Origin of the sequence: Micromonospora sp. S-DT3-3-22, assembly GCF_015354745.1 — a bacterium.
GTDB lineage: Bacteria > Actinomycetota > Actinomycetes > Mycobacteriales > Micromonosporaceae > Micromonospora > Micromonospora wenchangensis.
In genome coordinates this window covers 1-56,279 of sequence record NZ_JACGMO010000025.1, presented here as the reverse complement: position 1 = coordinate 56,279, position 56,279 = coordinate 1, and the positions used below count along the sequence as shown (strand labels likewise).

The window sequence follows — 56,279 nt, the reverse complement described above, 5'->3', positions numbered from 1 at the left end:
GAGCCAGCCGTTGCGGCGGAACCACCGGTAGAGCGCCAGCGAGATGGCGAGCATCAACGCGAGCACCCCCGGATAGCCGTACGTCCATTTCAGCTCGGGCATGTTCTCGAAGTTCATGCCGTAGACGCCGGCGAACGCGGTCCACACCGCCGCGATGGCCGCCCACGCGGCGATCTTGCGCATGTCGTTGTTCTGGTCGACGGTGACCTGCGCCAGCCGGGCCTGGAGGATCGAGTTGAGCAGGTCGTCGTAGGAGTTGACCTGCTCGACGGTGCGGCTGAGGTGGTCCTGCACGTCGCGGAAGTACCGCCGTACCTCCTGCGGCACCTCGCGGTTGACCTGCGCGGTCAGCGTCATCAGCGGCCGTTGCAGCGGGATCACCGCCCGCTTGAACTCCACCAGTTCCCGCTTCATCTGGTAGATCCGCTGGATCCGCCCGCTGCCCTGCCGGTCGAAGACGTCGGCCTCCAGCACGTCGAGGTCGTCCTCCAACTGGTCGGCCACCTCCAGGTAGAGGTCCACCACCCGGTCGGTGATCGCGTACGCCACCGCCCACGGCCCGTGCCGCAGCAGGTCCCGCTTGGCCTCCAGGTCGGCCCGGACGGGCGACAGCCGGCAGGCGTCCCCGTGCCGGACGCTGATCAGGAAGTTCGGCCCGATGAAGAGCATCACCTGGCCGGTCTCCACCACCTCGGAGGTCTCGGTCAGCTCGGTGTGCTCGCAGTAGCGGGCCGTCCGCAGCACCAGGAAGCTGACCTCGCCGAAGCGTTCCAGCTTGGGCCGCTGCTGGGCCTTCACCGCGTCCTCGACGGCCAGTTCGTGCAGGCCGTACGTCTCGGCGATGGCGGTCATCTCGGCCAGTTCCGGTTCGTGCAGCCCGAGCCAGACGAACCCGTCGCGCTCGTCGCGGGCGGCGGCCAGCGCCTCGGCGTACCGCCACTGGCCGGGGCGGCGTTCGCCGTCGACGTAGAGGCCGCAGTCGACCACCCCGCTGCGCCCCGGGCCGGCGGGCGCGGGGGTACGGGGGGAGCCGTCGGCGTTGAGGATGCGGGACATCGCGCGCACCGGGGACACCCAGGCGCGGGGGTTCAGCACCCGACCGCCGTGGGGTGTCGCCGACCGCTCCCGTGCCGCCCGGTCCGTCATGGCGTTCCCCCTCCCGGGTGTCCTGCTGCGGCTTGCAGGCTACGCCGCCGCCGGGGGTGGCGGGTGTGGGCGCCGGGCGGGTCGGGCCGCGTTCAGGGGGGTGAGGGGGCGACCCGACCCACCCGGCACCGCTGGGGGCGGGGGTAATGCTGCCGCGTCGATCAACCGTTCGGCGGGAACAACCGGGTCACCGGCCGAACGTGAGTGACGCTCGCAGCATTGTGGGTCGCCGGGCCGGTCGAGGGGAGCCCTCGACCGGCCGACGTCGTACTTTTGTCAGAAACCCGACAGATATTTCAGCCGCGGACGGCTGCCACCGCGTCCGCGAGCCGGCGCACACCCTCGTCGATCCGGTCCGCGGTCACCGCGGAGAAGGCCAGCCGCAACGCGTGCCGCCCACCGTCGACCATGAAGTCGCTGCCCTTGACCACGGCGACACCCCGCTCGGCGGCGGCCGGGGCCAACCGGTCCACGTCCACGTCCTCGGGGAACTCCACCCAGAGGAAGTAGCCGCCGTCCGGCTCGACGAAGGTCACCTCCGGCAGGTGCCGGCGCAGCGACTCGGCCAGCACCCCGGCCCGCTCGCCCAGCGCCGACGACACCGTGGTGATCGACCGCTGGATGTCACCCGAGACGCAGAACTGGTGGACGATCGCCTGCGACACCATGCCCGGCGAGATGTAGAGGCTGGTCGCCGTCTTGGCGATGTCGGCGATCAGGCTCGCCGGCCCGACCAGGTAACCGACCCGGACGCCGGGGCAGACGGTCTTGGTGAAGCTCGACGCGTGCACCACCACGCCCCGGGTGTCCATCGACAGCATCGACGGCAGCGGCTCGCCCCGGAACCGGATGTCGGCGTACGGGTCGTCCTCGAAGATGGTGAAGCCGTACTCGGCGGCAAGATCGAGCAGCTCACGGCGCTTGTCCAGGGAGAGGGTCACCCCGGCCGGGTTCTGGTAGTTCGGGATCACGTGGGCCAGCCGGGGGCGTACCCCGGACTCCAGCAGCTTGCGCAGCTCGGCGGTGTCCAGGCCGTCCGGCTCGATGCCCACGCCGTGGATCTCGCCGCCCATCCGCTGGAGGTTGAGCAGCGTCCGGTCGTACGTGGGACGCTCCACCACCACGGCGTCCCCGCGCCGGACCAGGTGGTCGAAGAGGAACGCGTCGGCCTGGAGCGAGCCGTTGGTGACCAGCACCTGATCCGCCTCGACGCCGTGCTTCTCGGCGATCCACTTCCGCAGGGGGGGGTAACCCACGGAGGTGCCGTAGGCGGTGACCCCGGCGGGGTCGGCGTCGAAGGCACGGACGGCGGCGGCCTTCAGCCCCTCGACATCCACGATGTCCAGCGAGGGCGCGCCACGGGCGAACGAGATCAGCTGCTCGGCGGTCATGCGCACGAGCCTAGGGCCTGTCCGGGCCGGTCCGGCCGGCATACACGCCAAGTTCAACATGCGGGCACGCCGCACGGGGCGGTAAGGGTCGAACCGGTCGACTCCGGTGCAGGTCGGGACGGGACCGGGCATCGGCGCGGCCGGCCCGCGCTCGCTACTGTCGAAGCGTGCCCACCGAGCCCCTCCGCAGCGCCGGCGCGTTGATCACGGACGATGGCGTCGAGCTGGCACCGCACCGCTTCGCCGGGCTGGTCGCCCCGGCGGTCGAGCGGGCGTTCGTCGCCGGGATGCTCGCCGGCCGCGACGGCGGCGGCGCCGAACTGAGCCAACGGTACGGCGGGCCCGCCGCCACCGGCTTCCTGGTGGAGTTCCGCACCCGGCTCGCCGCGCCGGGCGGCACCGTCGACCGGGCCGGCTTCGCCGCCGTCAACCGCTACCGCGACCCGGCCACCTGCCAACGGGCGCTGGACAAACAGGTCGCCCACGGCACGATCGCCCGCCGGCCCGACGGCGGGATCACCGCCACCGAACGCGGCGTCGACTTCCTCACCGAGCTGTACCAGGTGCACGCCGAGGTGACCGAGGAACTGTGGGCCGGGCACGACGACCGGGTGCGCCGGCTCGTCGAGGCGTACGGGCGGGTGGTGGCGTACGCGGTGCTGCTGGCCGGGGAGCCGGACGCCGGGCCGGGGCCCGCGTTCGCGGCGGTGGCCCCGCCGTACGAGCCGGACGGCACCCCGCCGGGCGTGCTGCTGCTCAACCGGATCGGCGCGCTGCGGTACCACCGGGCCGACGCGTACGCCGACGCGTGGACCGCCGCCGGGCACACCGCCGGCAGCATCGGCAAGCTGCCGGACGGGCCGGAACGGCGGGCCATCGAGCTGGAGACCGACCGTCGGGCGGCCGGCCCGTACGCGACGCTGACCGCCGACGAGCGGCTGGGCGTGCTCGCCGACCTGGCCGCCCTGCCCGGCTGAACCCCCGGCCGGCCCGGGTGAACTCCCGGTTGGCGGCGGCCGGCCGGTCACGCGGGGCTATCCTCCACGGTGACCTGGAGTCGTACGAGGGAGGCCCCGCATGATCGGGATGGTGCTCGCGGCCGGTGCGGGACGCCGACTGCGCCCGTACACCGACACCCTGCCCAAGGCGTTGGTGCCGGTGGACGGTGAGACCACCATCCTGGACATCGCGCTGCGCAACCTGGCCGAGGTGGGGCTCACCGAGATCGTGATCGTGGTCGGCTACGCCGCCGACGCGGTCGTGCAGCGGCAGGCGGCCCTTCAGGAGAAGTACGGCGTCACCCTCACCCTGGTGCACAACGACAAGGCCGAGGAGTGGAACAACGCCTACTCGCTGTGGCTGGCCCGGGAGCACTTCGCCCGGGGCGTGCTGCTGGTCAACGGCGACACCGTGCACCCGGTCAGCGTGGAGAAGACCCTGCTCGCCGAGCGCGGGCCGGGCATCCTGCTCGCCGTCGACACCCTCAAGGCGCTGGCCGACGAGGAGATGAAGACCACCTTCGACGCCGCCGGCCAGCTCACCCGGATCACCAAGCTGATGGACCCCGGCGAGGCGTACGGCGAGTACATCGGCGCGACGCTGATCGAGCCGCAGGTGGCCGGGGCGCTCGCCGACGCGCTGGAGGCGACCTGGCGACGCGACCCGAACCTCTACTACGAGGACGGCTACCAGGAGTTCGCCGACCGGGGCGGCGAGGTGCGGGCCGCGCCGATCGGGGACGTCTCCTGGGTCGAGGTCGACAACCACGACGACCTGACCCGGGCGCGGGAGATCGCGTGCCGCTACTAGCCCGTACCATCCTGACCCCGCTGCACATCGACGTGCGGCGCGGCGCGGTCGCCGACCTCGCCACCATCCTCGCCGACGGGCGGATCTCCGCCGGGGGTGACGTGGCGGTGGTGGTCGGCCCCGGTCAGGGCGGGCAGATCGCCGACCTGCTGCGGCCGTCGCTGCGTTCGGCGGACGTGTTCACCGTGGCCGGCGGCACCCTCGACGCCGCCGACGAGTTGGGCGGCAAGCTCCGCGAGCGGTCGTACGACGCGGTGGTCGGCATCGGCGGCGGCAAGACCATCGACGTGGCGAAGTACGCGGCCACCCGACGCGGCCTGCCGATGGTGACCATGGCGACCAGCCTCGCCAACGACGGCATCGCCTCCCCGGTGGCCAGCCTGATCACCGGCGGCATCAAGGGCTCCTACGGGGTGCACATCCCGATCGCGGTGATCGTCGACCTCGACTTCGTGGCGGCCGGCCCCGACCGGCACAACCGGGCCGGCATCGGCGACGTGGTCAGCAACATCAGCGCCCTGGCCGACTGGGAACTGGCCCGCCAGGTACGCGGCGAACCGGTCGACGGACTCGCCGCCTCGCTGGCCCGGATGGGCGCGGAGGCGGTGCTCGCGCACGGCGGCGACATGAGCGACGACGCGTTCGTCACGGTGCTGGCCGAGGCGCTGATCTCCAGCGGCCTGGCGATGGCCGTATGCGGCAGCAGCCGACCGGCCAGCGGCGGCTGCCACGAGATCATGCACGCGGTCGACGCCCTCTTCCCCGGCACCTCGTCGCACGGCGAACTGGCCGGCCTCGGCGCGCTGTTCTGCACGTTCCTGCGCGGTGACCAACGGCGCTTCGCCGAGATGTCGGCCTGCCTCGCCCGGCACCGGCTGCCCCGGCACCCCGCCGACGTGGGGCTCACCGACGACCAGTTCGTCGAGGCGGTGCAGTTCGCCCCGGCCACCCGCCCCGACCGGTACACCATCCTGGAGCACCTGGCCATGTCGGTTACCGAGACGCGGGAGCGGCTGGCAGACTACGCCGGTGCACTCCGCGACCACAGTGGCTGAACCCCGTCCCACCGTTGCCGACTTCCACCGGGTCAACCGGGGCGGCGGCCTGTTCAGCGAGTCGGTCAGCCAGTGGCTGGGTGCCGTCTTCGCCCTCGTCGCCCATCGGCTCGGGCTGCGCCCGACCGCGCTGACCATCACCAACCTGGTGCTCGGCCTGGCTGCCTCGGTGACCGTGGTGGCGCTCGCCGACCGGGTCGCCGCCGGTGCCGTCCCGGCCTGGCTGGTCGGGCTGGTCGCGCTGGTCGGCTGGCAGGTGGCGTACGCCCTGGACTGCGCCGACGGGCAGCTCGCCCGGGTGACCGGTCAGGGCAGCGCGGCCGGTGCCCGGGTCGACGTGCTCTGCGACGTGGCCGCCCAGATCGCCCTGGTCGCCGCCCTGTCCGCCACCGCCGTGGCGCAGCGCCCCTCCACGCCGACCTGGCTGGTGGCGACCTTCGCCGGCACCTGGATGGTCAACCTGGTGACCTCGGTGATGCAGTCCGGCCCGAACGCCGCCAGCATGGTCACCTCCACCTCCCTGCCGGTACGCCTGGTCAAGCTGGTCCGCGACTACGGCGCGGTGATTTTCGTGGCGGGGTTGGTGCTGATGCTGGTGCCGGCGCTGGTGTTCTGGGTGGTGGTGGCGTTCACGGTGGTCAACGGCGGGTTCCTGCTGGCCAGCATCGCCTTCTCGGCCCGCGCCTCGCTGTAGGGCCTTGCGGCGGCGTTGCCGTCACGGTCACGTAGGCGGCGCGGAACCGCGCTCCTCCGCGCGTTCTCGGCGGAGTTGTTCGAGGACGCGGGTGTCGTCTTCGAGGTCGGGGTGGTCGACCTGCCGGTCGAGGTCGACGACGTGTTCGAGTTCCTGGATCGCATGGTCGAGATCACCATCCGCCCGGAGAATATTCGCGATGTTGAATCGGGTGGCGGCTTCGCCGGCCCGGTTGCCGACTTCCCGCCGGATCGGCAGAGCCTGGCGGTAGTAGTCCAACGCCCGCTGCCGATCCCCCAGGCTGTCATACACGCCACCGATGTTGTGCAGAGTGACGGCTTCGCCGGCCCGGTCGCCGACTTCCCGCCGGATCGGCAGAGCCTGGCGGTAGTAGTCCAACGCCCGCTGCCGATCCCCCAGGCTGTCATACACGCCACCGATGTTGTGCAGAGTGACGGCTTCGCCGGCCCGGTCGCCGACTTCCCGCCGGATCGGCAGAGCCTGGCGGTAGTAGTCCAACGCCCGCTGCCGATCCCCCAGGTTTTGGTACACGCCTCCGATGTTGTTGAGGGTGGCGGCTTCGCCGGCTCGGTCGCCGACGTCTCGGATGATGGGCAGGGCCTGGTGGTAGTGGTCCAGCGCCCGCTGTCGATCCCCCAGGTCGGCGTACACACTGCCGATGTTATGGAAGGTGGCGGCTTCGCCGTCCCGGTCACCGACCTCCCGCACGATACGCAGGGCCTGGCGGAAGTGGTCCAGTGCCCGCTGTCGATCCCCTAGGTTGGCGTACACGAGGCCAATGTTGTTGAGGGCGGCTGCTTCGTTGCCCCTGTGGTCAGCCTGCCGGTACATGATCAGGGCTTGCTGGTAGTCCTCCAACGCCGGCTGGGACCGACCAGTCGCCGACCGCGCCCAACCCCGCTGGTATAGGGCATCGGCGTCCGGGCCGAGGGTCAGGGTCGCGGTGGCCATAGCCTCGACGGCGGCGAACCGCGAGGTACCCAGCCACACCTGACACACCCGGTTACCGACGTCCCGGGCGATCACCGGCTGTTGCCCGGCGACCGCGAGCCGGTGCACCTCGACCCAGCGAGCGAGGCCCCTCGGGTCAGTGGCCATCGGCGGAGTTGGGGTCGAGGACCCAGAGTTGGTAGAGGGAGCGGGCGGAGGCGGCGCACGCCTCGGTGTGTTCGTCGTCGGTGAGCAGGGGACGGACGAGGGGGTGCAGGACGTTGGAGACGAAGTAGCGCGCCTCGCGGGTCTCCGGGTCGGTGCCCTCTTCGAGCAGGCCGAGTTCGACGGCCCGTTGGAGGTGTCGGGCGGCGTCGGGGTGTGGGTGCAGGGCGTGGACGGTGGCGGCGGGGATCGGTAGTTCGACGACGTTGACCTGGGCGAGCATCCGGCGCAGTTCGAGGGGTTGGGAGTCGAGCAGGTTGTCAGCGAGGACCGTCTCCCGGCGGAACCGGTCGGCTTCGCCCTCGATGGCGGCGAGCAGGCCGTCGACGTCGAGGGCGGCGTCGCCGACGAGCCGGTTGAGCCAGTCGAGCAGCCGGGGGTTGCCCGCTGCGGCCTCGATCGCCCGGGTCCGGATGGTGGGGTTGATGATGGATTCGGGGCGCAGGTTGGTCAGGTTGGCGATCTTCTTGGTCTGCTCGACGGGGGTGAGGGTTTCCAGCGCTTCGACGGCGAGGGTGGTACCGGTCGGGGTGGGGAAGCGGTAGCGGCTGGTGATGACGACGCGGCTCGGGCTGCCGGTGTCGCGGATGGCGGCCAGCAGGGCGGGCAGGATCTCCGCTATCGCCGGGGCGAGGACCCGGCTGCCGTCGTCGCGGGTGTCGAGGTTGCCGGTCTCGAAGTCGTCGAACACGAACAGGCAGGGCGTCCCGCCGAGCGGCCCGTCGACGTCGAGCAGGTACCGCAGCCGAATCGGAAGCGGGAGCTGCTCGTTGTCGAGGAGTTTGGCGGCCTCGGTCCTCTGGTCGACGTCGTCGAAGCGGACCTTGTCGATCAGTTCGCGGAACTTGATGGCGTCGACCCGGCCGTACCAGACGGCGCGCTGGTGGGTGGGCATGCGTTCCAGGAGCCGGGAGGCGAGGCTGCTCTTGCCGAGCCCGCCCATACCGGCCAGCAGCAGGCCCTGCGCCGCGCCGGGGGTGTCTGCGGGTTGCCGCAGGACGCGCAGGCAGCGCTGGATGACCCGCCGCCGGCCGACGAACTCGGCACGGGACGCGACCCGGGACAGTTGGGTCTGCGGGTCCAGGAACTGCTGGTCGGCGGCGCGCACCTGCAACCGCTTGCGACCCCTGGTGTTCAGCGGGGTGACCAGGGGTGCCAGCGGCGACCGGTCGGCGTAGACCCGGAGCAGATGCCAGTAGCTGCTCTTCCTGTCATGGAACAGGTGGCGGCGGGCCGCGATGATGGCCCGGTCCAACGACCCGCCGTCGGCCAGGGCCTGGTAGAGCGCGGCGGCGAAGTCGGTGGCGGAGACGTCCCCGACCGGCAGCGCCCAGCCCAGCACCGCAGGGGCACCAGCCTGCACCAGGCTTTCGCTCATCGACGGGAACACGCCGCCTTCCGGGGCGTCGGCGGTGAGGCAGCCGGAGACGAACACCAGCCTCGGCCAGTGGCCCTGCATCGCCTCGGCGAGCTGGTCGGCCGTCGCCCTGGTGGGCGCACCGTACTCGTCCTCCAGCAGGAACACCGGCTGCCCACCGGCGGTGGTGGCGTGCCCGCTCAGGTGCAACACGTCGAAGTGACCCGGCCCGTAGTCGCGGCTGAGGAACCGCAGCCCCTCCAGGGTGCCGCTCTCCTCCACCACCAGATCGGTGCCGGTGCGTCGGGTCGCGGCCAGGATCGCCGCTTCCTCGGCCTCGAAGTTGAGCACCGGCTCGACACCTTCGGGCGAGGCCGCCATGAACAGCACCCGCAACGGCCGGTTGCCGGGCTCGACCGGACCGGTCGACGCCGCGTGTTCGCCGACCGCCCGGACCGGTAACAGCGGCGCCCGCCCGGCCACCGTCAGGAAGGCCCCTTCCCGTGCCAGCAACTCCCACGGTAGGTGCCGCAGCCGCTGTTCGGCGCTGATCCGCAGTGCTGCCCCGGCGGGATGGGCCAGCATCGGGGTCAGCCACCGCTCGTCGCCGTCGAGGAACTCCGCCAGCCGGGTCCCCAACTCGGCCAGCCGGGTCGCGCCGTACACCTTCTGCGCGGTGGCGTCGGTGCTGTAGTCGCGGCGTACCAGGGTGATCAGCTCGTCGACCGCGGCCCGGTCCAGGCTGCGGGTCCGGGGTGGCTGGCCGTCGGCGGACAGCCGCAGCTCGTAGTGGTTCGAGGTCTGCGCGAAGACCTCCAGGTCGAAGGTGCTCATCTGCCCATCCCCGTCGTGGTGGTGGTCAGGTCAGTGCGGCCCGGTGCCGTCCTGCCGCATGGCGATCTCCAGCCGGGCCTGGCTGCCCTCGGCCAGCTCGATCCGGGTGCCGTCGGGCAGCAGCACGGTGACGGCAGCGCCATCCCTGCGGCGGGCACCCCACCACTCGGTGATCGTCTTGGCCGCACCGACCCCGGAGAACACCAGCCCGATCACCGCGATCACCATCTCGGCCGAACGCTGCACCTGCACCGGCGACACGCTGCCGTCGGGGCCCATGGCACCGACCAGCGCGGCCCGCAGCTCCGCCGCCCAGCTCGCAGCCTGTGCTCCGGAAACCTCCACTGTGGCGTTCGCCATCGCCCATACCCTCCCCGACACACCTGGTCACACCGGCTCAGACCGCCCCCGCCGGACCAGCCGGACGATCAACGGTACGGACCTTGGCGGCTACTGTACGTTTCATTCGCGTCCCGGGACCTCTCGGAGAACCGGGCTCAGGTGACAGCTTTCCGACTCATCGACCGCGCCCCCGGTCATCGGGGGAAAGAACAACGACGACCGACGCCACCGCCCGTACGCCTGTGGTGTCACCGCACTACCCTCGGCAACGGGAGTAGCGGGAAGAGCGAGGTGGACCGGCCATGGAGGATCGAGAACGCCCCGTCAACCCCGCTGCGGCGACCACCATCGCCCGACGCGTGGAGGTGCATCGACTCGCGGTCGCCGGCCGACAGCCGGAGATCGCCCGGGATGTTGGTGACCGGGTGTGTCGGGTGTGGTTGAGTACCTCGCGGTTCGCCGCCGTCGAGGCCATGGCCACCGCGACGCTTACCCTCGGCCCGGACGCCGGCTCCTTCTACGACCGTGGCTGGGCGCGGTCGTCGACGGGCCGACCCCAGCCGGCGCTGGAGGACTACCAACAGGCCCTGACCATGTACCAACAGGCCGGCCACCGGGGCAACGAAGCAGCCACCCTCACCAGCATCGGTCGCGTGTACGACAACCTGGGAGATCGGCAGCGGGCCCTGGACCACTACCACCAAGCCCTACCCATCACCCGGGAGGTCGGCTACCGGGCCGGCGAAGCCGCCACCCTCAACAACATCGGCAACGTGTACGACAGCCTGGGGGATCGGCAGCGGGCCCTGGACCACTACCACCAAGCCCTACCCATCACCCGGGAGGTCGGCTACCGGGCCGGCGAAGCCACCACCCTCAACAACATCGGCCACGTGTACGACAGCCTGGGGGATCGGCAGCGGGCCCTGGACCACTACCACCAGGCCCTGCCCATCCGGCGGGAGGTCGGCGACCGGGCCGGCGAAGCCGTCACCCGGTTCAACATCGCGATGGTCCTCCGGGCGGGCGGTGACCTCGACCAGGCGATCCGGGAACTCGAACACGTCGTCGACCTCGACCGGCAGGTCGACCACCCCGACCTCGAAGCCGACATCCGTGTCCTCGAACAACTCCGACAGGAACGCGCGGAACACCAGTAGGAATGCGCGTCGGCCACAGCCGAGCGAGACCCTTCCGGCGCATCGAAAGGTGTCGTAGTGTGACGTCGCAGGTAAGCGCTTTCCAAGCTTGTTGTGGCACTTCGGCAGGCGCCCCTGCGCGTGCGGACCGGCTGTCCGCCACCACCCCGTCCCATCACCCGTCTCGGAGGACACGTGAGCACACGTGACAATGGCGCGACGTCGCGCCGCCGACGGTGGCAGGTCGCCCTGCTGCCGTTCGCCACCGTCGGGCTGGTCGCCGCCGGCCTGGTCGTCGCCCAGACCGGTGCCCAGGCCGCCACCTGGCCCACCGCCAAGAGCACCACCACCGTCACCAGCACCCAGTCGATCAGCGGCACCCGGGACTTCGGTCTGGTGCGCTACAAGGCCGGCGGCGCGATGGGCGACGGCGGTCAGAGCGAGAGCCAGAAGCCGATCTTCGAGCTGGCCGACGGCGCGACGATCAAGAACGTGATCATCGGTTCGCCGGCCGCCGACGGCATCCACTGCAAGGGCAGCTGCACGCTGATCAACGTGTGGTGGGAGGACGTCGGCGAGGACGCCGCCACCTTCAAGGGCGGCTCGTCGGCGAACTACACGGTCGACGGCGGCGGTGCCCGATCCGCCTCCGACAAGGTGTTCCAGCACAACGGCGGCGGCAAGCTGACCATCAAGAACTTCGACGTCAGCAACTTCGGCAAGCTGTACCGGTCGTGCGGCAACTGCTCGACCCAGTACAAGCGGACCGTCGTTATCCAGAACGTCACCGTGACCGCCCCCGGCAAGGTGCTCGCCGGCATCAACACCAACTACGGCGACACCGCGACGTTCTCGGGCATCACCATCTACGGCGACAGCAGCCGGAAGATCTCCATCTGCGACCGCTACACGGGCAACAGCTCCGGTGCCGAACCCGTCAAGACCGGCAGCGGCCCCGACGGTACGTACTGCAAGTACACGTCGTCGAACATCGTCTACCGGTAGGGCCTGCTGGCAAACAGGGCCCAGCACCGACGTTCGGCCACAGCCGAGGCGGGCCGCGCACGCGCCCAGGTGGGCATGCGCGGCCCGTCACCGTCGCCCCAGCGAGCAGGCCAAACCACGACAACAGTCCAGGTCACAGCCGCGCGAAGGGTGTGACGGAAGACGACTGACAGTTGGCCGTGACATGCGGACGCCTAGACGTCAGAGGTGCGAGAATAGGCGACGGTCCAAGACGCAGGAGGTGAGCCGGGATGTCGAGCAGCGCCGAGCAGATGCCTGAGTGGCCGACGGCTGAGCACGTACCGGCCGAGGAGATTGCCCGTCGCCAGGGTGTCCGGCCGATCGCCTCCGTCGACGACCTCGCACGGCCGGGCCTGTTCGAGTCCGACGACGAGCTGGACGACTTTCTCGCTGATCTTTATGCCTCCCGCCGGGCCAACGCCGCGTGAGCCTGGTAGTCCTGGACACTGACGTCGCATCGGCCATTCTGCGCGGCCGGCTACACGACAGGCTCCGCACCCGACTGGTGGGTAAGACCCTGTGCATCACCTTCGTCACGCTCGGGGAGCTGACCAAGTGGACTGCGCTGAGGAGTTGGGGGCCACGCAAGCTGGCCGACCTCGCGCAGTGGCGGTCCGGCGTGGTGCTGCTCCCCTTCGACGAGGCGGTGGCGACGACCTGGGGCCAGCTTCAGGCTCGGGCGCAGCATCGCGGGCGGCCCCGGCCGACGAATGACTCCTGGATCGCGGCGTGCTGTCTCGTCGATCGGCTGCCGCTGGCGACCTTCAACGACAAGGACTACGCCGACTTCGCCGAGCACGACGGCCTCCGGCTCTTCGACGTCTCGTAGGTGGTACGGAAGCGGGAAGTCCGTCAAACCGGGTCAGGCCCAGATGTTCTTGGGCGTCTTCGACCGCCGCGCCTACCTTGATCGACTCGGTTGGGGCTAAGTTGGGGTGTCAACCGTCCAGGAATACCGCTACTTCGGCCCACGGGTTTGGCCGCTCAGCTTTCGGACGGCTGTTCGTCCCCACCGCAGTGTGCCCCGGACTCCCGAGACGGGAGCCGGGGCAGGTCACTGCCGCAGGGGGGTGCAAGGAGCAGCGTCAGTTGCTCTTGAGGGAGTCGACGAACGCACGCCAGTCCCGGGCGTCGAAGGCCAGCGTGGGGCCGGACTTGTCCTTGCTGTCTCGAACGGCCACCCCGCTGCGCAGGTCGGCCACCTCGACGCACTGACCGTTGGCGTCGCTCCGGCTGCTCTTGCGCCACACGCCGCGTGAACGGTCCATTGCCGCGTCTCCCCTACGTCATGTCCTTTACGACGGCGGCGATCAGGTCCCGGGACTTGCTGACGCTGAGCGCTGCCGCGTGCAGGTGCGTATAGGCCAGCGTAACGCGTCGCAAGTCATCCTCACGTTCGAGATAGGCGTCTCCCGCCTGGCTCACCACGTAGACAACGGGGCTGTGGATCTCCTCGGGGAACTCCAGGATCGAGAAGGAACCCACGGTGCCGGGGTGCCAGCCCTCGCTGAACGGCAGCACCTGAAGCTCGATGTTCGGCCGGTCGCTCATCTCGATGAGGTGCCGGAGCTGGGCGCGCATCACGTCTGGGCCGCCGGTCTGACGACGCAGCACGCTTTCGTCGACGATCCCCCAGAACCTCAACGCCGGCTCTTCGGTCAGACAAGCCTGCCGGGTCATCCGCACTTCGACCCGACGACGGGCTTCCTCGCTCTGGCCCGGCCAGGCGGCGTTGACGATCGCGTAGGCGTATGCCTCGGTCTGAAGTAGTCCGGGCACGACGGCCAGCTCGAAGTTCCGCACCGCCGTCGCTGCGGACTCCAGCCCGATGTACATGCTGTACGGATTCGGGAGTTGGCCGAACTTCGCCCACCAGCCGCGTTCCTTGCCCTGGCGCTGAAGGTCGAGTGCGGTCTGCCGTATCCGGTCGTCGCGGACGCCGTAGCGGGTGAGCATGACGATCACGTCAGACCGGCTGACGCCGACCACCCCTGATTCGATCTTGTAAATCTTCGACTCCGAGCAGCCCAGCTCGGTTGCGATCTCCTTGTGCGAGACACCGGCCGCCTCACGGAGCCGGTGCAACTCTCGGCCGAGCTGCCATCGCGCGATCGTCGGCCCGCTTGCCCTTGCCACATCTACCTCCAGGGTTGCGAACACCGTCAGTGTTCTCCCCTCCATCTCCGAGATCAAGGAACGCAAGTCCATCTCCGAGATCAAGGAACGCAAGGCGAACCGTTATCCTCCATGGAAAGTTTCCATGGAAATCTAGACTTCGCCGATTGCCTTTGCCACTCTCTGCATGGAAGCAACTACGACTCGGAGGTCCCCATGACTCGGCATGCGAAGAACCCGACGCGCTCTGGTCTGCTGGCGAGGCTCTGGCAGCCGTTCCGGCGGCGGGTGAATCCGCTCGACCGTCTGCGGCCGGCGACGAACCACGCCGAGCGCGTCGCGGCGTACCGGGTGACAGGGGTGGCGCGGGTGCCCGACCTGCCGGAACGGCCGCTGCTGACGCTGGCGGGGGAATACCGGGCGGGGTGCTGGTCGTGACGGCCCGGCGCGGGTCCGACCACGACGACCGGGGCGAGCAGATCCAGGCGGCGGAACGCGAGGCGGCGCGGCAACGGATTCTCGCCCAGGCCGAGGCGGAGCGGATACCGGCCGAGGAGACCACCCGGGCGTTACCGGACCGGCGGTGGCGTCGTGGACAGCAGTGAGCTGCTGCCGGTCGGCCGGCGGGTGGCGTACTGGCGGGGGCGGCGGAAACTGTCGCAGCAGGTGTTCGCCGATCGGCTCGGTCGGTCGAAATCCTGGGTGGACAAGATCGAGCGTGGTGTCCGGTCGCTGGACAAGGTGTCGACGTTGCGGGACATCGCCGCCGTGCTGCGGATCGACACCGCCGTGCTGCTCGGCCGGGATGCGCGACCCGCCACGACGACCGCCCGGATCGAAGGGGTGGAGCGGATCCGGGCGGCCCTGTCGACGTACGAGATGGCGCTCGGGCGACCGGCGACCCGCCCGGCGGTGCCGGCCGGCCGGGTGGTGCGGGACGTCGGGCACGCCTGGGTGCAGTTCCAGTACGCCAGGTACCCGCAGGTAGTCGACGTGCTGCCGGGTCTGCTGGCCGGCGTGCAGCGGATCTCCGCCGACGATCACGAGTCGAACCGGCCGCTGCTGGTGGACGTGTACCGGCTCACCGCGTCGCTGCTGGTGAAGCTCGGTGAGGTCGACCTGGGTTGGCTGGCAGCCGACCGGGCGATGGCCACCGGGGCCGGCGATCCCCTGCTGGTCGCCGCCGCCACGGTGCAGCTCGGCCAGGTGTTCCGCGCCTCGGGGCGGGCCCGCGCGGCGGTGTCGGCGGCGCTCGCCGCCGCGTACCGGATCGCCCTTGCCGGCCCCGACGACGGCGGCCCCGGCGAGTTGTCGTTGTGCGGAACCCTGCTGGTGCAGGCCGCGCTGGGGGCGGCCCGCCGGGGCGACGACCGGGCCGTCGCCGACCTGCTCGACGAGGCCGCCGGGATGGCCGCGCAGGTCGGCGACGGCCACGACCACCACCGGACGGCGTTCGGGCCGACGGCGGTGGACCTCGCCCGTACCGCCGCCGCCCTCGATATGGGCGATGCCGGCGAGGCGGTGGCCTGGCACGAGCGGGCGACCCGGCGGGACGCCTGGCGGTGGCTGCCGCTGGAACACCGGGCGGCGCACCTGATCGACGCCGCCCGCGCCTACCTCCAGGCCGACGCCCCGGCCAACGCGGGCCGGGTGCTGGCCGACGCCGACCGGATGGCCCCCGCCGAGGTACGCCACCGGCCCGCCGCCCGCGAGGTGCTCGCCCAGGTGGCCCGCACCCCGCACGCCCCGGCCACGATCGTCACGCTCGCCGCCGCCCTCGGGGTGACCTGACGATGACCGCGCCGCACCTGTCGCTGGCGCAGATCCGCAACCGGCTGGTCCTCACCGCCCGCACGGTCCTCCGCGCCCACCGGCCCGACCCGGACGGCCGATGCCGCGTCTGCCGGGTCGCAGGCTGCCGGGTGTCGGCCGCCGCCCGCGACGTCCTCGCCGCCGCCGCTGCCTGCCGGCCACCCGGCGAACCCCACCACCCGGCGTGAAGCGCCCGCCGCACCGCAGCAGCTCACCGCCCACCACCGGCGGCGGGGCACCGTCGCCCACCACGCTCAGCCCCCGGGTCGCCCGGGGCGGACAGCAGGGGAACGGCCCACCGAGCTGGTTCGGCCGGAGTCGTCATGCCCAGCAGGCATAAATATGACTGCTGGGCATATCACTTCGCGCAGACATGTCGGCCGCCCCGCGACACGCCCGGCCACCGCAGAGATCGTGGAAGGGAACGGCCCCCAGAGGGGCCACTTTCCGCCAGGGTCTCGCGGAGGGCGGCAGCGGGGTCAGTTGGCGCGGGTGAGGGAGGCGTAGATGGCCAGGTGCCGCTTCAGGACCACGTCCGGGTGGAAGGTCTGCTCGTACCGCAGCCGGGCCGGGGCGGACAGCAGCGCGGCACCGGCCCGCGCGACCGGGAGCGCGGCGGCCAGCGCGGCCGGGTCCGGCGGGACCACCCAGCCGGCGGTGCCGCCGAGCAGGCCGGCCGGGACCGCTGGCGGACCGGCCGGCGGCGGGGCATGGCCGGCGACGGCCGAGGCGACGGCGGCCGGGCCGGTGCCGGCGGGCTCGTGCGGGACGTCCGCGCCGACCAGGTACGGGATGCCGCCGAGCGCGGTGCCGAGCACCGGCCGCCCGCTGGCCAACGCCTCGATGATCACGGTGGGCAGTACGTCGTGCCACATCGACGCGGCGATCACCACGGCACTCGCCTCGACGGCGGCGCGTACCCCGGCCCGGTCGAGCTGGCCCAGGTAGACGACGTCGGCGCGCTCGGCGGCGGCGGCCTCGACCAGCGGACGCAGCTCGCCGTCGCCGGCCACCCGCAGCGTGCCGAGGCTGCCCACCGGGTGCCGCCGCCAGGCGTCCAACAGCAGGTCGAGGCCCTTCTCCGGGGTGAGCCGGGCCAGATAGAGGAAACCGTCGCCGAGCGGGGTGGGGGCCCCCGGGTCGGGCACCGCGTTCGGCTTGACCACGATCCGCTCGGCCGGGATGCCGTAGTCGGTCAGGTGGTCGGCGATGGCCGAGGTGAGCGCGATGAACCGGTCCACCGAGCGCCAGGTGCCCCGGTGCACGGCCAGGGTGGCCGCCATCAGCGCGCTCTGCGCCCGCGAGTCCCGGTAGCAGCGGTGCACGATCGACGGCACGGCCAGCGCCCGCCCCTTGCAGTCCTGGCAGATGACGCCGTCGCGGAAGTAGATCCCCGACGAGCAGACCTGCCGGTAGTTGTGCACCGTCTGCACCACCGGCACGCCGTGCTTGTGCGCGGTCCGCACCACCCAGGGCGAGAGCAGGGGGTACGGGTTGTGCAGGTGCAGCACGTCCGGCCGGTGCTCGGTGAGCAGCCGGGACAGGTCCTGCTGGGCGCGCGGGGCGTAGATCGGTGAGATCGGCAGCAGCGCCTTGGCCGACTTCGGCATCAACGGGATCTCGTCCGAGCTGCGAATGAACGGCAGCACCTCGACCCCGGCTGCGGTGAGCTGCCCGATCTCCGAGTCGACCATCGTGTTCTCACCCGACGGCTGGGCTTCCCGGTACCGGTTGTGCGCCACCACGATTCTCACAGAGCTTGTCCTTCGTTCGCGACTGTGCCGGTTTCTGCTCGCGACTGCGGGGCTCGCAAGCTCACTCCTCGCACTCACGGCAGGGACTCGCAAGCTCATTCCTCGCGCTCACGGGAAGGAAGGCTACCGTGATGTGATGCCCGAACTACCGGAGGTGGAGGCGCTCGCGGGGTACCTGCGTGAGCGCGCCGTTGGGCGACGCGTCGACCGGGTCGAGGTCGCCGCGATCAGCGCCCTGAAGACGTACGACCCGGCACCCACGGCGGTGTCGGGCCGGGCGGTGGCCGACGCCCGGCGGCACGGCAAGTTCCTCGACGTGATCTTCGACGGTGACCTGCACCTGGTGGTGCACCTGGCCCGCGCCGGCTGGCTGCACTACCGGGAGGCGTTCCCGTCCACCACCCCGCTGCGCCCCGGCAAGGGCCCGATCGCCCTGCGGGTACGCCTCGACGACGGCTCCGGGTTCGACCTCACCGAGGCGGGCACCCAGAAGAAGCTCGCCGCCTACCTGGTGACCGACCCGGCGCAGGTCCCCGGGGTCGCCAAGCTCGGGCCGGACGCGCTCGACGCCGACCTGGCCACCTTCACCGAACGGCTGCGCAGCCGACGGGGGCAGGTCAAGGGGGTGCTGACCGATCAGGCGGTGCTCGCCGGGGTCGGCAACGCGTACTCCGACGAGATCCTGCACGCGGCGAAGCTGTCCCCGTTCGCGATCACCGACCGGCTCACCGACGACCAGCTCGCCACCCTGCACGCCGCCACCCGGACGGTGCTGGGCGACGCGGTACGCCGGTCGGCCGGGCACCGGGCGGCGGAGCTGAAGGGCGAGAAGCGTTCCGGGTTGAAGGTGCACGCCCGCACCGGGCTGCCCTGCCCGGTCTGTGGCGACACCGTACGCGAGGTCTCGTTCGCCGATTCGAGCCTCCAGTACTGCCCGACCTGCCAGACCGGGGGCAAACCGCTCGCTGACCGTCGGTTGTCCCGTCTCGTACGGTGAGTCACATCGCGCCATTGTTACGGAGAGGTATCGTCCCTGGCGCACGGAACGTCCCCGTCCGCGCTCTACCCCGGTGGCCGTCCATCGGTATAGTGGCTCGGTCCCCGGCTTCGAAAACTGACGTGAAGTCGGCCGGTTCCCCGTTGGCAACCCCAGACGCAAAGCCCCTCGGCCCCGCGTTTGACCCGCTGCCAGCGTGGGAGACTGGAACGGTGGGCGACCCGGGCCCCTCACGGCGAGTGAGCGGCGCGTGTCATGCGGGAGGACATGGGTTGAGGTGACGACAAGCCTCCAGCGCCCGGTAACCAACACAGGCCGGAGCAGACTCGTGCGGCACGTGGACAGCTTCGAGATCCAGCCGCCGACACCGCCGTCGCACAACGGGGTGCCCCGGTCGGCATGGGCCCGCGCCCGACGCCGGGTCTCCACCTGGCACCGCCCGTACACGGCGGCGCTGCTGCTGCTCGACTTCGCCGCCGTGGTGCTGGCCGACTGGATCGCACAGGAGGCGTTCGGTCAGGCGCGGGCCGGCTTCTACAACGCGCAGGCGGACCCGACCTGGTTCTACACGGTGGTCTTCCTGCTGGTGCCGCTCGGCTGGCTGGCGGCCCTGTGGGGCAACCGGGCCTACGACCGGCGTTACCTCGGTCTCGGCCCAGAGGAGTACAAGCGGGTCATCCGGGGCGGCGTCGCAGTCACCGCCACCGTCTCCTTCATCGCCTTCGCCACCAAGACCGACCTGTCCCGGTACACGGTCGGTTTCGCCCTCGCCGGGGCGTTGGTGCTGGTCCTGTTCTTCCGGATCTCCGCGCGGTTCGTGCTGCACCGGGTCCGGGGTCGCGCCGGGCACGCCGGGCACCGGATGGTGCTGGTGGGCACCCTGCCGGAGTGCCTGGAGGTCTACACGGCGGTCACCCGCAACCCGAGCGCCGGCCTGGTGCCGGTGGCCATCCACATCACCGACGGGTACGCCGCCGCCCGGGGCATCCAGACCCCCGTCCCGGTGTACGCCGGGCGGGACGTGCTGGCTCTGGTGCGGGAGGTCGGCGGGGACACCATCGCGGTCTGCGGCTCGGCCAGCGCCGAGCCGGGTGAGCTGCGCCGGCTGGCCTGGCAACTGGAGGGCTCCGGCGTCGACCTGGTGGTCGCCCCGCAGCTCACCGACATCGCCGGCCCCCGGGTGCACATCCGCCCGATCGAGGGCCTGCCGCTGCTGCACGTGGAGGAGCCGACCCTGTCCGGGCCGGCGCTGCTGGCCAAGAACCTGATGGACCGGGTCGCCGCCGGGCTGGGCCTGCTACTGCTCGTCCCGGTCTTCCTCGCCATCGGGCTGGCCATCCGGCTGTCCGACCCCGGGCCGGTCTTCTTCCGCCAGCCCCGGGTGGGCCACGAGGGGCGGACCTTCCGGGTGTGGAAGTTCCGCACCATGTACGTCAACGCCGAGGAGCGGCTGGCCGGCCTGGTCGACCAGAACGAGACCGACGGCATGCTGTTCAAGATGAAGCAGGACCCCCGGGTCTTCCCGGTGGGCCGCTTCCTGCGGGCCTCCTCGCTGGACGAGCTGCCCCAGTTGATCAACGTGCTGTGGGGGGAGATGTCGCTGGTGGGGCCGCGTCCGCTGCCCGCCGACGACGGCGACTTCCTCGGTGACGTACGCCGGCGGCTGCTGGTCCGTCCCGGGATGACCGGGCTGTGGCAGGTGTCCGGCCGCTCCGACCTGTCCTGGGACGAGGCGGTCCGGCTCGACCTGTACTACGTCGACAACTGGTCGCTGGCGTACGACCTGAGCATCCTGTGGCGCACGGTCGGTGTGGTGCTGGCCCGCAAGGGCGCGTACTGAACCCCTTGGCGTGGCGGGCCGGACAGGCCAGGATCGCGGGGTGGGTGGCAACCTCTCCGCCGTGGCCGGCGTCGTCTCGCTGGTGACCGCGCTCGCCGCCGCGCTCTGGGCGGCGCTGCGGCTGCGCGGTCGACGGGGCATCGCCACCGCCACCCAACGGGCCACCTACGAGGTGCTGCACACCGCCGGGCTGGCCGCCGAGCCGCTGCGTACCGGCCTGCACCCGGCGGGCGCGGCGAAGGCCGTACGCCATCTGCGGGCCCTGGTGGGGGCGGCCGGACTGGCGTTGACGGACGCCGACACGCTGCTCGCCCTCGACGGGCGCGGCGGCCACCACGGCGGGCAACTGCTCGCGGCGGCCCGGCGGGTGGCCGAGACCGGCCGGTCGACGGTGCTGGGCGAGTCGGAGCTGCACTGCGACCGGGTGGACTGTCTGGTCCGGGGGGCGGTGGTGGCGCCGCTGTCGGCCGACGGCCGGGTGGTGGGGGCGCTCGTCGCGGTGGCCGACGGGCCGCCCGCGCCCGGCCTGGTGCAGGCCACCCTGGAGACCGCGCACTGGGCCGGCAACCAGCTCTCGCTGGCCGAGCTGGACTCGTCCCGGGAGCGGCTGGCCCGCGCCGAGATCCGGGCGTTGCGGGCACAGATCAGCCCGCACTTCATCTACAACGCGTTGACCGCGATCGGGTCGTTCGTGCGCACCGACCCGGAACGGGCCCGGGAGCTGATCCTGGAGTTCGCCGAGTTCACCAGGTACTCGTTCCGGGCGCACGGGGAGTTCACCACCCTCGCCGAGGAGTTGCGTTCCATCGATCGCTACCTGACCATCGAACGGGCCCGGTTCGGTGACCGGTTACAGGTGCGGTTGCAGATCGCCCCGGAGGTGCTGCCGGTGACCCTGCCGTTCCTGTGCCTGCAACCGTTGGTGGAGAACGCGGTGCGGCACGGGTTGTCGCGCAAGCCCGGTACCGGCATGGTGAGCATCGAGGCCCGGGACGCGGGTGCCGAGTGTCACATCACGGTGGAGGACGACGGAGTGGGGATGGACCCGGCCACGCTGACCGCGGGGATCGCCGAGCTGACCCGGGCCGGCAGCGACCCGACCGACGACCCGGGCCAGCACGTCGGCCTCTCCAACGTCGACGAGCGGCTCCGCTCGGTCTTCGGCGACGGGTTCGGCCTGGTCGTCGAGACGGGCCCCGGCTCGGGTACGAAGGTGAGCCTGCGCATTCCGAAGTTCCACCCCGGCGTACGGGCCGGCGCGTGAGCGAGCGGGCCGGCGCGGTGAACGCGTCCGGGTTCCTGCGGGTGCTGGCCGTCGACGACGAGCCACCGGCGCTCGACGAGTTGGCGTACCACCTGCGGGCCGATCCCCGGGTGGCCCGGCTGCACACGGCCGGTGACGCCACCGAGGCGCTGCGGGTGCTGCGGGACACCGACGTGGACGTGGTCTTCCTGGACATCCGGATGCCCGGCCTGGACGGGATGGAACTGGCGCGGGTGCTGCGCCGGTTCGCCCGGCCCCCCGCGATCGTCTTCGTCACCGCGTACGACGACGGCGCGGTCGACGCGTTCGACCTGGGCGCGACCGACTACGTCCGCAAGCCGGTACGCGCCGAACGGCTGGCCGAGTCGCTGCGCCGGGTGATCGGTTCGCGGGTGGTGCCGTCGCACCCGGCGGCGCTGGCCCGCGCCGAGGAGGACCCGACGATCCCGGTTGAGCTGGCCGGGACGACCCGGATGCTGCCCCGCTCCGCGGTGCGCTGGGTGGAGGCGCAGGGCGACTACGCGCGGCTGCACACCGCCGACGGCTCGCACCTGGTCCGGGTGTCCCTGGCCACCCTCGCCGAACGCTGGGCGGACGCGGGTTTCGTGCGCATCCACCGGTCGTACCTGGTGCAGTTGCGCCTGATCGCGGAGCTGCGCCTGGTCAACTCCGGGTACGTGGTGCTGATCGACGCCGCCGAGTTGCCGGTGAGCCGCCGGCACACCCGGGAGTTGAAGGACAAGCTGGTCCGCGCCGCCAAACAGGACTGGACCCGCTGAGCCGGGCGCGGCCATGATCGTCGCGATGTCGGCGATGTTGCGGTGACGCAGTGCCCCGGATGCCGCAACATCGGCCCCCTGACGCGGGAACGGCGAAGGGCGCCCCGGCCGAGGCCGGGGCGCCCTTCGCCGTCGGTGGCGGGTCAGCGCGGGGAGGGGGCACCCACGCCGGAGTCGATCACCTTGAGCCCGCTGCCGGGCGACGTGGCCCGGCCCGTGGGCGGGGTGGCCGTGGCCGGGTAGAGCCAGAGCGTGCCGACCACGTCGGCGACCACATGGGTGTTACCCGAGTGGTTGTAGACGTTGAAGCCCTGCGTGGGACCGAGGATGCCCAGCACCGCGTTGGAGACGGTCTGCCCGGCGGCCGGGTTGAGGTTGCTCGCCGTGGGCCGGGTCATCGCCGAGTCGGCCGGCCACACCGTGAGCACGGTGTTGCTGGTCGGGGTGACCGCGGTGACGTTCATCGCGAGCACCTGGGTGCTCGGGGTCAGCATGCTCGCCGGTGCGGTGACCTTGCCGACCGAGGCCGGCCCGAGCACGCTCGGCAGGCCCTGGCCGATCCGGCTGTCCGCGATCCGGGTCGGCGACATCGGGGTGAACCGCAGGCCGTCCGGAACCGTGCCGTCGTCGATCACGCCCACCACGTCCACCACCAGGTGGGTGGTCTGCGAGGTGTAGATCGAGAACTGCGGTGCCCGCCTGCCGCCGCACTCGGTGCACTCGACGGTCTCCACGATGGCGAGGTTCGGCACCACCTTGCCCGCCGGGTAGTTGACCGTCGACGCGCTCGGTACGTCCCCCTGCCCGGTCCACGCCGTCAGGTAGCCGGCCTTGCGGGGCGAGACGGCGGTGATGTTGACGACCAGCGCCTTGACGTGGGTGTTGAGGTCGCCGAAGCTGAGCCAACTCCACATGATGTAGTCGGCCTTCAGGGGACCGCCCTCCTCCCGGGTGTCGTAGAGGCGGTACGGCTTGATCCACTGGTACTGGCCGCCCTGTCCCCGGCTGGAGAGCGAGTTGTTCCCGGCCCAGACGCCCGCCACGTCGACCACGACGTCCGTCGACCCGGCGTGGTTGTAGACCGACACCTTGCCGCCCGAGCCCACCTTGACGGTGACGCTGTTCGAGCCGAGCCACGACTTCGCGAAGTTGATCGAGGACGCGGTCGGGCGGCTCTGGCCGGCGGGGTAGAGGGTGAGGAAGCTCCCCGCCGTCGGGCCGACGACCGTCACGTTCAGCACGACGGAGCCGACACCGCTGCTCGGCACCCCGCCCCGGCCGGTGACCTGGAGGTCGACCTTCTTACCCGGGCCGATCTTGGCCTTGGGCGCGCCCAGGCCGGACCGGGTGTCCATCAGCCGCTTCGGTGCCAGCGGGTAGTAGCTGCCGGTGACGCCCCGGAAGCCCTCGACGGCCAACTGCACCCGGCGGGTGCCGGAGGCGCTGTCGTCGGCGAGCAGCAGGCTCGCCTGCTGCACCCCCTCTTTGGTCGGGTTGGCCGCGACCGAGACCGTACAGGTCTGCCCCGGGGTCAGCGTCCGGCCGGTGCAGTTCGAGCCGAGCAGCGCGAACGCCTCGGGCGTCGGGCCGCCGAGGCTGGCCGCCCCGAAGGTGATCGGCGCACTGCCGACGGACCGGAAGGTCACCGTCTTGGCCGCGCTGGGTACCGCGATCTCCTGGTAGTTGAAGCTGACCGGGTTGGGCTCGCCGTGCGCGACCGCGTAGTCCACGGACGAGTTCCAGCGCAGCTCACCGCTGACCGTGCCGGTGTAGTAGGTGCTGTCCCGGCAGCTGTACTCGTAGGCGGCGGCGAACGCGTCGACCCGGCCGGTGTCGCTGTCCCGGTCGGCCTGCCGGACCTTGATCCAGCCGGTGACGTGGCCGCAGCCGCGCCCGTCGGAGGCCAGGTCCATGGCGGCGGTGCCGCCGTCGCCCTGCCAGGTCGCCTGGTAGGTCTGACCGGCCGCCCACTGCTCGCCGGCCGGCGGCTGGATGGTGAGCCGCACGTAGGAGCCGGCCCGGGTGGTGTCGACCGCCAGCCGGTCGTTGTCCTGTGCGACCACGGAGACGGTGGAGTTGTCACGGTCGAAGACGTCGGACCGGTAGATCGGATAGCCGCCGGTCTGGTCGCCGACGTCGACGGTGAGGACCGTGTACGGCGCGGTGGGCGCGGCCAGCGCCACCCCCGGCAGTACGGCCAGCGCACAGGCCCCGGCAATGCTCATGCCGAGTAGAGCGCGAAAAATGCGCATGCATTACCCCGTGAAGAAGGAAGAGTGATTGTGGACCACACACTATGGGCGGTGATCACGAGCGGCAAGGCCATATCGATGGAATGCCAAGAAAGGGCATTGCGCCCTTACCGGATCGACGACCGGCACTTGAGCCGGTTCATCCACCACGGCGCGGGCCCGGCGTTCACGGAAACGCGAGAGCGCCCCGACCGGGTGGTCGGGGCGCTCTGCGGGTGACTACTGACGGTCAACCGTCGTGGCGACTGTCGATCAGCGCCGGTTCGCGGCCGGAGCCGCGCTCGGCTTGGCCTTGCCGCCCTTCAGCGACGTGGCCGACTTGGCCGTGGAGGCCGGCGGGTAGTAGAACGTGCCCACCACGTCGGCGACCAGGTGCGTGCTGCCGGACAGGTTGTTGACGTTGAACGCGTAGTTCGGGCCGATGACACCCAGCACGCCGTTGGAGACGACCTGGCCCGCGTACGGGTTCAGGTTGCTGGTGGAGGGCTTGTTGACCCCGTCGAAGTCGGCCGGCCAGGTGGTGATGACCGTGTTGTTGGTCGGGGTGACGGCGGTGACGTTCATCGCCAGCACCTCGGTGTCGGGCGTGACCATCTCGGCCGGGGCGGTCACCTTGCGGGTGCCGTTGGCCGGGATGGCCCCGGAGATGCCCAGGTTGGAACGGCTGTCGACGATCCGGGTCGGGCTCAGCGGAGCGAACCGCATGCCGTACGGGGACTCGCCGTCGTCGACCACACCGACGAGGTCGACCAGGACGTGCGCCGACTGCGAGGTGTAGATGCTGAACTTCGGCGCACCTGCGATGCACCAGTTGTACTGCTCGGTGCCGGTGCAGGGGGTGGTCTGCACGAAGGTCAGGTTCGGCACGTTCTTGCCGGCGAGGTAGTTCACCGTCGAGGCGGCCGGCCGGGCACCCTTGCCGGACCACGCGGTGAGGAAGCCGGACTTGGCCGGCGACACCGCGGTGACGTTGAAGACGAACGACTTGACGTGCGGGTTGTACTCGTCGCCGAAGTCGAGCGAGTATTCCAGCACCTGACCGGCCGGGGGCTTGCCCTCCGGGTCGTCGCGGCTGTCCCACATGCGCTCCGGCAGGTACCACTCGTACTGGCCGCCGGCACGGTTGGTGAGGCTGTTGTCGCCCGCGTAGAAGCCGACCACGTCGACGATCACGTCGGTCGAGCCGCTGTTGTTGTAGACCGAGACCTTGCCACCGGAGCCGAGCTTCACGGTGACGTTGTTGGAGCCCAGCCAGCCCTTGGCGAAGTTCACCGAGGAGGCGGTGGGCCGGGACTCACCCGTCGGGTAGGCGGTGAGGAAGCTGGCGGCGCTGGGACCGGTGACGGTCACGTTCAGCACGACCGCGCCGACGCCGCTGGCCGGTACGCCACCACGGCCGGCGACCTGGAGGTCGACCTTCTTGCCGGCGCCGATCTTGCCGACCGGGGCGCCGGTGCCGTCGCGGGTGTCCAGCAGGCGGGCCGGGGAGACCGGGTAGTAGGCGCCGGTCACGTCGTCGAGGGCCGCCGACTTCTGCAGCGGCGCGGAGACGGGAGCCGCGGAGGCCGTACCCGGCACCACGGCGAGTGCACATGCTCCGGCGAGACCGACGCCGAGGAGAGTGCGAATTTTGCGCATAGAAACCCCGTGTTCGATGAGAAAGGGATTGGCTGCCCCAGCGTAGGGGCCTGGGTCAATGCCGGCAAGGCCGTTACAGATGATCTCCGGGTGACGTTCCGGTGAGGACGAATCAGACGTAACGCCATGCTGGTCATCAGGTCGTCCACCGTCATCCACAGGCCGACCGCCTTGTCCACAGGTTGTCCACACCCCCGGTGGACGGCACTTGACATTCGGGTGGGGCCGACGAGACTGCCCGGGTGACCGCCGACCACGACCCCGAGCCGCTACCGGTGGACCCGGGGCCGCCGGCCGCCCGGCCGGCCGGGCGGGTACGGATCGTGCTGGCCGGCGTCTCCCGCCGGGACACCCGGGCCGCCCACACCCGCACCGAGTTGACCCAGCAGACCCGGGTCGGTGAGGCGCTGGTCCGGGGCCTGGTCCGGGCACAGCTCACCCTCGCCCTGCGGCTGAGCCTGCTGGTGCTGATCGGGTTGGGCGGGCTGCCCTGGCTGTTCGCCATCGCACCCCCGGTCGGCCGGGTCACCGTGCTCGGCGTCAACCTGCCCTGGCTGCTGCTCGGGGTGGTCTCGTTCCCCTTCCTCATCGCCGTCGGCTGGGCGTACGTGCGGCTCGCCGAACGCAACGAACAGGACTTCGTCGACCTCGTCCAGCGGCCGGAACGCTGAGATGGGCAACGGGTACGTCGTACCGGCGATCGTCGCGGTCACCCTGATCACCGTCGGCATCGGCTTCTACGGCCTGCGCCTGGCCCGGACCACCTCCGACTTCCTGGTGGCGTCCCGGACGGTCAGTCCGACCTGGAACGCCGCCGCCATCGGCGGGGAGTACCTGTCGGCGGCGAGTTTCCTCGGCATCGCCGGACTGATCCTCAAGTACGGCGTCGACGTGCTCTGGTACCCGGTCGGTTTCGCCGCCGGCTACCTGGCGCTGCTGCTCTTCGTCGCCGCGCCGCTGCGCCGCTCCGGGGCGTTCACCCTGCCCGACTTCTGCGAGCTGCGGCTCGGCTCCCGCCGGCTGCGCACCCTGGCCACCGTCTTCGTCATCTTCATCGGCTGGCTCTACCTGGTGCCGCAGTTGCAGGGCGCCGGGCTGACCCTGGCCACGGTGGCCGGCTCGCCGTACCCGGTGGGGGCGTTGCTGGTCGCCGCGGTGGTCACCGCCAACGTGGCGTTGGGCGGGATGCGGGCGATCACCTTCGTGCAGGCGTTCCAGTACTGGCTGAAGTTGACCGCGCTCGCCGTACCCGCGATCTTCCTGGCCCTCCAGTGGCAGGCCGACGCCCGCCCGGCGGTGACCCCGCCCGACGGACCGGCGTTCCGCACCGCCACCACCGTCGTGGTCGAGCACCGCGCGGCCCTCACCTTCCCCGACGGCACCATCCGTGAGGTACGCCCCGGCGACGAGCTGAGCTTCGCCGCCGGTGACCCGGTGCCCGAGGTGTCCGGGGTCGCCAACGGGGCCGCCGACTGGCTGCTGCCCAGCGCCGCCGGGGACGACGACCGGGGTCTGTTCGCCACCTACTCGCTGATCCTGGCGACCTTCCTCGGCACCATGGGACTGCCGCACGTACTGGTGCGCTTCTACACCAACCCCGACGGCGCGGCGGCCCGGCGGACCACCCTGGTGGTGCTGGCCATGGTCGGCGTCTTCTATCTGCTGCCCACCCTGTACGGCGTGCTCGGCCGGATCTACACCCCGCAACTGCTGGTCAGCGGGCAGACCGATGCGGTGGTGGTGCTGCTGCCCGAGGCGGCGCTCGGTGACGGCGTCACCGGACGGCTACTCTCCGCCCTGGTCGCCGCCGGGGCGTTCGCCGCGTTCCTGTCCACCTCGTCCGGGCTGCTCACCAGCGTCGCCGGGGTGATCTCCACCGACGTGCTGGGGCACGGCTCGGTACGCGGCTTCCGGCTGGCCACGGTGATCGCCGGCGGGGTGCCGGCGGTGCTCGCCCTGAACGTCTCCGGGCTGGACGTCTCCCAGGTGGTCGGGCTGGCCTTCGCGGTCGCCGCGTCCAGCTTCTGCCCACTGCTGGTGCTCGGCATCTGGTGGCGCGGGCTGACCGACCTCGGCGCGGCGGCCGGGGTGCTGGTCGGCGGCGGCGCGGCGATCGGCGCGGTGCTGATCACCGTGCTCGGGCCGCCGCTGACCGGCTGGCCGGCCACCCTGACCACGCAGCCCGCCGCCTGGACGGTGCCGCTCGCCTTCACCGTGATGATCGCGGTGTCGATGGCGACCCGCCGCCGCACCCCGGTCGACGTCGGAGCCACCATGCTCCGCCTGCACGCCCCCGAGTCGCTGCGCTCCTGACCGGTTCGTCCCGATCGGTCGGAACCCGTGCCCATACAGCCCGTCAGTTGCGTCGGGTTCGGAGGCTGCTGACAGTGGCCTGGTTGGGGATGACCGGTTGGGCCGGGAACGGGGACTGTTGAGCGGGTGGGACGTTCACCGGGCCGTGATGGTCGTGGCGGACATGGGTCGAGTCGACCCAGCGCCAGCCTGACCAGGTTGATGGAGTTGGCGCGGTTGACCGACACGCTGCTGATCGACACCGACGGCGTGTACGACCTGGCCAACGTCAACGACCGCATCCTGCCCGGGCTCAAGCAGGGTGACGACCAGCTTCCCGGTTGTGTGCAGGCGGACGAAGTCCACGCATGCTTGAACGCCGTCGTCGAGGGTGTAGCGGCGGCCGATGGTGGCCGGTAGTTCGCCACGGACCGCCAGTTCGCCGACCTCGCGCATTCCGCCAAATGTGCCGTCCCTATCGAGTACGAAGTGCAGGCGCACGTCGTCGCGGCCGATCCACTCCTGCCGCGGTACCGGGAGGGTGATCGTGAGGAAACGTCCACCTGGACGAATGGCGCTTGCAACTGCGGTCAGGTGGTCGCTCGGCAGGGTCAGGTTGAACGCGACGTCGACGCTGGACGGGTACTCGGCTTCCGCGTACCCGATGGTCTGGTCGGCGCCGAGGCCGCGAAGGATGTCGGCATCGGCGTCGGTCGCGGTGGCGATCACCCGAGCTTTCGCGGCGGCGAGCAGCGGGATCACCGCGGTGCCGACACCGCCGGTGGCGCCGATGACCAGGACGGTTTCACCGGGCCGGATCTTGGCGGTGGCCATCAGCGCTCGTGCGGTCAGGCCGATGGTGGGCAGGGCCGCTGCCTGCTCGATGTTGAGGCCGGCCGGGCGGCGTGCCAGGAACTGGGTGTCGGCCTCGAAGACCGCGTACTCGGCCAGCGAGCCGGTGCTCAGCGACGGCCGGGTCGCACCGGCCATCGCGCGCAGTGCCCGGGGAACGGCCTGGCCGAAGATCTCGTCGCCCACCTGGTAGGCCGTCACGCCAGCACCGACCTCGCTGACGGTGCCTGCGAAGTCGTTGCCGGGCACGTGCGGGAATGCCAGTGGCATGACGTCGCGGAAATCGCCGCCGGGCAGCCGGACGTCCGCCGGGTTGATCGAGGCGGCGGCGATCCGAACCTGGATCTGCCCCGGACCGGGTCGGGGCACCGGTACGTCGGCCACCGTGTACTTCTCGGGTGGTCCGTAGGCGGTCGCGACAACTGCCTTCATGCATTCCTCCAAAAACGGACCGCGCGGTCATGTTGTTGCGTGAAGCTAGCAATAAGCGGACCCGGCGGTCAACTTGCTAGTGTGCCGAAGTGACCTCAACCCGTCCCCTGCGTGCCGACGCCGCTCGCAACCGGGAGTTGCTGCTGGCTGCGGCTGCGGACGAGTTCGCCGAGCGCGGCCTGGACGCCTCGGTCGCCGATATCGCCCGCCGGGCCGGCGTCGGGAAGGGCACTGTATTCCGCCACTTCGCCACGAAGGATGACCTGATCGCCGCGATCGTCCTCGACCGGATCCATGCGCTCAACACGGTCGGCGACCGACTGCTCGACGCGGCGGATCCAGGCGCGGCACTGCTGGAGTTCCTCACCGTCGCCGCGCATCAGCGACAACAACGCGACCTCTCGTTCCTACAGGAGGCCGGCGAGCTGAACGCGGAGGTCACCCAAGTCCGTTCGCAGATGTTCGACACCGTGCACACGCTGGTTGACCGGGCACGCGAGCACGGCGCGGTGCGGGCCGACGTCACCGGCACGGACGTCATCCTGCTGATGTGCGCGCCGAACTACGTCACCAGCTACGTGCCGGACGCCCCGCCCGACCTGTGGCAGCGATACCTCGCCATCATCTTCGACGGCCTACGCCCCGAAGGCGCCCACCCGCTGCCCCACCCGCCGCCGCTGGCTCCTTGACGCCGCGAACACAGGGTCTGACCGCCGGCGCCTGCTGACGCCTCCGGAGCGTACGCGGCTGAACGTCCTCATTTGGTGCAATGCGCGCTGCGCGGCTCGATCGTTGAAGCACAGGGGTCAGGGCGGCTTGGCCCCTGGCGACACTGACGCCGCACCGGGGGCGTCCGTCTCGGGGATGAACCGGGATCGTCCCCTGGCGGGAGCGGCCCCTCGCCCGGTCCGGATACGGTCGGGGCATGACTGGTGAACACCCTGCGCTGGCACTCCGTGGCCTGGCCAAGCAGTTCGACGGCAAGGTGGCGGTCGCCGGGGTGGACCTGGCCGTCCCCGCCGGCTCGTTCTACGGCCTGCTCGGCCCCAACGGCGCCGGCAAGACCACCACCCTGTCGATGGCCGTCGGGCTGCTGCGGCCCGACCACGGCAACGCGTGGGTGCTCGGGCACGACGTCTGGGGCGACCCGGTCGAGGCGAAACGCCTGCTCGGCGTCATGCCCGACGGAGTACGCCTGTTCGACCGGCTCAGCGGCGCGGAGCTGCTGGCGTACCACGGTCTGCTGCGCGGCATGGACCCGGCGGTGGTCGACCAGCGGGCGGCGGAACTGCTCGACGTGCTGGCCCTCACCGACGCCGGCCGGACCCTGGTGGTCGACTACTCCGCCGGCATGAAGAAGAAGATCGGCCTGGCCTGTGCGCTGCTGCACGGCCCCCGGCTGCTGGTGCTCGACGAGCCGTTCGAGGCGGTCGACCCGGTGTCGGCGGCGCTGATCCGCGACATCCTGCACCGGTACGTGGTCGGCGGCGGGACGGTCGTCTTCTCCAGCCACGTGATGGAGGTCGTCGAGCGGCTCTGCTCACACGTGGCGATCCTCGCCGAGGGCACCATCAAGCGGGTCGGCACCCTCGCCGAGGTACGTGGCGACCGCTCCCTGGAGGACGTCTTCGTCGAGGTCGTCGGCGGCCGGACGGCGACCGGTGAGGAGCTGGCGTGGCTGTCCCGGTGACCGCGCCCGCGCCCCCCACTCGGGTCCGCGCGGTCTCCCCGCGCCACTTCGTCCGGCTCAAGCTGCGGGTGATGGGCAACAACTTCCGGGGCCAGGGCTGGCGGGTCGCCCTGTTCGTGACCGGCGTGCTGGTCGGGCTCTGGTTCGCGGCCGGCGGCTTCCTCATGTTCGCCGCCCCCGGCTTCGCCGACGAACCCCGCTACGCGGTGATGGCGGCGGCCTTCGGCGGCGGGGTGCTGGTGCTCGGCTGGCTGCTGCTGCCACTGGTCTTCTTCGGCGTCGACGAGACCCTCGACCCGGCCCGCTTCGCCCTGCTGCCGTTGTCCCGCCGCACCCTGGTCACCGGGCTGTTCGCGGCGGCCCTGGTCAGCGTCCCGGTGTTCGCGGTGCTGGTCGCGGTCACCGGGCTGGTGGTCAGCGCCGCGCTGCTCGGCGGCGCGGTCGCCGGTGTCGTCGCCGCCCTCGGCGTGGTCGCCGGGGTGCTGCTCTGCGTCGCCGCCAGCCGCGCGGTGACCAGCGCGTTCGCCACCATGCTGCGGTCCCGGCGGGTACGCGACCTGGCCGCCGTGCTGCTCGCCGTGGTCGCCGCGTCACTCGGCCCGTTGCAGCTCGTGGTGCTGGCGGCGGTCCGCACCGCCGACTGGGACCGGCTCGTCGGGGTGGCCCGGATCGTCGGCTGGACCCCGTTCGGCGCACCCTGGACCATCGGCCTGGACGTGGCCGAGGGCCGGGCCTGGGCGGTCCCGGTCAAGCTGCTGATCACCGCGGTCACCATCGGGGCGCTGCTGCTCTGGTGGTCCCGGTCGCTGGAGTCGGCGATGGTCGGCGCGGCGAGCGCCGCCCCGGCCAAGGCCCGCCGGGCACCGACCGGCGGCGCGGTCGCCCAACTCTTCCCCCGGGCGGTCGGCTGGGCCCGCCGGGACCGGTTCGGCGCGCTGGTGGCCCGCGAGTGCCGCTACTGGTGGCGGGACGCCCGACGACGGGCCAATCTGATCACCATCGCGGTGGTCGGGATCTTCGTACCGGTGATGGTCAACCTCGGTGGCGCGGGGTTCGCCGTCGGCGAGGAGGGCTTCGAGGCCACCGGGGACCCGTCGCCGGTGCTGCTCAGCATCTCGATGCTCTTCGTCGGCGTGCTCGCCTCGGTGACCCTGGCCAACCAGTTCGGCTTCGACGGCAGCGCCTACGCGGCGAACGTCGTGGCCGGGGTGCCGGGTCGGCTGGAGCTGCGCGCCCGGATGACCGCCTTCTCCGTGTACGTGCTGCCGATGCTCGGCGTCGTCTCCCTGATCATCAGCGGGGTGCTCGGCCGACCGGAGTGGTTCGGGGTGGCGGCGGGCGCGCTGCTCGCCTCGTACGGGGTGGGGCTGGCGATCAACGGGTTCATCTCGGTGCTGGGGGCGTACTCGCTGCCGGAGACGAGCAACCCGTTCGCGATGAACGGTGGTTCCGGGGTCGCCAAGAGCATGCTCACCCTGCTGTCCATGGTCGGCTCGGCGGCTGCCGCCGTACCGATGGTGGTGGCCGCCGGGCTGCTCGGCGACGGGTGGCTCTGGCTGGCCCTGCCGGTCGGCGCGGCGTACGGGGTGGGGGCGGCGCTGCTCGGGGCGTACCTGGCCGGGGACGTGCTGGACCGTCGGATGCCGGAGCTGCTGTCGACCGTGACCCCCCGCCGCTGATGCCTGTCGTCGAGGCGGTGACCACCGTCGGCATTCCCCCGGACCTGGCGTTCGCGGTGTCGCAGACCGTCGCGCCGGTGCGCTACCGGTGGGACCCGTTCGTCCGCGAGCAGCACTTCGTCGACGGGGCCACCCGCCCCGGCAAGGGGGTACGAACCTTCACCCGGTCCCGGCACGGCCTGGTGATGATCAGCGAGTACGTCTCCTTCGCCCCGCCGACGAACGTCGGGATGAAGATGGTGCGCGGCCCGTGGTTCTTCGAGATGTTCGCCGGTGGCTGGCGGTTCGCCCCCGCACCCGAGCCGGGCCACACGGTCGCCACCTGGCGGTACAGCTTCCGCTGCCGGCCGGCGTTCCTGCGGCCGGTCGCCGACCGGATCGGCGTGTGGCTGCTCACCCGGGACATCCGCCGCCGGATCGCCGGTTACGCGGGCGGGTGCGCCGACCCGCAGGTGCTCGCCGCCGCCCGCGCCACCCTGCCCGGCGGGACGGACGGCACGCCCCGGACGGCGGGCCGCACCCCTCGGGGTGCGGACTCTGCCCCTCGGGATGCAGCGGACCACGACGCGGGACCACCCTCCGGTAGCTGATCCGCCAGCCGGGTCGTCGGCGCTCAGTGGCCCGCACGTCGTCCCTCCGGCGCGGGCGGTCGGGTGCGGACGATCATGGGACATGCCGGGCGGCGGGGGCCACAATGTTTCACGTGAATCCAGAACCGGGTGCCGAGATCCACCACACCGACCCGTTCGCGGTGCCGACCGGGCAACGCTCGCCGGCCCGTCGGCTGCGGGGGCGGCTCGCCGCGCCGGTGACGATCTGGACCGCTCCCGGCCCGGCCGGGCTGACCGTGTCGTCCACCCTGGTCGCCGAGGGGGAGCCGGACCGGCTGCTCGGCCTGATCGACCCCGAGGCCGACCTGTGGACGGCGATCGAGGACGCCGGCCGGTTCGCGGTGGCCCCGCTCGGGCCGTCCCACCGGCAGTTCGCCGACCGGTTCGCCGGGCTCTTCCCCTCGCCGGGCGGCCTGTTCGCCACCGACGCGTGGACCGACACACCCTACGGGCCGGTGCCCGCCGACGCTGGGAGCTGGGCCGGCTGCCGCCTCGACACCGCCCGGGAGTACGGCTGGGCCCTCCTCGTCGAGGCCACCATCGAGACGGTCGAGATCGTCGCCGACACCCCGCCCCTCCTGCACCACCGGGGCCGCTACCACCAGCTTCCCTGACCCGAGCCGCCCGAGCCGCCCGGGCGGGCCGGGGTGGCACCGCCATGTCGCCGATGTAGCGGCGTCCTGGGCGGTCGGATACCGCCATTCCGGCCCACGAGAGTCGATCGAGGGCAGGCGGGGTGGGCCGGTGAGCGGGGTGACGTGGGTCACTGGGCGCAGGTGGGGGACCGTTCGGCGCAGGGGATCGCCGGGATCGATCTGCACCTTTTCTCGCAGGCAGGCCGCTCTCTACGGTGCGCGAAACTCCCGATGCCTGTGAAGGTGGTGATCCACAGATGTCCACGGACACACCCACGCCCGCCCCGACCGACTCGGCGGCGGAGCGTTATCTGGCCGTACAACGGTCGGACGAGTTCGTCGGGTTGCGCCGCGCGCTGCGCAGCTTCGTCTTCCCGATGACCGTCGCGTTCTTCCTGTGGTACGCGCTCTACGTGATCCTCTCCGCCTACGCGCGGGACTTCATGGGCACGAAGCTCTTCGGCAGCAACATCAACGTGGCGCTGATCTTCGGCCTGCTCCAGTTCGTCTCGACGTTCCTCATCGCCTGGCTCTACTCCCGGTACGCCGACCGGAAGCTCGACCCGACCGCCGACCGCATCCGCGCCGAGATCGGGGAGGTGACCCGTGAACACGGTCCTCGCGGTTGAGGCGGGCGGCGGCACCGCCCGCAACCTGACCATCACCCTGTTCCTGGTGTTCGTGGCGGTGACGCTGGCGATCACGATCTGGGCCAGCCGGCAGACCAAGACGGCCACCGACTTCTACGCCGGCGGCCGGTCCTTCTCCGGTTTCCAGAACGGCATGGCGATCGGCGGCGACTACATGTCGGCCGCGTCGTTCCTCGGCATCGCCGGCATCATCGCGCTGTACGGCTACGACGGCTTCCTCTACTCCATCGGCTTCCTGGTCGCCTGGCTGGTGGCGTTGCTGCTGGTGGCGGAACTGCTGCGCAACTCGGGCCGCTACACGATGGCCGACGTGCTGGCGTTCCGGATGCGTCAGCGGCCGGTGCGTACGGCGGCGGCGGTCTCCACCATCACGGTGTCGATCTTCTACCTGCTGGCCCAGATGGTCGGCGCGGGCGCCCTGGTCGCGCTGCTGCTGGGAATCAAGCCGGGCACGACGTTCCTCGGCATGGACGCCGACACCGCCAAGGTGGCCACCATCATCATGGTCGGCGCCCTGATGATCATCTACGTGACCGTGGGCGGCATGAAGGGCACCACGTACGTCCAGATCGTCAAGGCGTTCCTGCTGATGACCGGCGCGCTGGTGATGACCGTGCTGGTGCTGGCGAAGTACAACTTCAACCTGTCGGCGCTGCTCGGTGACGCCGCCGCCGCGTCGGGCAAGGGCAGCGCGTTCCTCGAACCCGGGCTGCGCTACGGCGTCGAGGTGGCCGGCAACTCGACCCAGACCTTCTACAACAAGATGGACCTGCTGTCGCTGGGCATCGCCCTGGTGCTCGGCACCGCCGGCCTGCCGCACATCCTGATCCGCTTCTACACGGTGCCGACCGCCAAGGCGGCCCGCAAGAGCGTGCTCTGGGCGATCGGCATCATCGGCACCTTCTACCTGTTGACGCTGGCCCTGGGCTTCGGTGCGGCGGCGCTGGTCGGCGGCAAGGAGATCATCGCGCAGGACAAGGCCGGCAACACCGCCGCGCCGCAGCTCGCCGAGGAGCTGGGCAAGTCCTTCCTCGGCGGCGACCTGGGCGGGGCGACCCTGTTGGCGATCATCGCGGCGGTCGCGTTCGCCACCATCCTGGCGGTGGTCGCCGGCCTGACCCTGGCCTCGTCGTCCAGCCTGGCGCACGACTTCTACGCCAACGTGATCAAGAAGGGGCAGACCTCCGAACGCCAGGAGGTCCGGGTGGCCCGAATCTCGGCCCTGGTCATCGGCGCGGTCTCGATCGCCCTGTCGATCTACGCGCAGAGCCTCAACGTGGCCTTCCTGGTGGCGTTGGCGTTCGCGGTGGCCGCCTCGGGCAACCTGCCGGCGATCCTCTACAGCCTGTTCTGGAAGCGGTTCAACACCTCGGGCGCGGTCTGGGCGATCTACGGCGGCCTGATCTCGGCCGTGTTCCTGGTGTTCTTCTCACCTGTCGTCTCCGGGGCACCGACCTCGATGTTCCCGGACCACGACTGGCAGTGGTTCCCGCTGTCCAACCCGGGCCTGTTGTCCATCCCGTTCGGGTTCCTCTGCGGCTGGATCGGCACGGTGATCTCCAAGGAGCACGACGAGGACAAGTACGCCGAGTTGGAGGTGCGTGCCCTCACCGGCGCGGGCGCGCACTGAGCAACCGGCGCACCACGGGCCCCCGACGCGACCGCTCGCGTCGGGGGCCCACCCCGTCGGCCCGGCTCGGTCGCCCGGTGACGCACCCGGGAAGCACCCACGAAGGCAGGGACGGGCAGGGTACGGGGCACGCCACTGCCTCGGGTCGACCGGACCCCGGGCGGCGGGGAGAAGTAGGCTGGCCGCCATGAAGGTTGCCCAGCGGTTCGGAAACGGTCACCGCGTCCTGGTCACCGGCGGCGCCGGGTTCGTGCCGTCGCACCTGGTGGACGCCCTGATCGAGCGCGGGTGCACGGTGGTCGCGCTGGACAACTTCGTCACCGGCTCCAAGGACAACGTCGCGCACCTGGCCGAGCACCCCCGGTTCACCCTGGTCGAGGCGGACATCTCCGACGGCCTGCCCACCCACCAGCCGGCCCTGGCGCAGCGCTTCGACGCGATCCTGCACATGGCGTCCCCGGCCAGCCCGACCGACTTCGCGAAGCTGCCGGTGGAGATCCTCCGGGTCGGTTCGGTGGGCACCCTGCACCTGCTCGACCGCGCGGTCGCCGACAACGCCCGGTTCCTGATGGCCTCCACCTCCGAGGCGTACGGGGACCCGAAGGAACACCCGCAGCGGGAGACGTACTGGGGCAACGTCAACCCGATCGGGGTGCGCAGCGTCTACGACGAGGCGAAGCGGTTCTCCGAGGCGGCCACCATGGGCTACCACCGCAGCCGGGGGCTGGACGCGGCGATCGTCCGGATCTTCAACACGTACGGCCCGCGGATGCGTCCGGACGACGGCCGGGCGATCCCCACCTTCATCTCCCAGGCGTTGCGCGGCGAACCGATCACGGTGCACGGCACGGGCGAGCAGACCCGGTCGATCTGTTACGTCGACGATCTGGTCCGCGGCATCCTGCTGCTGCTCGACTCGACGCAGACCGGCCCGATCAACTGCGGCACCGAACACGAGATGACGATGCGGCAACTCGCCGAGACGATCGTGTCACTCTCCGGCAGCACGTCACAGGTGACCTACGTCACCCGCAGCGCGGACGACCCGGAGATGCGCCGCCCCGACCTGACCCTCGCCCGGGACCTGCTGGGATACCAGCCGGAGGTCTCGCCCGATGAGGGCCTGCGACGCACCATCGACCATTTCCGCGACCGGCTAGGGTAGCTCCCCCGCGCCACGCGGGACGGCCGGCGGGCTTCACATTCAGCGAACGCTCGACCCGCCTACGTACGCTGAAACGCATGTCAGCGACCTCGTCAGCCGGCGCCTCGCTCCCTTACCTGCACCGCAGCGCGGGCCGGGCCTCGGTGCCCGGCGCCGACCGGGGCCCCACCGGGCGCTCCGGGCAGTCCGACGCGCAGTGGTACCCGTCGTACCAGGAGAGCCAGCCCCGGTCGGGCGGACCGGGCGGCCCCGGCACACCCTCGGGGCCGGGCGGGCCGGGGAACTACGGCAGGCGCGGGCCGCGCCCGCGCTGGGGGCGGATCGCCCTGGTGGCCGGCGTGTCGGTGCTGGTCCTGGCGCTGCTCGGCGGGGTCGGGGCGTGGTTCTACACCCGCAACCTCAACGACGACCTGGCCCGCACCGACCCGTTCTCGGAGATCACCGGCGGCCGGCCGGCGAAGGCGGTCGACGGGGCGCTCAACATCCTGCTGGTCGGCTCGGACTCGCGGGACCCGGACGCGCCGGTCGACAAGCAGGGCGAGTGGCGGGCGGACACGCTGATCGTCATGCACATCCCGGCCGACCACAAGTCGGCCTACCTGGTCTCCATCCCGCGTGACCTGTACGTGCCGATCCCGCAGGTCGACGGCGCGGAGTGCACCTCCGAGCGGCGCGCGAAGATCAACGCGGCGTTCGCCTTCGGTGGCCTGCCGCTGGCGGTACGCACCGTGGAGTGCTTCACCGACGTCCGGATCGACCACGTGATGGCGATCGACTTCGGCGGCTTCAAGGAGGTCACCGACGCGGTCGGCGGGGTCGACCTGAAGGTGGACCAGAGCATCACCTCGATCCACAAGCCGTACCGGAAGTTCACCAAGGGCACCATGCACATGGACGGCGCGACGGCGCTGGACTGGATCCGGCAGCGCAAGCAGTTCCCCCAGGGTGACTTCGCCCGGATGCGCCACCAGCAGGAGTTCCTGCGGGCGCTGATGGACAAGGCGGCCAGCACGGGCACGCTGACCAACCCCAAGAAGCTCAACGACTTCCTCCGCTCGGTGACCGCGGCGGTGACCGTCGACCAGGAGTTCTCCCTCGGCGACATGGCCATCCAGTTCCGCAACCTGCGCGGGGAGAACCTGACGTTCCTGACCAGCCCGAACCTCGGCAGCGACACCATCAACGGCGAGTCGGTGGTGGTCTCCGACCGGGAGAAGGCGCTCGCGATGTACAAGGCGATGTCGGCCGACACGATGGCGGACTGGGTGGCGGCCGACAAGAAGGCCGCCGCCGGCAACGGCAACTGAGACGTCGCCCGGCACGGGGGCGGGCCGGCCCGGTCCGCCCCCGTGTGTCAGGCAGATTTCGACGGACGTCATCAGAGGTCGTTTCCGGACCGCTAGATCATCGGACGCCAACAGCCGTCCGGTCGCATCGATTCGCCCGAACGGATGAATCATGGGGCTAAAGGTCAGGTTGTCTGGGATTTGTGCGTGTGACGACCTCGCCTTGCCGGGAAGCGGTACGTAAAGTGGTCCCGCCCCCCGATCACGCGAGCTGGAGCACGCATGCCGGTTCAGACCAGCCCCCGCCCATCGTCGCTGAGCGCCGACCCCTACCGGGCGTCGGCCGCCGTCCCGTCACCGGGCGGTCGCGGCGGTCGGCCCTCCACGACGGCCCGCAAGCGCGCCCGGCGCAAGGACCCCCTCTGGGCGCGGCTGACCGTGGTCTTCGGCGCGGTGCTGATGCTGACCAGCGGCGTGGCGATCGTCGGCAGCAAGGCGCTGATCAGTCAGGCCACCGGCAACATCGCCCAGCGCAACCTGCTCGGCGGGGCGGGCAAGACCGAGGCCGAGGGCGGCGCCAACCTCGACGGCCCGATCGACATGCTGCTGCTCGGCGTGGACGCCCGGGAGCGCTGGGCCGCCGACGACGTCCGCTCGGACAGCATCATCGTGTTGCACATCCCGGCCAGCCACGACCAGGCGTACCTGATCTCGATCCCCCGGGACACCGAGGCGCAGATCCCGCCGTTCAAGAAGAGCGGGTTCAAGGGCGGCACCGACAAGATCAACGCGGCGTTCCAGGCCGGCGCGCGCAACGGCGGCGGCTGGGAGGGCGGCGCGCAGTTGATGGCGCAGACCATCAAGAACATGACCGGGGTCAGCTTCGACGGGGCCGCGATCATCAACTTCGGCGGCTTCAAGAACGTCATCGACACCCTCGGCACGGTGCGCATCTGCGTCAGCCACGAGGTGAAGTCGCACCACATGATGATCGTGGACGGCAAGCAGATGTGGAACGCGGACGCCAAGAAGACCGGCCGGCCGATGACCCCGGTGGTCTACAAGAAGGGCTGCCGGGAGATGAACGGCCTCCAGGCGCTCGACTACTCGCGGCAGCGCTACGGCCTGCCGAACAGCGACTACGACCGGCAGCAGAACCAGCAGCAGCTGATCAAGGCGATGGCCCGCAAGGCCACCGACAAGGGCATGCTGACCAACCCGGTCAAGGTCAACCAGTTGATCAAGGCGGCCGGTAAGGCGTTCATCCTGGACACCGGGGGCGTGCCGGTGGCGGACCTGGTGTTCACCATGCGTGGGGTGACCGCCAACGAGTTGACCATGCTGCGGACCAACGGCGGCACGTTCAACGGCAACGCCAACAACCGTGAGGCGCTCAGCCAGCAGACGCTGGACATGTTCCAGGCGATCAAGGAAGACCGGCTGGGTGAGTTCGTGTACGCCAACCCGAGCGTGCTGTCCACCCGTAAGTGACCGGCCGGTAGTCGCGCGAACCGGCCCGGGAGCCGGCCGACCCGCCGTAGCCTGACGTGAGAGATATTCACGTTGCGGCCACGGGGAGGGCGTCACGGCCAGGTCAGCGCGATCCGACCGGGGGCGGGGCACACCGCCTCCCGGCCGGCGCCGGGCACGCTGGCCACGGGCCCTGCTCGGCGTCGGCCTCGCCCTGGTCCTGCTCGCCGGACTCGCCGTGGTCGGGGTGCGGCTGCTCGCCCACCGCTACGACCGCACGGTCAGCAAGGAACAACTGCTCGCCCCCGACGCCCGGCAGGCCCGCACCGAACTGGACACCGGGCTGAACTACCTGATCGTCGGCTCCGACCGACGCCCCGGCGCAGCCGGGCCGGACCAGCGGTCGGACACCATCCTGATCGTGCACGTGCCGCCCGGCCTGCGGCAGGCGTACCTGATTTCCGTCCCCCGGGACCTGCTGGTCGCCATCCCCCCCGACGGCGTCGGCTACGGCGGGGGCCAGGACAAGATCAACGCGGCGTACGAGCACGGCGGCGGCGGCGAGGGCGGCACCCGCCTGCTCTCGGCCACCCTGACCCGGCTCACCGGCATCCGCTTCGACGGGGCGGCCCTCGTCGACTTCGCCGGCTTCCGGCAGGTCATCGACCTGCTCGGCGGCATCCGGATGTGCGTCGACACCGAGGTCCGCTCGATCCACACCGGCGTCGTCTTCCCGGTCGGCTGCCAGCAGATGGACGGCGCACGGGCGCTGGACTACGCCCGGCAGCGCTACGACCTGCCCAACGGCGACTACGACCGGCAGCGGCACCAGCAGCAGATGCTGCGGGCGATGATGGACCGCGCCGGCGAAACCCACCTGCGCACCGACCCGGTGCAACTCGACCGGGTGCTGCGGGCGGTCGGCAGCGCGCTCACCGTCGACACCAACGGCGTACCCCTGGACGAGCTGCTGTTCGCCCTGCGGTCGCTGCCCGCCGACGAGCTGCACGGGGTGCAGCTCCCGTCCTACCCGCAGACCATCGACGGCATCTCGTACGTGGTGCTCGACAACGGCGGCGGCGGACTCTTCGACGCCGTCCGCACCGACCGGCTGCCCGACTGGTCCCGGGCCAACCCGCGCTGGGTCAACCGGCTCTGACCGTCCCGCCGCGCCCACCCGCCGACAGGTCGCCACGCCGAGCGCCGACGTGCCGCCGACGGCACCGAGGATCTAGGCTTTCGACCGTGTTCGGATCCCAGGTTCCCAGTGTCCCCGTGACCGCGATCGACGACGACACCTACCTGCTCGACGTCCGCGAGGACGACGAGTGGGCGGCGGGCCACGCGCCCGGCGCGCACCACGTACCGATGATGGAACTGCCGGCCCGGCTCGCCGAGGTGCCCACCGACCGCGACGTCGCGGTGATCTGCCGCTCCGGCGGGCGCTCCGCCCAGGTCGTCGGCTACCTGCTCGGCAACGGCTGGGAGCAGGTACGCAACGCCGACGGCGGGATGCGGCAGTGGGCGGCCGTCGGCAGGCCGGTCGTCACCGGGGACGGGCAGCCCGGCCAGGTCATCTGAGCAGCGGAGGATGGCTGAGCCACTGGTCTTCGCGCACCGGGGCGCGTCGGCCGACCTGCCCGAGCACACCCTGGCGGCCTACCTGCGGGCCCTCGACGAGGGCGCCGACGGGTTGGAGTGCGACGTCCGGCTGACCCGCGACGGGCACCTGGTGTGCGTACACGACCGGCGGTTGAACCGGACCAGCAACGGTCACGGCCTGGTCAGCGCCCGCACCCTGGCCGAGCTGGAGACCCTGGACTTCGGCTCCTGGCATCCCGGCTGCGCGCCGGCCGACGGCGACGCGGCACCTGACGACACCCGTACCCGGCTGCTCACCCTGGACCGGCTGCTGACCGCCGTCCGTGACGCCGGTCGCCCGGTCCGGCTGCTGGTGGAGACCAAACACCCGTCCCGCTACCGGGGGGACGTCGAGCGTCGGCTGGTGACCCTGCTGCGTCGGCACGGGCTGGCCGAGCCGGGCCCGGACGATCCGGTCCAGGTCACCGTGATGTCGTTCTCCCCGCTGGCGGTCCGCCGGGTCCGCGAACTGGCCCCGGCGCTGCCGACCGTGCTGCTGCTGGAGGTGCTGCCGCGCTGGCTGCGGCTCGGCCGGCTGCCGTTCGGGGCCCGGATCGCCGGGCCGGGCATCGGCCTGGTCCGGGCCCGCCCGGAGCTGGTGCCCGCGCTGCGCGCCGCCGGCCACCCGGTGTACGTCTGGACGGTCAACGAGCCCACCGACCTGGAGCTGGTCCTCGACGCGGGGGTGGACGGGGTGATCACCGACCGGCCCGCGCACACCCTGGCCCGGCTGGGCCGGTGACGCCCGGCTCACACCGGTCCCCGGCCGACGCCGGGCGGTCGGGTCGGCACCGGCTGCCGGAGCCCGGTGACCTGCGGGGGGTGCCCGAACCGCCTCGTACGGGGCAGACTCGGGGCATGCCGGAGCGCCCCGATCTCGCCACCCTCATCACCGACCACGGCGCGGTGATCGAGATGATCAACTCAGGTGAGGCCGGCCTGCCGGTGCTCACCTCGCTGCTCCGGGCGGCCCGCCCCACGCTCGGCGCGGCCTGCGTGGCCTTCGTCGAGTTCGCCCCGACCGGCGGCCGGGTGATCGCCGCCAGCGGCTGCGCCGAGTGGACCATCGGCCGCCCGCTGCCCGCCTCCGACCCGGCCACCGTCTGCCTGCTCACCGGGCCCCGGGTCCGGCAGGCCCGGCTGGACCACCTCGACGGTCCGCTCGCCGCGGAACTGGTCGGCGACGGCCTGCGCCGCATGATCGTCGCCCGCGCCGAACTCAACGGGCTCACCGTCGGCACCCTGCACGCCCTCTACACCGACGACGACGAGACCGAGGACCGCGTGCAGCACGCCACCCTCGGCTACCTCGCCTCCTGCATCGCCCACATGTACGGCGACCAGAGCGGGCTGCCGGTGCACGGCGACGGCCCGGTCGTCGCGGCGCTGGCCGACGGCCTGGCCGTGGTCGACCGGGACGGCCGGGTCCGGCTGTGGAACCCGGCCGCCACCCAGGTCACCGGGCGCAGCACCGGTGACGCGATGAACCGGCCGCTGCCGTTCCCGCTCCCGCCGGCCGGCCAGGTGCTCGACCACCAGCTCCCGGACGGGCGGTGGCTGCGGATCACCACCGGCGAGCTGGTCGGGCCGGGCACGCTGCGGGTGATCACCTTCCGCGACATCACCGACCAGCGACGCCGGGAGTCCGACCGCGACCTCTTCGTCGCGGTCACCAGCCACGAGCTGCGCACCCCGGTCACCGTCATCAAGGGGTACGCCGACACCCTCACCGACCACTGGGAGTCGCTCACCGACCACGACCGGCGGCAGGCGGCCCGGGTGATCGGTCAACGGGCCAACGAACTGGCCCGGCTGGTCGACCGGCTGCTCACCTCGGCCACCGACGTACGCTCCGACGGCGAGCCGGCCGTACCGTTCGACCTCGGTGAGGCGCTGCGCGCGGCGGTCCTGGACCTCCCCGGCGACCTGCGCCGACGCCTGTTCCTGCACGCGCCGGCCGACCTGCCCAAGGCCCTCGGGGACCGGCACAGCCTGACCACCGTGCTGACCGAACTGTGCACCAACGCGGGCAAGTGGGCACCGGCGGACTCCCCGATCGAGGTGTTCGCGTCGGCCGACGGGCAGACCGTGTCGTTCCGGGTGACCGACCGGGGGGTGGGTATCCGGCCGGAACACGTCGAACGCGCCTTCGACCGGTTCTGGCAGGGCGAGTCCGGCGACCGACGGGCCTATCCGGGTGCCGGACTCGGCCTCTATCTCGTCCGCCGGATCGTTGAACAGCAGAATGGATGGGTATCCCTACGTCCACGCGACGGTGGCGGTACCGTCGCAGAGGTGCGGCTCCCCCGCGGGTGAGCCGCCGGTGGGCCGGACGACCCACCGCGGGCACGGGCCGAGAAGGAGCCGGGGTGTCGACGGGACGAGTCGAGCGTTCGTGGTGTGTGGTGGTCCCCCACCACGCCACCGGCGCGCGGCTGGCCCGGCACCGGCTCGCCGACGAACTGGCCGACCTGGTGCCCCCACCGCTCCTCGCCGACCTGGTGGCCGTCCTGGCCGAACTGGTCGGCAACGCGGTCCGGCACGCCGACCCGCTGCCCGGCGGGGTGGTCCGGGTCGCCTGGCGGCTGCGACCGACCCGGACCGGGCCGGGTGTCTCCGTCCGGGTGACCGACGGCGGTGCCGGGGCCGGCCCCCGGATGCGGGCCGCCGGCACGGACGCCGTCGACGGCCGAGGCCTGCACATCGTCGCCGGGCTGGCCAGCCGCTGGGGGGTCGACCGGGACGGCCTGGGGCAGAGCGTCTGGGCCGAGTTCGACCCCGCCGACTGCCGGCCGGACCTGGTCGCCGCCGGCTGACCGGGGCGGGTCCTTCCCCCACCGCCGCCCGGCGGGCTCTAGGCTGTCTCGCCGTGAGCAAGCGTCGAAAGAACCAGCGCGCCGAGGCCGCTCCCCGCCGGGAGAAGATCCGGGACGTCTTCGTCCCCCGTCCGTTCGAGGGGCTGGCGGACGAGCCGGAGTGGATCGCCCTGCGCGAACTCGTACCGGCCGCCTCGGCACCGCTGCGGCTCACCCCGGACCTGGTCGAGGAGCACGGCGACCGCCCGGTCACCCTGGCGACCGTGCTGCCGATGGCCGCCCCGGCGATGACCAAGCCGGACGGTCGGGTGTTCATCGGCCTCCAGCGGCACCAGCAGTCCGGCGACGTCTCCCGGGACCTGGCCGACGCGCTGCTCTGCGCGCTGCGTACCGAGCCGGGCGGGGCGGTGACGGTGCCGCCGCTGCCGGGCCCCGGCCCCCGCCTCCAGGACATCCTGGTGGACGGCCCGCTGGAGATCACGATGCACGACGGTTTCGAGTTCTGGCTCGATCCGGGCGCGGCCGACGACCCGACCGTGCAGGCGTCCCTGGAGCGGGCGAACGCGGCGATCTATCCGACCGTGAAGCTGGCCGCCGCACGGGCCGCCTACTGGTGCCAGGTGCCGGAGAAGGCGCACGTGCGCTGGGTGCTCGGCGACGACGAGGACGCCGCGCTGGACGCGCTCTCCCGGCTCTCGGTCGCCGGTGCGCTCACCCTCGGCGAGGGCACGAAGTTCGCCGGCATGTTCCGGGCGCACGGCCGGCTGGCACCCGTGTGGGACCTGCCGGAGGACGTACCGGCCGCCGAGTGGGAGGAGCCGGTGGCCGCGTTCGCCAAGCGGTACGCCGACGCGCTGGCCGAGAAGGAGCCGTTGGACGCCGCCGGCCGCCGGGCCCGTCAGGGCCTGCTCGGCCGCCAGCTCACCCTCCGCTAGGCGGCCGGCCGGGTCGGCCCGGGTGGGGCGGTTCAGCCGGCGGGCGGGCGCAGCGGCTCGCGGACCAGCGGGCAGGACATGCAGCGGGGGCCGCCCCGGCCGGAGCCCAGTTCCGAGCCGGCGATCGGGATGACCTCGATGCCGGCGCGCTCCAGTTGGGCGTTGGTCTCCACGTTGCGTTCGTAGCCGACGCAGAGCCGGGGGGCCAGGGCGAGGGTGTTGTTGCCGTCGTCCCACTGCTCGCGTTCGGCGGTCACCGGGTCCAGGCCGGTGTCGATCACCCGGAGCTGGTCGAGGTCCATCGCGTCGGCCGCCGCGCGCAGGAACGGCGCGGGGCCGTCCATCCGGGGCTCGCCGTCCGGCCCGGCGATCACCGTGTACGCGGACAGCGTGCTGGCCACGTTGGGGTACATCAGCACCGCGTCGACGTCGACCATGGTGCAGACGGTGTCGAGGTGCATGGTGGCCCGTTCCTGGGCGATCGGCACCACCAGCATGGTGTGCGCCAGGCCGGCGGCGAAGACCTGCCGGGCCAGTCGTTCGGCGCCGGCCGGGGTGGTCCGCTCGCCCACCCCGACGGCGAGCACCCCGGGGGCGAGCAGCAGCACGTCGCCGCCTTCGAGGTGTTCCAGGCCGGGGTGGTAGACGGTCCGGGTGCCGACGAAGCGGGGGTGGTGGCGGTAGATCGCGTCGGTCAGCGTGGTCTCCCGGCGGCGGGCCGGCATGGCGAGGCTGGTGACCCCGACCCGGTCGCCGATCCACAGTGACGAGTCCCGGGTGAAGAGCAGGTTGGGCAGCGGGTCGATGACGAAGTCGTGCCGGTCCATCATCGTCCAGACCAGGCCGCCGGGGCGCTCGGCGCTGATCCGTACCTCCTCGTGGGCGAGGCCGGCGATGAGCACGTCGGCGAGCGCGGCGGGGTCGAGGTAGGCGAGGTGGTCGGCGACCCGGCGGCGCAGGGTGTCGCCGAGCCGGGGCGACGCGAGCACCTGCTCGGTGAGTTCGGCGCGGGCCTCGGCGACGGCGAGCGTCTCGGCGAGCAGGGTGGCGAGGTAGAGCACCTCCACGCCCCGTCCGCGCAGCTCGGCGGCGAAGGCGTCGTGCTCCTCCTGGGCCCGGCCCACCCATGGGATAGCGTCGAAGAGCAACGAGTCGTTGTTGCGGGGGGTGAGGCGGGCCAGTTCCGGACCCGGTCGGTGCAACAGCACCGTGCCGAGTCGACCGACCTCGCTGTCCACGTAGTGGGTCACCCCCGCAGCGTAGGGCAGTGATGAACGATGTTCAGCGGAAGAACTGCGGATGAATATGGCATTCATCCGCACTCATTCCGGCGTTCCAACTTGCCGAACCCCCACAGTGGCGACGTAGGGTAGTGAGAACATAACTTTCGAGGGACCTTTTGCCGGAGGTCGCGATGACTGTCTTTCCCGCTCGTCGAGCCGTACCCACCCGGGCACTGCCGCCCGTGGCGGTGCCGCACCCCCGTCCCGACGGGTCCGCGGCTCTCGATCCGGCCCGTCCGACCCCACTGGAGTGGGCACGTCGACGCCGGGCCGAGCGGGGCGCCCGCCGGCTGGAGGCCGCCGGTGCGCGGGCGCTCGGTCAGCTCGACCACCTGGGCCCCGCCTGGCACGTCATCGAGTGGCCGCGCACCGACGTCTCCGACGTCCTGCGCGACCACGGTCAGGACGAACGCGCCGGGTTCCTCGCCATCGGCCCCAGCGGGCTGTTCGCGGTCAGCATCGCCGACCACGGCCGGGCCCGGGTGCTGGTCGCCGGGGACGTGGTGCAGATCAACGGCAAGCGCCCGCCGTACGTGGCCGAGGCCCGGCGGGACGCCAAGCGGGCCAGCAAGGCGCTCACCCAGGCGGTCGGGCTGCCGATCCCGGTGACGCCGGTGCTGACCTTCGTCGGCTCCGGCGTCATCAGCGTCTACGGCCTGCCGAAGGACTGCATGATGGCGACCCACCGGGAGCTCGACCGGCTCCTCGTCGCCGGAGGCAACCGGATCAGCCCGGCCACCGCCGAGAAGCTGTCCCGGGTCGCCCAGGCCCCGCAGACCTGGCACAACGGCACGTACCGTCCCACCGGCGACTACCGGTGGTACGACGAGGGCCGAACGGCCGCTGACAAGCCGGCGGGTCGCCGGTAACGTCACCGGCGACGCCCCGCGGTACCGGTCCCCCCGACATGCCGGTCCGCGCCGTCGCCGGCCGCCCACCAGGGCACTTGATCCCTCCACCGGCGGCCGGTGGCTCCCGCGCGGTCGGCGACCGTCACGAAGACCGGCTAGCGTGGACAGACCGTCGGTGTACCTAGGAGGCGCGGTGGCCCACGTCGAACTCTCGCTCCCGGACGTGTTCGTGCCGGCGGCGCGGACGCCGACAGGGCCGGGGTGCGACAACGTCGGGAAGTGGTCGGCGAGCGTCTCGCACGCCGAGGAGCCCTGCCTGCTGATCGACGCCGACACCCTCGTGGTCGCCATCTCCGCCGCCGGCTGCGAACTGCTCTGCCTCGGCGCCCCCGAGGACGTGGTCGGTCTGCCGCTGCTCGAAGGCGGCCTGCGGCTGCTCGACTTCACCGCCGCCCGGCACGAGCTGCCCGAACAGGAGACCGACAAGATCCCCCCGCTACTCGCCCTGCACTCCGGTCGACTCGCCCGGGGCCTGCTGCGGGTGCAGCCGGCCGGCGACACCAGCACCTACGCCACCGTCGACGCCGTCTCCACCCCGATGCTCACCGGCGGCTCGGTCGCCGGTTCACTCACCTTCTTCTCCCCGATCTGACCGGCACCGCCCCGCGCCGATCCGCCCGACGTCGGGGCGGCGGCGTCGGGCGTCGCGCCGGCCTTCACCGGGCGGGCGGTTTTTCCTACGATGGGCTCACCCCCACCGGCCACACGACCGGCCCCTCCCACGGTCCGTGACGGCCGGCCCCGTCGCGACGCCCCCGCGCCCGAATCCCCCGAGGACCGGCCCGTGCCGCCTGACCCCGCCCACCGCCCCCCGTACCGGCGGCCGGTCGCCGCCCGGCTCGCCGTGGCCCTGCTCGTCGTGTCGCCGTTCACCGGCTGCGCCGCCCCGCCCGACCGTGAGCTGCCGGCCCCGGTCGCCCCGCCCACGCCGGCGGTGACCCTGCCGCCGTCGACGTCGCCGCCCGTCCTGCCGCTGACCCCCACCCTGCCGCCGACGTCGGCGCTGCCGACCCCCACCGTCGCGGCGGTCGCGGTGGCCTGCGCCGGCCGCCCCTCGGCCGACCGGGTGATCGGGTTGCTCCGCGGGGACGTGCTGCCCCGCGACGTGACGGTGCGGGCCGTCGAGGGGCCGCTGTGCGCCGACGGCTGGCAGTACACCGTGCTCTCGGTCAGCGGGCACGAGGAACTCCAGGCGGTCAGCCGGGGGGAGCCGGGCGCGCTGCGGCTGGTCACCGCCGGTACGGACGTCTGCTCGATCGAGGTGAAGGCCGTCGCGCCGCCCGCCATCCGGACGTTGGCCTGCGACGCCGGGGCCGGGCTGCCACCGGGTGCGTAGGCTGGGCGGCATGCCCGGAACACCGCCGACCCGCTACGTCTACCTAGGCCCCGAGGGCACCTTCGCCGAGCAGGCGTTGCGTACCGTCCCGGCCGCCGAGCGCGGCAGTCGTACGCCCGCCCGCAGTGTCGGCGAGGCGCTGGAGAGCGTACGGGCCGGTGCGGCGGACGCGGCGCTGGTGCCGATGGAGAACTCGATCGGCGGCGCGGTCGGGGTGACCCTGGACGAGTTGGCCGAGGGGGACCCGCTGGTGATCACCCGGGAGGTGATCCTGCCGGTGGAGTTCGTGCTCGGTGCCCGCGCCGGCACCGAACTCGCCGGGGTGCGGAGCGTGGCCGCCCATCCGCAGGCGTCCACCCAGTGCCGCAACTGGCTGCGCGCGCACCTGCCCGACGCCACGGTGATCGACGTGCTGTCCAACGGCGCGGCGGCGGCCGGCGCGGCCACCGGCGAGTACGACGCGGCGATCTGCGCCCCGATCGGAGCCGCCCGGCACCGGCTGGCCCTGCTCGCCGACAAGATCGCCGACCATCCGGACGCGGTGACCCGGTTCGCCCTGCTGTCCCGCCCCGGCCCGCCTCCGCCGCCCACCGGCGACGACGTCACCTCGCTGGCCGTCTACATCGCCCACGACCGGGTGGGCGCGCTGCTGTCGGTGCTGATGGAACTGGCCGTGCGGGGGGTCAACCTGACCCGGATCGAGTCCCGCCCCACCGGGGAGGCGCTCGGCCGGTACGTCTTCTTCCTCGACTGCACCGGTCACGTCGCCGACGCCCGGCTCGGTGAGGCGTTGCAGGGGCTGCGGCGGGTCTGCGCCGAGGTGCGGTTCCTCGGGTCGTACCCCCGGCACCGGTGGGCCGACGCGGCGGGTGACCGGCCGGTCCCTGCGCCGGCCGGGCTCTCGGACACCGACTACACCGACGCGGCGGCCTGGCTGGCCCGGCTGCGCTCCGGCGAGCTGAACTGAGCCCACGCCGCCGTCTCGACAGCAGCGCGGCACGGACCCGCACCGAGCGGCCGGGCGACGGCCGCACAGACGAAAGGGGGCGGTCCCGGCCGGGACCGCCCCCACGTCGAACCTGCGGTCAGCTCAGCAGGCCGCCGAGCAGACCCTGTTGCTGCTGCTGGCCGCCGCTGCCCTGGACCGGCGGCTCCTCCGACGGCTGGACCACGACGAAGCCCTGGCCGGCGAAGCTCATGGTGAACGCCTCACCGGTGCTGCGGCCGAGCAAAGTGCCCAGGCCGAGCTGCTCGGCCCGGTGGTAGCCGGTCTGGAGGTTGGCCGACCAGCACACCGCCGCCTGCGGGTCGACGTAGGTGGGCGCGTCGACGTTGAGCACGACCGGCGTGCCCTTGGTGGTGATGGCGATCCGGCCGTAGCCGCTGAACACGCAGTTGAACAGGCCCGACGAGGCCATCCCCGCGCCGCCGACCATCTTGATGTCGTACGACAGGGTGGAGTCGAAGGCCAGCACGCTGGACCCGTTGATCGACAGCGCGTCGCCCGGCTCCAGGTCGATGATGTGCACGTCCTTGGCCAGCTCGGCCAGGAAGACGTCGCCATGGCCGGTGAGCTTCATCAGCGGCACGCCCTCGCCGGTGAGCCGCTGCTTGATGAACTTACCGATGCCGCCCGAGCCCAACGCCTGGAACTGCACCTGCCCCTGGTAGGCGACCATCGACCCGACCCGGGCCATCGCCTCACCGTTGAGTTCGATCTTCAACATCTTGGAGTTCTGCAGCCGCATGCCGGGCTGGGCGGACTCCTTCTCCAGGTTCTCCGCGGAGAACAGCGCGCTGCGCATTGGGTCTTCCTCCTGATTGGGGGTGTGCTCACCACACGGTAGGCAGCCCCCGCAAGCCGCCGCATCGGCCGAGCGGCGCGCCGGCCCGGCCCCGCGCACGGAACCGGTCAGGTGCACGCAGACGACCGGCCGCACGAGGCGGGCGGCGGGCTCAGCCCCAGCCCAACGCGTGCAACCGCTCGTCGTCGATGCCGAAGTGATGGGCGATCTCGTGCACCACGGTCACCGCCACCTCGTCGACCACGTCGTCCTCGGTGGTGCAGATCCGCAGGATCGGCCGGCGGTAGATGAAGATCCGGTCGGGCAGCACACCCGAGTAGTTCCAGCCGCGTTCGGTCAGCGCGTGCCCCTCGTAGAGGCCGAGCAGGTCCTCCCCGGGCGGTGGGTCGTCCTCGACCAGGATGACCACGTTGCTCATCAGCCGGAGCAACTCCTCGGGCACCTCGTCGAGGGCCTCGCCGACCAACTCCTCGAAGCGTTCACGGCTCATCTCCACGGGCACCTCACCCATTGTGCCCGACCGGCCGCCCGCCCACCGGTCCCGCCGGAGCGCCGCCCGTACCCCGTCGGCCGTCCGGCCCCGCGCGGGGCCGGACGGCCGACGGGACGGATCAGGCGAGGCGGGCGGTGAGGCTGATCTGCGCGCCGGGGGAGAGCAGCCGGGAGATCGGGCAGCCCTCCTTGGCGGCCTCGGCCAGCTTGGTGAACTGGGCCTCGTCCAGGCCCGGCGCCTGGCCGACGGTCTCCAGGTCGATCCGGGTGACGGTCATCCCCGCGTCGGTCTTGTCGAAGTGCACCTTCGCGGTGGTCTCCACCGAGGTGCCGGACACCCCGGCGTCGGCGAGCTGCTTGGAGAGCGCCATCGAGAAGCAGCCCGCGTGGGCGGCACCGATCAGTTCCTCCGGATTGGTCCCCTCGCCCTCCTCGAAGCGCGACTTGAAGGAGTAGTTCCCCTCCAGGCCACCCTTGCCGGTGCGGACGGTCCCGGCGCCCTCGGTGAGGTTGCCCTGCCAACGTGCGGATGCGGTACGGATAGGCATACCCGAACGCTAGTCGAAAGCCCCGCCTGCGGCGACCGACCCGGCGAGGCCGCCGGCCCCCGGCAGCGGTCGGCGTGCGCCGCTTCGGGGCCCCGGCGCTGCCGGCCCGGGGCGGGCCGGCGTGGGATGATGCGGGTCAGGCCCGCGACGCGGAAGGTGGCCGATGTCCCAGGATCTCCCCATCCCGAGACAGGACGACCGCTCGGACGACACCCCGGTGCTGGAGTGGGGTGCCCCCGAACGACCGGCGGGCGGCCGGTTCGGGCAATGGCCCGCCGCGCTGCGCCGGGACCGGCGGCTGCCCCCGGTGCTGGTCCTGCTCGGCGCGGTCGCCGCCACGGCGTCGATGGCCGGGGAGTGGCTGGTGATGACCGTGCCGAACGGGGGCCCGGAGGGCAGCGGCACCATCCGGGTGCCCGGTGGTGTGGCCGAGGTGGGCGGCTTCGGGATCGCCTACCTGGTGGGGCTCCTGCTGCTCAGCGTCGCGGTGGCGCTGGCCCTGCGCGGGCGGCCGGCGGTCCGGCACGACGCCCGGGTGGCCGGGCTGGCCGTGGCGGGTGCCCTGGTGATCCTGCTCACCGTCACCGCCTTCTCGTTGGACGACTCGGGCCAGCGGGCGCTGTTCTACTCCCCGGAGGACGGGTTCCGGGTCGACTACGGCCGGGGCCTGGTGATGGCCTTCGTCGCCGTCGCGCTGGTCGGGGCGGCGCTGCTCGCCACCGCCCCGCAGCCGGACGGTCCGCCGGTCGACACCGCCGGTCCGCAGGCCGAACCGGACGGGGTCGTCCCGGACGGGGACGACGACCGGCCGGCCGCGCCCGCCGGCCTGACCGTCACCCCGACGGTTCCGTTCGCCCGCCGCGAACCCCACCCCTGAGCCCCGCCGGGGCGGCACGCCGGGCCACCGCGCGGCGGTCACCGGGCGTTGCCTGCTGATTCGCCCGGAAGCCATGGTTGCGACCCGGACGGCGAGGTACGGTTGCTGCCCGCCGTCACACCGGGTCGGACGACCGGTACGGACGGCGGCGGGCAAGGAGGAACGATGACCCGCCCGGGACTGCCCAAACTCATCGCCACCGACCTCGACGGCACCCTCGTACGCAGCGACGACACCGTGTCGGCGTACACCCACGGGGTGCTCGACCGGGTGCGGGCCGCCGGTATCCCGGTGGTCGGCGCCACCGGCCGTGGCCCCCGGTTGAAGGAACTCACCCGCAACGACATCCGGGCCGCCGACTTCCTGGTGATGGCCGGCGGCGGCTGCGTGGTCGACCAGAGCGACCCGACCGGCCCGGTGGTGCTGCGCGACGAGCGCCTCTCCGCCGAGGTGCTGGCCGGTCTGCTGGCCGACCTGGAGGCCGCCGTCGGCCCGCTGACCGTCATGGTCGAGGGATCCGACGAGCACGACGCGCCGCTCTGGGGCGACTATCACCCGTCGTGGCCCTACCCCGAGCTGTTCGAGGCGCGCAGCCGGGCGGAATGTCTCGCCCTCGACGTGATCAAGGCGTTCGTCCGGACCGCCGACCACGACGTCGACGAGTTGCTGGCCACCGCCCGCCGGATCGTCCCGCCGCAGGTCGCCACCCTCACCCAGGCAGGGCTCGGCTTCGTCGAGATCACCCCGGCCGGGGTGGACAAGGCCAGCGGCCTGACCGTGGTCGCCGAGCGGCTCGGTGTCGACCCGGCCGACGTGCTGGTCTTCGGGGACATGCCCAACGACCTGCCGATGTTCGCCTGGGCCGGCTGGTCCCGGGTGGCGGTGTCCAACGCGCACCCGCTGGTGCGGGCCGCCGCCGACGAGGTGACCCTGCGCAACGACGACGACGGGGTGGCGGTCTACCTCGACCGGCTACTCTCCCGGTGATGGCAGAGACACCACGGCTGGTCGCCAGCGACATCGACGGCACCCTGCTCGGCGACGAGCGCCGGCTCAGCGCCCGCACGGCGGCGGTGCTGGAGCGGATCGCCGCGGCGGGCACGCCCGTCGTGCTGGTCACCGGCCGCCCGATCCGCTGGCTCCAACTGGTGTACGACCAGCTCTCCGCGCCGCTGCCGGCGGTCTGCGCCAACGGCGCGGTGGTGTACGACCCGGACACCGACCAGGTGCTGCGGGCCGACCCGCTGGCCCCGGAACTGCTCGCCGAGGTGGCCCGGCGGCTGCGGGCGGCGGTGCCGGAGGTCAGTTTCGCGGTGGAGATCGTGGACAGCCGGGAGATGCGGCACGAGGCGCACTACCCGCTGCGCTGGGACGCCGACCACGAGGCCATCCGGGCGATCGAGTCGCCGGAGGAGCTGGCCTCGGTGCCGGCGGTGAAGCTGCTGGCCCGCGCCGGCACCCAGGACCCGGACGCCTTCGTGCAGGTGGTGGCGGGGGCGCTGGAGGGGCTGGCCGAGGCGACGCACTCGTCGTACAGCGGGCTGGTGGAGATCTCCGCCGCCGGGGTGACCAAGGCCGCCGGGCTGGCCTGGTACGCGGCCCGGGTCGGGGTGGCGCAGGCCGACGTGCTCGCCTTCGGTGACATGCCCAACGACGTGCCGATGCTCACCTGGGCGGGGCGGGCGGTGGCGGTGGCCAACGCACACCCCGCCGTGCTGGAGATCGCCGACGAGGTGACCGGCGCGAACACCGCCGACGGGGTGGCGGCGTACCTGGAGAAGGTCTTCGGGGTGGGCTGAGGTCAGAGGTACTGGCCGGTGTTGTGGCCCTCGCCGCCGGGCTGGCCCATGCCGGGCATGCCGGGGATCATCCCGCCGGGGCCGCTGGGCAGGGCGGCCCGGCCGCCGGAGCGCATCTGTTCCAACTGCACCCGGGCGGCCATCTGCTGGGCCACCAGGGCGGCCTGGATGCCGTGGAAGAGCCCTTCCAGCCAGCCGACGAGCTGGGCGTGGGCGATCCGCAGCTCGCCCTCGCTGGGTGCCTGGTCCTCGGCGAACGGCAGCGAGAGCCGTTCCAGCTCCTCGCGCAGTTCGGGGGCGAGGCCCTCCTTCAGCTCGACGATCGACCGCTGGTGGATCTCCCGCATCCGGTGCCGGCTGGCGTCGTCGAGCGGGGCGGCCTTGACCTCCTCCAACAGCTGCTTGATCATGCTGCCGATCCGCATCACCTTGGCCGGCTGCTCGACCAGGCGGGTCGGGTCCTCGCCGGCCTCGTCGGTCTGCACGGTGCCGACCGGGCGGCCGTCCGGGCCGACCACGACCACGGTGCCCGACTGCCCGTCGGGGCGGCCCGGCTCGTCAGCTTGTCCAGTGGGGTGCGCTTCGGTCATGGCCCCATCTTTACCCACCCGCTCCCGTCGCACCCACCCGGACCTCCACCAGCCGCGCTACCGTCGCCGGCATGGCCCACGACCCCCGGGCGGTGCTCAGCCGGCCCGCCCCGCCGCCGGACCTGACCGTCGCCTACGGCGACGGACCGGAGCAACTGGTCGACCTGCGCCGGCCGGCCGGTGGCGGTCCGGTCCGGCCGCTGGTGGCGGTGGTGCACGGGGGCTTCTGGCGGGCCGAGTACGACCGCACCCACACCGGCCCGCTCGCCGCCGCCCTGGCCGAGGCGGGCTGGCCGGTGGCGCAGCTGGAGTACCGGCGCACCGGCCAGCCGGGTGGTGGCTGGCCGAACACGCTCGCCGACGTCCGGGCCGGGGTGGCGGCGCTGCCCGGGGTGGCGGCGCAGGCCCTGCCGGGGCTGGTCGCGCCGGGGCCG

57 protein-coding genes and 1 pseudogene (1 of these 58 running past the window's edge) are annotated in these 56,279 nt (G+C 72.1%); 42 read left to right on the top strand and 16 right to left on the bottom strand.

What is annotated here, in order from left to right; genetic code table 11:
- Window positions 1-1,146 carry the 5' portion of a magnesium/cobalt transporter CorA gene (corA, locus tag H1A17_RS10320; RefSeq protein ID WP_145922381.1) on the bottom strand. Its footprint begins 3 nt before the window's first position, so 1,146 of the gene's 1,149 nt are visible here — the first part of the coding sequence; it begins with the start codon at window positions 1,144-1,146; its stop codon lies off the left edge, out of view.
- Between the two features lie 296 nt (window positions 1,147-1,442).
- Entirely contained in the window at window positions 1,443-2,537 is a 1,095-nt protein-coding gene (locus tag H1A17_RS10315) for a PLP-dependent aminotransferase family protein (protein WP_194821728.1), read from the bottom strand.
- A gap of 167 nt (window positions 2,538-2,704) precedes the next feature.
- Between H1A17_RS10315 and H1A17_RS10310 the strand changes: the two genes are divergently transcribed.
- The 4 genes from H1A17_RS10310 to H1A17_RS10295 all read left to right on the top strand — a co-directional run bounded on the left by H1A17_RS10310 (window position 2,705) and on the right by H1A17_RS10295 (window position 6,095).
- Window positions 2,705-3,514, top strand: a complete 810-nt coding sequence (locus tag H1A17_RS10310) for a hypothetical protein (RefSeq protein ID WP_309236747.1) — start codon at window positions 2,705-2,707, stop codon at window positions 3,512-3,514.
- Between the two features lie 100 nt (window positions 3,515-3,614).
- Window positions 3,615-4,346, top strand: coding sequence for a sugar phosphate nucleotidyltransferase (locus H1A17_RS10305; protein WP_194821727.1), 732 nt, complete (start codon window positions 3,615-3,617; stop codon window positions 4,344-4,346).
- Window positions 4,334-5,401, top strand: coding sequence for an iron-containing alcohol dehydrogenase family protein (locus tag H1A17_RS10300; protein ID WP_145922384.1), 1,068 nt, complete (start codon window positions 4,334-4,336; stop codon window positions 5,399-5,401). Before H1A17_RS10305 ends, H1A17_RS10300 begins: the two co-directional genes overlap by 13 nt.
- Entirely contained in the window at window positions 5,376-6,095 is a 720-nt protein-coding gene (locus H1A17_RS10295; RefSeq protein ID WP_145922385.1) for a CDP-alcohol phosphatidyltransferase family protein, read from the top strand. Before H1A17_RS10300 ends, H1A17_RS10295 begins: the two co-directional genes overlap by 26 nt.
- Before the next feature lie 27 nt (window positions 6,096-6,122).
- Here H1A17_RS10295 and H1A17_RS10290 read toward each other — a convergent pair whose 3' ends face one another.
- Genes H1A17_RS10290 through H1A17_RS10280 form a run of 3 tightly spaced genes read right to left on the bottom strand, consistent with a single transcriptional unit; the run spans window position 6,123 to window position 9,822 of the window.
- On the bottom strand, window positions 6,123-7,214 hold the full coding sequence (locus H1A17_RS10290) for a tetratricopeptide repeat protein (RefSeq protein WP_194821726.1): 1,092 nt from the start codon (window positions 7,212-7,214) through the stop codon (window positions 6,123-6,125).
- Window positions 7,204-9,462: a CHAT domain-containing protein gene (locus H1A17_RS10285; protein WP_194821725.1), complete on the bottom strand. Its 2,259-nt coding sequence runs from the start codon at window positions 9,460-9,462 to the stop codon at window positions 7,204-7,206. The genes H1A17_RS10290 and H1A17_RS10285 overlap by 11 nt, the downstream gene beginning before the upstream one ends.
- A 30-nt stretch (window positions 9,463-9,492) precedes the next feature.
- Window positions 9,493-9,822: a hypothetical protein gene (locus H1A17_RS10280; protein ID WP_194821724.1), complete on the bottom strand. Its 330-nt coding sequence runs from the start codon at window positions 9,820-9,822 to the stop codon at window positions 9,493-9,495.
- Between the two features lie 284 nt (window positions 9,823-10,106).
- Between H1A17_RS10280 and H1A17_RS10275 the strand changes: the two genes are divergently transcribed.
- The 4 genes from H1A17_RS10275 (at window position 10,107) to H1A17_RS10260 (ending at window position 12,798) form a co-directional block, all read left to right on the top strand.
- The gene (locus H1A17_RS10275) at window positions 10,107-10,964 is read left to right on the top strand and encodes a tetratricopeptide repeat protein (protein WP_194821723.1); all 858 of its coding nucleotides are present in this window, start codon (window positions 10,107-10,109) and stop codon (window positions 10,962-10,964) included.
- Window positions 10,965-11,138: 174 nt separating this feature from the next.
- Entirely contained in the window at window positions 11,139-11,948 is an 810-nt protein-coding gene (locus H1A17_RS10270) for a pectate lyase (protein ID WP_194821722.1), read from the top strand.
- A gap of 251 nt (window positions 11,949-12,199) precedes the next feature.
- On the top strand, window positions 12,200-12,397 hold the full coding sequence (locus H1A17_RS10265; protein WP_088642370.1) for a hypothetical protein: 198 nt from the start codon (window positions 12,200-12,202) through the stop codon (window positions 12,395-12,397).
- Entirely contained in the window at window positions 12,394-12,798 is a 405-nt protein-coding gene (locus H1A17_RS10260; protein WP_088642371.1) for a type II toxin-antitoxin system VapC family toxin, read from the top strand. Before H1A17_RS10265 ends, H1A17_RS10260 begins: the two co-directional genes overlap by 4 nt.
- A gap of 256 nt (window positions 12,799-13,054) precedes the next feature.
- On the opposite strand, the gene H1A17_RS10255 is transcribed toward H1A17_RS10260, so the two are convergent.
- Window positions 13,055-13,237: a DUF397 domain-containing protein gene (locus H1A17_RS10255; protein ID WP_194821721.1), complete on the bottom strand. Its 183-nt coding sequence runs from the start codon at window positions 13,235-13,237 to the stop codon at window positions 13,055-13,057.
- A gap of 13 nt (window positions 13,238-13,250) precedes the next feature.
- Window positions 13,251-14,177, bottom strand: a complete 927-nt coding sequence (locus H1A17_RS10250) for a helix-turn-helix transcriptional regulator (protein ID WP_228543265.1) — start codon at window positions 14,175-14,177, stop codon at window positions 13,251-13,253.
- A gap of 123 nt (window positions 14,178-14,300) precedes the next feature.
- On the opposite strand from H1A17_RS10250, the gene H1A17_RS10245 reads away from it, so the two are divergent.
- From H1A17_RS10245 to H1A17_RS10230, 4 genes are read left to right on the top strand one after another with little or no spacing between them, the layout of a single operon-like run.
- Window positions 14,301-14,522: a hypothetical protein gene (locus tag H1A17_RS10245; RefSeq protein ID WP_194821720.1), complete on the top strand. Its 222-nt coding sequence runs from the start codon at window positions 14,301-14,303 to the stop codon at window positions 14,520-14,522.
- Window positions 14,519-14,689 (top strand): hypothetical protein, encoded by a 171-nt coding sequence (locus H1A17_RS10240; protein WP_194821719.1) that lies wholly within the window; start codon window positions 14,519-14,521, stop codon window positions 14,687-14,689. Before H1A17_RS10245 ends, H1A17_RS10240 begins: the two co-directional genes overlap by 4 nt.
- Window positions 14,676-15,875: a helix-turn-helix domain-containing protein gene (locus H1A17_RS10235; protein ID WP_309236746.1), complete on the top strand. Its 1,200-nt coding sequence runs from the start codon at window positions 14,676-14,678 to the stop codon at window positions 15,873-15,875. The genes H1A17_RS10240 and H1A17_RS10235 overlap by 14 nt, the downstream gene beginning before the upstream one ends.
- 2 nt (window positions 15,876-15,877) lie before the next feature.
- Complete coding sequence (locus H1A17_RS10230; protein WP_194821718.1) at window positions 15,878-16,084, top strand: hypothetical protein; 207 nt, start codon at window positions 15,878-15,880, stop codon at window positions 16,082-16,084.
- A 291-nt stretch (window positions 16,085-16,375) separates the two neighbouring features.
- On the opposite strand, the gene H1A17_RS10225 is transcribed toward H1A17_RS10230, so the two are convergent.
- Window positions 16,376-17,650 (bottom strand): glycosyltransferase, encoded by a 1,275-nt coding sequence (locus tag H1A17_RS10225; protein WP_145922395.1) that lies wholly within the window; start codon window positions 17,648-17,650, stop codon window positions 16,376-16,378.
- A 136-nt stretch (window positions 17,651-17,786) separates the two neighbouring features.
- Between H1A17_RS10225 and H1A17_RS10220 the strand changes: the two genes are divergently transcribed.
- The 4 genes from H1A17_RS10220 to H1A17_RS10205 all read left to right on the top strand — a co-directional run bounded on the left by H1A17_RS10220 (window position 17,787) and on the right by H1A17_RS10205 (window position 22,530).
- Entirely contained in the window at window positions 17,787-18,647 is an 861-nt protein-coding gene (locus tag H1A17_RS10220) for an Fpg/Nei family DNA glycosylase (RefSeq protein WP_088643573.1), read from the top strand.
- A gap of 328 nt (window positions 18,648-18,975) precedes the next feature.
- Window positions 18,976-20,487 carry a sugar transferase gene (locus tag H1A17_RS10215; protein ID WP_145922396.1) on the top strand — a complete coding sequence of 504 codons (1,512 nt, stop codon included), beginning with the start codon at window positions 18,976-18,978 and terminating at the stop codon, window positions 20,485-20,487.
- Between the two features lie 40 nt (window positions 20,488-20,527).
- Window positions 20,528-21,751, top strand: a complete 1,224-nt coding sequence (locus tag H1A17_RS10210; RefSeq protein ID WP_145922397.1) for a sensor histidine kinase — start codon at window positions 20,528-20,530, stop codon at window positions 21,749-21,751.
- Window positions 21,752-21,768: 17 nt separating this feature from the next.
- Window positions 21,769-22,530 (top strand): LytTR family DNA-binding domain-containing protein, encoded by a 762-nt coding sequence (locus H1A17_RS10205; RefSeq protein WP_145923123.1) that lies wholly within the window; start codon window positions 21,769-21,771, stop codon window positions 22,528-22,530.
- A gap of 143 nt (window positions 22,531-22,673) precedes the next feature.
- On the opposite strand, the gene H1A17_RS10200 is transcribed toward H1A17_RS10205, so the two are convergent.
- Window positions 22,674-24,755: a choice-of-anchor D domain-containing protein gene (locus tag H1A17_RS10200; protein WP_194821717.1), complete on the bottom strand. Its 2,082-nt coding sequence runs from the start codon at window positions 24,753-24,755 to the stop codon at window positions 22,674-22,676.
- 279 nt (window positions 24,756-25,034) lie between these two features.
- A complete protein-coding gene (locus tag H1A17_RS10195; protein WP_145922400.1) occupies window positions 25,035-26,420 on the bottom strand; it encodes a hypothetical protein in 1,386 nt (461 codons plus the stop codon).
- Window positions 26,421-26,695: 275 nt separating this feature from the next.
- On the opposite strand from H1A17_RS10195, the gene H1A17_RS10190 reads away from it, so the two are divergent.
- Both H1A17_RS10190 and H1A17_RS10185 read left to right on the top strand, forming a co-directional pair.
- Window positions 26,696-27,091 carry a hypothetical protein gene (locus H1A17_RS10190; protein WP_194821741.1) on the top strand — a complete coding sequence of 132 codons (396 nt, stop codon included), beginning with the start codon at window positions 26,696-26,698 and terminating at the stop codon, window positions 27,089-27,091.
- A 1-nt stretch (window position 27,092) separates the two neighbouring features.
- The gene (locus H1A17_RS10185) at window positions 27,093-28,733 is read left to right on the top strand and encodes a cation acetate symporter (RefSeq protein WP_194821716.1); all 1,641 of its coding nucleotides are present in this window, start codon (window positions 27,093-27,095) and stop codon (window positions 28,731-28,733) included.
- 135 nt (window positions 28,734-28,868) lie between these two features.
- On the opposite strand, the gene H1A17_RS10180 is transcribed toward H1A17_RS10185, so the two are convergent.
- The gene (locus H1A17_RS10180) at window positions 28,869-29,948 is read right to left on the bottom strand and encodes an NADP-dependent oxidoreductase (protein WP_309236745.1); all 1,080 of its coding nucleotides are present in this window, start codon (window positions 29,946-29,948) and stop codon (window positions 28,869-28,871) included.
- Window positions 29,949-30,085: 137 nt separating this feature from the next.
- On the opposite strand from H1A17_RS10180, the gene H1A17_RS10175 reads away from it, so the two are divergent.
- The 16 genes and pseudogenes from H1A17_RS10175 (at window position 30,086) to H1A17_RS10100 (ending at window position 46,204) form a co-directional block, all read left to right on the top strand.
- Window positions 30,086-30,685 carry a TetR/AcrR family transcriptional regulator gene (locus H1A17_RS10175; RefSeq protein WP_145922403.1) on the top strand — a complete coding sequence of 200 codons (600 nt, stop codon included), beginning with the start codon at window positions 30,086-30,088 and terminating at the stop codon, window positions 30,683-30,685.
- Window positions 30,686-30,921: 236 nt separating this feature from the next.
- Window positions 30,922-31,686, top strand: a complete 765-nt coding sequence (locus tag H1A17_RS10170; protein WP_088643579.1) for an ABC transporter ATP-binding protein — start codon at window positions 30,922-30,924, stop codon at window positions 31,684-31,686.
- Window positions 31,671-33,365: an ABC transporter permease gene (locus H1A17_RS10165; RefSeq protein WP_145922404.1), complete on the top strand. Its 1,695-nt coding sequence runs from the start codon at window positions 31,671-31,673 to the stop codon at window positions 33,363-33,365. Before H1A17_RS10170 ends, H1A17_RS10165 begins: the two co-directional genes overlap by 16 nt.
- A complete protein-coding gene (locus H1A17_RS10160) occupies window positions 33,365-33,955 on the top strand; it encodes an SRPBCC family protein (protein WP_228543264.1) in 591 nt (196 codons plus the stop codon). Before H1A17_RS10165 ends, H1A17_RS10160 begins: the two co-directional genes overlap by 1 nt.
- 95 nt (window positions 33,956-34,050) lie before the next feature.
- Window positions 34,051-34,590 (top strand): annotated as a pseudogene (locus H1A17_RS10155) (flavin reductase family protein); the annotation flags it as partial.
- A 278-nt stretch (window positions 34,591-34,868) separates the two neighbouring features.
- Window positions 34,869-35,240 (top strand): DUF485 domain-containing protein, encoded by a 372-nt coding sequence (locus tag H1A17_RS10150; protein WP_194821714.1) that lies wholly within the window; start codon window positions 34,869-34,871, stop codon window positions 35,238-35,240.
- Complete coding sequence (locus tag H1A17_RS10145) at window positions 35,218-36,891, top strand: cation acetate symporter (RefSeq protein ID WP_194821713.1); 1,674 nt, start codon at window positions 35,218-35,220, stop codon at window positions 36,889-36,891. The genes H1A17_RS10150 and H1A17_RS10145 overlap by 23 nt, the downstream gene beginning before the upstream one ends.
- 187 nt (window positions 36,892-37,078) lie before the next feature.
- The gene (locus H1A17_RS10140) at window positions 37,079-38,056 is read left to right on the top strand and encodes an NAD-dependent epimerase/dehydratase family protein (protein ID WP_194821712.1); all 978 of its coding nucleotides are present in this window, start codon (window positions 37,079-37,081) and stop codon (window positions 38,054-38,056) included.
- A gap of 77 nt (window positions 38,057-38,133) precedes the next feature.
- The gene (locus H1A17_RS10135) at window positions 38,134-39,363 is read left to right on the top strand and encodes an LCP family protein (RefSeq protein ID WP_194821711.1); all 1,230 of its coding nucleotides are present in this window, start codon (window positions 38,134-38,136) and stop codon (window positions 39,361-39,363) included.
- A 261-nt stretch (window positions 39,364-39,624) separates the two neighbouring features.
- On the top strand, window positions 39,625-40,833 hold the full coding sequence (locus tag H1A17_RS10130) for an LCP family protein (RefSeq protein WP_145922410.1): 1,209 nt from the start codon (window positions 39,625-39,627) through the stop codon (window positions 40,831-40,833).
- A gap of 217 nt (window positions 40,834-41,050) precedes the next feature.
- Window positions 41,051-41,971, top strand: a complete 921-nt coding sequence (locus H1A17_RS10125; RefSeq protein ID WP_240762512.1) for an LCP family protein — start codon at window positions 41,051-41,053, stop codon at window positions 41,969-41,971.
- 86 nt (window positions 41,972-42,057) lie between these two features.
- Window positions 42,058-42,393 (top strand): rhodanese-like domain-containing protein, encoded by a 336-nt coding sequence (locus H1A17_RS10120; protein WP_088643589.1) that lies wholly within the window; start codon window positions 42,058-42,060, stop codon window positions 42,391-42,393.
- A 10-nt stretch (window positions 42,394-42,403) separates the two neighbouring features.
- A complete protein-coding gene (locus tag H1A17_RS10115; RefSeq protein WP_145922412.1) occupies window positions 42,404-43,195 on the top strand; it encodes a glycerophosphodiester phosphodiesterase family protein in 792 nt (263 codons plus the stop codon).
- Window positions 43,196-43,311: 116 nt separating this feature from the next.
- Window positions 43,312-44,769 (top strand): ATP-binding protein, encoded by a 1,458-nt coding sequence (locus tag H1A17_RS10110; RefSeq protein ID WP_145922413.1) that lies wholly within the window; start codon window positions 43,312-43,314, stop codon window positions 44,767-44,769.
- A gap of 53 nt (window positions 44,770-44,822) precedes the next feature.
- Window positions 44,823-45,269, top strand: coding sequence for an ATP-binding protein (locus tag H1A17_RS10105; protein WP_145922414.1), 447 nt, complete (start codon window positions 44,823-44,825; stop codon window positions 45,267-45,269).
- Between the two features lie 53 nt (window positions 45,270-45,322).
- A complete protein-coding gene (locus tag H1A17_RS10100) occupies window positions 45,323-46,204 on the top strand; it encodes a DUF5926 family protein (RefSeq protein ID WP_145922415.1) in 882 nt (293 codons plus the stop codon).
- A gap of 32 nt (window positions 46,205-46,236) precedes the next feature.
- Here H1A17_RS10100 and H1A17_RS10095 read toward each other — a convergent pair whose 3' ends face one another.
- On the bottom strand, window positions 46,237-47,454 hold the full coding sequence (locus H1A17_RS10095) for an arginine deiminase (RefSeq protein WP_194821710.1): 1,218 nt from the start codon (window positions 47,452-47,454) through the stop codon (window positions 46,237-46,239).
- Window positions 47,455-47,618: 164 nt separating this feature from the next.
- Between H1A17_RS10095 and H1A17_RS10090 the strand changes: the two genes are divergently transcribed.
- The 4 genes from H1A17_RS10090 (at window position 47,619) to pheA (ending at window position 50,701) form a co-directional block, all read left to right on the top strand.
- The gene (locus H1A17_RS10090; RefSeq protein WP_145922417.1) at window positions 47,619-48,356 is read left to right on the top strand and encodes a hypothetical protein; all 738 of its coding nucleotides are present in this window, start codon (window positions 47,619-47,621) and stop codon (window positions 48,354-48,356) included.
- Window positions 48,357-48,531: 175 nt separating this feature from the next.
- Complete coding sequence (locus H1A17_RS10085) at window positions 48,532-48,990, top strand: hypothetical protein (RefSeq protein ID WP_145922418.1); 459 nt, start codon at window positions 48,532-48,534, stop codon at window positions 48,988-48,990.
- A 192-nt stretch (window positions 48,991-49,182) separates the two neighbouring features.
- Window positions 49,183-49,734, top strand: coding sequence for a hypothetical protein (locus tag H1A17_RS10080; protein WP_375372804.1), 552 nt, complete (start codon window positions 49,183-49,185; stop codon window positions 49,732-49,734).
- A gap of 10 nt (window positions 49,735-49,744) precedes the next feature.
- Entirely contained in the window at window positions 49,745-50,701 is a 957-nt protein-coding gene (gene pheA / locus H1A17_RS10075) for a prephenate dehydratase (protein ID WP_194821709.1), read from the top strand.
- Window positions 50,702-50,819: 118 nt separating this feature from the next.
- On the opposite strand, the gene H1A17_RS10070 is transcribed toward pheA, so the two are convergent.
- From H1A17_RS10070 to H1A17_RS10060, 3 genes are all read right to left on the bottom strand, one after another.
- A complete protein-coding gene (locus H1A17_RS10070) occupies window positions 50,820-51,539 on the bottom strand; it encodes an AIM24 family protein (protein ID WP_145922420.1) in 720 nt (239 codons plus the stop codon).
- A 151-nt stretch (window positions 51,540-51,690) separates the two neighbouring features.
- The gene (locus H1A17_RS10065; RefSeq protein WP_194821738.1) at window positions 51,691-52,035 is read right to left on the bottom strand and encodes a metallopeptidase family protein; all 345 of its coding nucleotides are present in this window, start codon (window positions 52,033-52,035) and stop codon (window positions 51,691-51,693) included.
- A gap of 115 nt (window positions 52,036-52,150) precedes the next feature.
- A complete protein-coding gene (locus H1A17_RS10060) occupies window positions 52,151-52,579 on the bottom strand; it encodes an OsmC family protein (RefSeq protein ID WP_088643598.1) in 429 nt (142 codons plus the stop codon).
- A gap of 163 nt (window positions 52,580-52,742) precedes the next feature.
- On the opposite strand from H1A17_RS10060, the gene H1A17_RS10055 reads away from it, so the two are divergent.
- The 3 genes from H1A17_RS10055 (at window position 52,743) to H1A17_RS10045 (ending at window position 55,255) form a co-directional block, all read left to right on the top strand.
- On the top strand, window positions 52,743-53,456 hold the full coding sequence (locus H1A17_RS10055) for a hypothetical protein (protein WP_145922421.1): 714 nt from the start codon (window positions 52,743-52,745) through the stop codon (window positions 53,454-53,456).
- Between the two features lie 165 nt (window positions 53,457-53,621).
- Window positions 53,622-54,443: an HAD family hydrolase gene (locus H1A17_RS10050; protein ID WP_194821708.1), complete on the top strand. Its 822-nt coding sequence runs from the start codon at window positions 53,622-53,624 to the stop codon at window positions 54,441-54,443.
- Window positions 54,443-55,255, top strand: coding sequence for an HAD family hydrolase (locus tag H1A17_RS10045; RefSeq protein WP_145922423.1), 813 nt, complete (start codon window positions 54,443-54,445; stop codon window positions 55,253-55,255). The genes H1A17_RS10050 and H1A17_RS10045 overlap by 1 nt, the downstream gene beginning before the upstream one ends.
- 2 nt (window positions 55,256-55,257) lie before the next feature.
- On the opposite strand, the gene H1A17_RS10040 is transcribed toward H1A17_RS10045, so the two are convergent.
- The gene (locus H1A17_RS10040; RefSeq protein ID WP_194821707.1) at window positions 55,258-55,845 is read right to left on the bottom strand and encodes a bacterial proteasome activator family protein; all 588 of its coding nucleotides are present in this window, start codon (window positions 55,843-55,845) and stop codon (window positions 55,258-55,260) included.
- A 71-nt stretch (window positions 55,846-55,916) separates the two neighbouring features.
- Here H1A17_RS10040 and H1A17_RS10035 point away from each other — a divergent pair.
- The coding region (locus H1A17_RS10035) for an alpha/beta hydrolase (protein ID WP_375372803.1) at window positions 55,917-56,279 on the top strand (363 nt) is incomplete at its 3' end.

What these genes read in the sequence shown, in the direction of transcription:
- H1A17_RS10315 (WP_194821728.1), bottom strand. Translation starts at nt 2,537, where the DNA reads ATGACCGCCGAGCAGCTGATCTCGTTCGCCCGTGGCGCGCCCTCGCTG.
- H1A17_RS10305 (WP_194821727.1), top strand. Translation starts at nt 3,615, where the DNA reads ATGATCGGGATGGTGCTCGCGGCCGGTGCGGGACGCCGACTGCGCCCG.
- H1A17_RS10290 (WP_194821726.1), bottom strand. Translation starts at nt 7,214, where the DNA reads ATGGCCACTGACCCGAGGGGCCTCGCTCGCTGGGTCGAGGTGCACCGG.
- H1A17_RS10285 (WP_194821725.1), bottom strand. Translation starts at nt 9,462, where the DNA reads ATGAGCACCTTCGACCTGGAGGTCTTCGCGCAGACCTCGAACCACTAC.
- H1A17_RS10280 (WP_194821724.1), bottom strand. Translation starts at nt 9,822, where the DNA reads ATGGCGAACGCCACAGTGGAGGTTTCCGGAGCACAGGCTGCGAGCTGG.
- H1A17_RS10275 (WP_194821723.1), top strand. Translation starts at nt 10,107, where the DNA reads ATGGAGGATCGAGAACGCCCCGTCAACCCCGCTGCGGCGACCACCATC.
- H1A17_RS10265 (WP_088642370.1), top strand. Translation starts at nt 12,200, where the DNA reads ATGTCGAGCAGCGCCGAGCAGATGCCTGAGTGGCCGACGGCTGAGCAC.
- H1A17_RS10255 (WP_194821721.1), bottom strand. Translation starts at nt 13,237, where the DNA reads ATGGACCGTTCACGCGGCGTGTGGCGCAAGAGCAGCCGGAGCGACGCC.
- H1A17_RS10250 (WP_228543265.1), bottom strand. Translation starts at nt 14,177, where the DNA reads ATGGACTTGCGTTCCTTGATCTCGGAGATGGAGGGGAGAACACTGACG.
- H1A17_RS10245 (WP_194821720.1), top strand. Translation starts at nt 14,301, where the DNA reads ATGACTCGGCATGCGAAGAACCCGACGCGCTCTGGTCTGCTGGCGAGG.
- H1A17_RS10230 (WP_194821718.1), top strand. Translation starts at nt 15,878, where the DNA reads ATGACCGCGCCGCACCTGTCGCTGGCGCAGATCCGCAACCGGCTGGTC.
- H1A17_RS10220 (WP_088643573.1), top strand. Translation starts at nt 17,787, where the DNA reads ATGCCCGAACTACCGGAGGTGGAGGCGCTCGCGGGGTACCTGCGTGAG.
- H1A17_RS10200 (WP_194821717.1), bottom strand. Translation starts at nt 24,755, where the DNA reads ATGAGCATTGCCGGGGCCTGTGCGCTGGCCGTACTGCCGGGGGTGGCG.
- H1A17_RS10195 (WP_145922400.1), bottom strand. Translation starts at nt 26,420, where the DNA reads ATGCGCAAAATTCGCACTCTCCTCGGCGTCGGTCTCGCCGGAGCATGT.
- H1A17_RS10185 (WP_194821716.1), top strand. Translation starts at nt 27,093, where the DNA reads ATGGGCAACGGGTACGTCGTACCGGCGATCGTCGCGGTCACCCTGATC.
- H1A17_RS10170 (WP_088643579.1), top strand. Translation starts at nt 30,922, where the DNA reads ATGACTGGTGAACACCCTGCGCTGGCACTCCGTGGCCTGGCCAAGCAG.
- H1A17_RS10160 (WP_228543264.1), top strand. Translation starts at nt 33,365, where the DNA reads ATGCCTGTCGTCGAGGCGGTGACCACCGTCGGCATTCCCCCGGACCTG.
- H1A17_RS10150 (WP_194821714.1), top strand. Translation starts at nt 34,869, where the DNA reads ATGTCCACGGACACACCCACGCCCGCCCCGACCGACTCGGCGGCGGAG.
- H1A17_RS10140 (WP_194821712.1), top strand. Translation starts at nt 37,079, where the DNA reads ATGAAGGTTGCCCAGCGGTTCGGAAACGGTCACCGCGTCCTGGTCACC.
- H1A17_RS10135 (WP_194821711.1), top strand. Translation starts at nt 38,134, where the DNA reads ATGTCAGCGACCTCGTCAGCCGGCGCCTCGCTCCCTTACCTGCACCGC.
- H1A17_RS10130 (WP_145922410.1), top strand. Translation starts at nt 39,625, where the DNA reads ATGCCGGTTCAGACCAGCCCCCGCCCATCGTCGCTGAGCGCCGACCCC.
- H1A17_RS10115 (WP_145922412.1), top strand. Translation starts at nt 42,404, where the DNA reads ATGGCTGAGCCACTGGTCTTCGCGCACCGGGGCGCGTCGGCCGACCTG.
- H1A17_RS10110 (WP_145922413.1), top strand. Translation starts at nt 43,312, where the DNA reads ATGCCGGAGCGCCCCGATCTCGCCACCCTCATCACCGACCACGGCGCG.
- H1A17_RS10090 (WP_145922417.1), top strand. Translation starts at nt 47,619, where the DNA reads ATGACTGTCTTTCCCGCTCGTCGAGCCGTACCCACCCGGGCACTGCCG.
- pheA (WP_194821709.1), top strand. Translation starts at nt 49,745, where the DNA reads ATGCCCGGAACACCGCCGACCCGCTACGTCTACCTAGGCCCCGAGGGC.
- H1A17_RS10070 (WP_145922420.1), bottom strand. Translation starts at nt 51,539, where the DNA reads ATGCGCAGCGCGCTGTTCTCCGCGGAGAACCTGGAGAAGGAGTCCGCC.
- H1A17_RS10060 (WP_088643598.1), bottom strand. Translation starts at nt 52,579, where the DNA reads ATGCCTATCCGTACCGCATCCGCACGTTGGCAGGGCAACCTCACCGAG.
- H1A17_RS10055 (WP_145922421.1), top strand. Translation starts at nt 52,743, where the DNA reads ATGTCCCAGGATCTCCCCATCCCGAGACAGGACGACCGCTCGGACGAC.
- H1A17_RS10050 (WP_194821708.1), top strand. Translation starts at nt 53,622, where the DNA reads ATGACCCGCCCGGGACTGCCCAAACTCATCGCCACCGACCTCGACGGC.
- H1A17_RS10045 (WP_145922423.1), top strand. Translation starts at nt 54,443, where the DNA reads ATGGCAGAGACACCACGGCTGGTCGCCAGCGACATCGACGGCACCCTG.
- H1A17_RS10040 (WP_194821707.1), bottom strand. Translation starts at nt 55,845, where the DNA reads ATGACCGAAGCGCACCCCACTGGACAAGCTGACGAGCCGGGCCGCCCC.